The sequence below is a fragment of the Haloferax massiliensis genome (assembly GCF_001368915.1).
GTDB classification, from domain to species: Archaea; Halobacteriota; Halobacteria; order Halobacteriales; family Haloferacaceae; genus Haloferax; species Haloferax massiliensis.
Window position 1 is genome coordinate 30,558 of record NZ_CSTE01000002.1, and the last position, 55,639, is coordinate 86,196.

Annotated in this window: 56 protein-coding genes (1 of these 56 running past the window's edge); 28 read left to right on the top strand and 28 right to left on the bottom strand. The window is 68.8% G+C overall.

Features of this window, described 5'->3' with window-relative positions:
- From BN996_RS04265 to BN996_RS04280, 4 genes are all read left to right on the top strand, one after another.
- Positions 1–750: carbohydrate kinase family protein (locus BN996_RS04265; RefSeq protein ID WP_089777340.1), on the top strand; the 750-nt coding region annotated here is incomplete at its 5' end.
- Between the two features lie 69 nt (positions 751–819).
- On the top strand, positions 820–1,344 hold the full coding sequence (locus BN996_RS04270) for a hypothetical protein (RefSeq protein WP_089777341.1): 525 nt from the start codon (positions 820–822) through the stop codon (positions 1,342–1,344).
- A 103-nt stretch (positions 1,345–1,447) separates the two neighbouring features.
- Positions 1,448–2,176, top strand: coding sequence for a nucleoside phosphorylase (locus tag BN996_RS04275; RefSeq protein WP_089777342.1), 729 nt, complete (start codon positions 1,448–1,450; stop codon positions 2,174–2,176).
- 9 nt (positions 2,177–2,185) lie between these two features.
- Entirely contained in the window at positions 2,186–3,610 is a 1,425-nt protein-coding gene (locus tag BN996_RS04280; RefSeq protein ID WP_089777343.1) for a universal stress protein, read from the top strand.
- 52 nt (positions 3,611–3,662) lie between these two features.
- On the opposite strand, the gene BN996_RS04285 is transcribed toward BN996_RS04280, so the two are convergent.
- A complete protein-coding gene (locus tag BN996_RS04285; protein ID WP_089777344.1) occupies positions 3,663–4,883 on the bottom strand; it encodes an NAD-binding protein in 1,221 nt (406 codons plus the stop codon).
- A gap of 102 nt (positions 4,884–4,985) precedes the next feature.
- Here BN996_RS04285 and BN996_RS04290 point away from each other — a divergent pair, with 102 nt between their 5' ends.
- From BN996_RS04290 to samp1, 3 genes are read left to right on the top strand one after another with little or no spacing between them, the layout of a single operon-like run.
- Positions 4,986–6,197, top strand: coding sequence for a potassium channel family protein (locus BN996_RS04290; RefSeq protein ID WP_089777345.1), 1,212 nt, complete (start codon positions 4,986–4,988; stop codon positions 6,195–6,197).
- Complete coding sequence (locus BN996_RS04295; RefSeq protein WP_089777346.1) at positions 6,197–7,690, top strand: DUF8167 domain-containing protein; 1,494 nt, start codon at positions 6,197–6,199, stop codon at positions 7,688–7,690. The genes BN996_RS04290 and BN996_RS04295 overlap by 1 nt, the downstream gene beginning before the upstream one ends.
- Before the next feature lie 23 nt (positions 7,691–7,713).
- Positions 7,714–7,980 (top strand): ubiquitin-like modifier protein SAMP1, encoded by a 267-nt coding sequence (samp1, locus tag BN996_RS04300; protein ID WP_089777347.1) that lies wholly within the window; start codon positions 7,714–7,716, stop codon positions 7,978–7,980.
- A gap of 202 nt (positions 7,981–8,182) precedes the next feature.
- Here samp1 and BN996_RS04305 read toward each other — a convergent pair whose 3' ends face one another.
- The gene (locus BN996_RS04305; RefSeq protein ID WP_089777348.1) at positions 8,183–9,028 is read right to left on the bottom strand and encodes a Rieske (2Fe-2S) protein; all 846 of its coding nucleotides are present in this window, start codon (positions 9,026–9,028) and stop codon (positions 8,183–8,185) included.
- Between the two features lie 212 nt (positions 9,029–9,240).
- Here BN996_RS04305 and ppc point away from each other — a divergent pair, with 212 nt between their 5' ends.
- Positions 9,241–11,934 carry a phosphoenolpyruvate carboxylase gene (ppc, locus tag BN996_RS04310; RefSeq protein WP_089777349.1) on the top strand — a complete coding sequence of 898 codons (2,694 nt, stop codon included), beginning with the start codon at positions 9,241–9,243 and terminating at the stop codon, positions 11,932–11,934.
- Positions 11,935–12,000: 66 nt separating this feature from the next.
- Here the strand turns inward: ppc and BN996_RS20005 are convergent, their stop codons facing one another.
- Positions 12,001–12,168: a hypothetical protein gene (locus BN996_RS20005; protein WP_167344099.1), complete on the bottom strand. Its 168-nt coding sequence runs from the start codon at positions 12,166–12,168 to the stop codon at positions 12,001–12,003.
- Between the two features lie 173 nt (positions 12,169–12,341).
- A complete protein-coding gene (locus BN996_RS04315; RefSeq protein ID WP_089777350.1) occupies positions 12,342–13,142 on the bottom strand; it encodes an aldo/keto reductase in 801 nt (266 codons plus the stop codon).
- A gap of 88 nt (positions 13,143–13,230) precedes the next feature.
- On the opposite strand from BN996_RS04315, the gene BN996_RS04320 reads away from it, so the two are divergent.
- From BN996_RS04320 to BN996_RS04365, 10 genes are all read left to right on the top strand, one after another.
- Positions 13,231–13,788, top strand: coding sequence for a sugar O-acetyltransferase (locus BN996_RS04320; protein WP_089777351.1), 558 nt, complete (start codon positions 13,231–13,233; stop codon positions 13,786–13,788).
- A 135-nt stretch (positions 13,789–13,923) separates the two neighbouring features.
- Positions 13,924–15,573 carry a glutamine hydrolyzing CTP synthase gene (pyrG, locus tag BN996_RS04325; protein WP_089777352.1) on the top strand — a complete coding sequence of 550 codons (1,650 nt, stop codon included), beginning with the start codon at positions 13,924–13,926 and terminating at the stop codon, positions 15,571–15,573.
- Positions 15,573–16,490, top strand: coding sequence for a glutamine-hydrolyzing GMP synthase (gene guaA, locus BN996_RS04330; protein ID WP_058569114.1), 918 nt, complete (start codon positions 15,573–15,575; stop codon positions 16,488–16,490). Before pyrG ends, guaA begins: the two co-directional genes overlap by 1 nt.
- Positions 16,487–16,807, top strand: a complete 321-nt coding sequence (locus BN996_RS04335) for a DUF7126 family protein (RefSeq protein ID WP_089777353.1) — start codon at positions 16,487–16,489, stop codon at positions 16,805–16,807. The genes guaA and BN996_RS04335 overlap by 4 nt, the downstream gene beginning before the upstream one ends.
- Before the next feature lie 124 nt (positions 16,808–16,931).
- Entirely contained in the window at positions 16,932–17,660 is a 729-nt protein-coding gene (locus BN996_RS04340) for a DUF4397 domain-containing protein (protein WP_089779821.1), read from the top strand.
- A gap of 111 nt (positions 17,661–17,771) precedes the next feature.
- Complete coding sequence (locus tag BN996_RS04345) at positions 17,772–18,734, top strand: beta-ribofuranosylaminobenzene 5'-phosphate synthase family protein (protein WP_089777354.1); 963 nt, start codon at positions 17,772–17,774, stop codon at positions 18,732–18,734.
- A gap of 115 nt (positions 18,735–18,849) precedes the next feature.
- The gene (locus BN996_RS04350) at positions 18,850–19,686 is read left to right on the top strand and encodes an RAD55 family ATPase (protein ID WP_089777355.1); all 837 of its coding nucleotides are present in this window, start codon (positions 18,850–18,852) and stop codon (positions 19,684–19,686) included.
- A gap of 81 nt (positions 19,687–19,767) precedes the next feature.
- Positions 19,768–20,709 carry a hypothetical protein gene (locus BN996_RS04355; RefSeq protein WP_089777356.1) on the top strand — a complete coding sequence of 314 codons (942 nt, stop codon included), beginning with the start codon at positions 19,768–19,770 and terminating at the stop codon, positions 20,707–20,709.
- Between the two features lie 15 nt (positions 20,710–20,724).
- Entirely contained in the window at positions 20,725–21,273 is a 549-nt protein-coding gene (locus BN996_RS04360; protein ID WP_089777357.1) for a DUF8135 domain-containing protein, read from the top strand.
- Between the two features lie 47 nt (positions 21,274–21,320).
- Entirely contained in the window at positions 21,321–21,650 is a 330-nt protein-coding gene (locus BN996_RS04365) for a transcription factor S (protein ID WP_004042747.1), read from the top strand.
- Between the two features lie 54 nt (positions 21,651–21,704).
- Here the strand turns inward: BN996_RS04365 and BN996_RS04370 are convergent, their stop codons facing one another.
- The gene (locus tag BN996_RS04370) at positions 21,705–22,790 is read right to left on the bottom strand and encodes a DUF8127 domain-containing protein (RefSeq protein WP_089779823.1); all 1,086 of its coding nucleotides are present in this window, start codon (positions 22,788–22,790) and stop codon (positions 21,705–21,707) included.
- Between the two features lie 122 nt (positions 22,791–22,912).
- The gene (locus tag BN996_RS04375) at positions 22,913–23,542 is read right to left on the bottom strand and encodes a dienelactone hydrolase family protein (protein ID WP_089777358.1); all 630 of its coding nucleotides are present in this window, start codon (positions 23,540–23,542) and stop codon (positions 22,913–22,915) included.
- Positions 23,543–23,596: 54 nt separating this feature from the next.
- Here BN996_RS04375 and BN996_RS04380 point away from each other — a divergent pair, with 54 nt between their 5' ends.
- Positions 23,597–24,433: a PspA/IM30 family protein gene (locus BN996_RS04380; protein WP_089777359.1), complete on the top strand. Its 837-nt coding sequence runs from the start codon at positions 23,597–23,599 to the stop codon at positions 24,431–24,433.
- A 55-nt stretch (positions 24,434–24,488) separates the two neighbouring features.
- Positions 24,489–25,574 carry a DUF7972 family membrane protein gene (locus BN996_RS04385; RefSeq protein WP_089777360.1) on the top strand — a complete coding sequence of 362 codons (1,086 nt, stop codon included), beginning with the start codon at positions 24,489–24,491 and terminating at the stop codon, positions 25,572–25,574.
- A gap of 33 nt (positions 25,575–25,607) precedes the next feature.
- Here the strand turns inward: BN996_RS04385 and BN996_RS04390 are convergent, their stop codons facing one another.
- The 6 genes from BN996_RS04390 to BN996_RS04415 form a co-directional block, all read right to left on the bottom strand.
- Positions 25,608–26,645: a dipeptide epimerase gene (locus tag BN996_RS04390; RefSeq protein ID WP_089777361.1), complete on the bottom strand. Its 1,038-nt coding sequence runs from the start codon at positions 26,643–26,645 to the stop codon at positions 25,608–25,610.
- A complete protein-coding gene (locus BN996_RS04395) occupies positions 26,646–27,671 on the bottom strand; it encodes an N-acetyltransferase DgcN family protein (protein WP_089777362.1) in 1,026 nt (341 codons plus the stop codon).
- Between the two features lie 126 nt (positions 27,672–27,797).
- Positions 27,798–28,691, bottom strand: coding sequence for a Vms1/Ankzf1 family peptidyl-tRNA hydrolase (locus BN996_RS04400; RefSeq protein WP_089777363.1), 894 nt, complete (start codon positions 28,689–28,691; stop codon positions 27,798–27,800).
- Between the two features lie 104 nt (positions 28,692–28,795).
- Entirely contained in the window at positions 28,796–29,194 is a 399-nt protein-coding gene (locus BN996_RS04405) for a DUF5802 family protein (protein ID WP_007275267.1), read from the bottom strand.
- 214 nt (positions 29,195–29,408) lie between these two features.
- The gene (locus tag BN996_RS04410; RefSeq protein ID WP_007275266.1) at positions 29,409–29,729 is read right to left on the bottom strand and encodes a DUF7977 family protein; all 321 of its coding nucleotides are present in this window, start codon (positions 29,727–29,729) and stop codon (positions 29,409–29,411) included.
- The gene (locus BN996_RS04415) at positions 29,719–30,759 is read right to left on the bottom strand and encodes a zinc-binding dehydrogenase (RefSeq protein WP_089777364.1); all 1,041 of its coding nucleotides are present in this window, start codon (positions 30,757–30,759) and stop codon (positions 29,719–29,721) included. Before BN996_RS04415 ends, BN996_RS04410 begins: the two co-directional genes overlap by 11 nt.
- 233 nt (positions 30,760–30,992) lie before the next feature.
- Between BN996_RS04415 and BN996_RS04420 the strand changes: the two genes are divergently transcribed.
- The 4 genes from BN996_RS04420 (at position 30,993) to BN996_RS04435 (ending at position 35,627) form a co-directional block, all read left to right on the top strand.
- Positions 30,993–31,796, top strand: coding sequence for a helix-turn-helix transcriptional regulator (locus BN996_RS04420; protein WP_089777365.1), 804 nt, complete (start codon positions 30,993–30,995; stop codon positions 31,794–31,796).
- 87 nt (positions 31,797–31,883) lie between these two features.
- A complete protein-coding gene (locus BN996_RS04425; RefSeq protein WP_089777366.1) occupies positions 31,884–32,498 on the top strand; it encodes a MogA/MoaB family molybdenum cofactor biosynthesis protein in 615 nt (204 codons plus the stop codon).
- Between the two features lie 96 nt (positions 32,499–32,594).
- Positions 32,595–34,349, top strand: a complete 1,755-nt coding sequence (gene ilvD / locus BN996_RS04430; protein ID WP_089777367.1) for a dihydroxy-acid dehydratase — start codon at positions 32,595–32,597, stop codon at positions 34,347–34,349.
- 228 nt (positions 34,350–34,577) lie between these two features.
- Entirely contained in the window at positions 34,578–35,627 is a 1,050-nt protein-coding gene (locus BN996_RS04435) for a D-glucuronyl C5-epimerase family protein (protein WP_089777368.1), read from the top strand.
- Between the two features lie 5 nt (positions 35,628–35,632).
- On the opposite strand, the gene BN996_RS04440 is transcribed toward BN996_RS04435, so the two are convergent.
- Positions 35,633–36,592 (bottom strand): D-2-hydroxyacid dehydrogenase, encoded by a 960-nt coding sequence (locus BN996_RS04440; protein WP_089777369.1) that lies wholly within the window; start codon positions 36,590–36,592, stop codon positions 35,633–35,635.
- A gap of 58 nt (positions 36,593–36,650) precedes the next feature.
- Entirely contained in the window at positions 36,651–36,878 is a 228-nt protein-coding gene (locus tag BN996_RS04445) for a hypothetical protein (protein WP_089777370.1), read from the bottom strand.
- 331 nt (positions 36,879–37,209) lie between these two features.
- Between BN996_RS04445 and BN996_RS04450 the strand changes: the two genes are divergently transcribed.
- Together BN996_RS04450 and BN996_RS04455 are read left to right on the top strand one after the other, a co-directional pair.
- Positions 37,210–38,595, top strand: a complete 1,386-nt coding sequence (locus tag BN996_RS04450; RefSeq protein ID WP_089777371.1) for an NAD(P)/FAD-dependent oxidoreductase — start codon at positions 37,210–37,212, stop codon at positions 38,593–38,595.
- A 42-nt stretch (positions 38,596–38,637) separates the two neighbouring features.
- Positions 38,638–39,081 carry a Tat pathway signal protein gene (locus BN996_RS04455; protein ID WP_089777372.1) on the top strand — a complete coding sequence of 148 codons (444 nt, stop codon included), beginning with the start codon at positions 38,638–38,640 and terminating at the stop codon, positions 39,079–39,081.
- A gap of 15 nt (positions 39,082–39,096) precedes the next feature.
- On the opposite strand, the gene BN996_RS20470 is transcribed toward BN996_RS04455, so the two are convergent.
- The 9 genes from BN996_RS20470 to BN996_RS04505 form a co-directional block, all read right to left on the bottom strand.
- Complete coding sequence (locus BN996_RS20470) at positions 39,097–39,633, bottom strand: hypothetical protein (RefSeq protein ID WP_226908698.1); 537 nt, start codon at positions 39,631–39,633, stop codon at positions 39,097–39,099.
- Positions 39,634–40,011 carry a hypothetical protein gene (locus BN996_RS04465; RefSeq protein ID WP_007275256.1) on the bottom strand — a complete coding sequence of 126 codons (378 nt, stop codon included), beginning with the start codon at positions 40,009–40,011 and terminating at the stop codon, positions 39,634–39,636.
- Between the two features lie 40 nt (positions 40,012–40,051).
- Positions 40,052–40,945 (bottom strand): hypothetical protein, encoded by an 894-nt coding sequence (locus tag BN996_RS04470; protein WP_226908699.1) that lies wholly within the window; start codon positions 40,943–40,945, stop codon positions 40,052–40,054.
- Positions 40,942–41,280, bottom strand: a complete 339-nt coding sequence (locus BN996_RS04475; protein WP_089777373.1) for a hypothetical protein — start codon at positions 41,278–41,280, stop codon at positions 40,942–40,944. Before BN996_RS04475 ends, BN996_RS04470 begins: the two co-directional genes overlap by 4 nt.
- Positions 41,281–41,283: 3 nt before the next feature.
- Positions 41,284–42,942 (bottom strand): PKD domain-containing protein, encoded by a 1,659-nt coding sequence (locus BN996_RS04480; protein WP_226908700.1) that lies wholly within the window; start codon positions 42,940–42,942, stop codon positions 41,284–41,286.
- A gap of 483 nt (positions 42,943–43,425) precedes the next feature.
- Positions 43,426–45,060 (bottom strand): lipopolysaccharide biosynthesis protein, encoded by a 1,635-nt coding sequence (locus BN996_RS04485; RefSeq protein ID WP_089777375.1) that lies wholly within the window; start codon positions 45,058–45,060, stop codon positions 43,426–43,428.
- Between the two features lie 422 nt (positions 45,061–45,482).
- Positions 45,483–46,907, bottom strand: a complete 1,425-nt coding sequence (locus BN996_RS04495) for a cytochrome b (protein ID WP_089777376.1) — start codon at positions 46,905–46,907, stop codon at positions 45,483–45,485.
- Position 46,908: 1 nt separating this feature from the next.
- The gene (locus BN996_RS04500; RefSeq protein ID WP_089777377.1) at positions 46,909–47,544 is read right to left on the bottom strand and encodes a QcrA and Rieske domain-containing protein; all 636 of its coding nucleotides are present in this window, start codon (positions 47,542–47,544) and stop codon (positions 46,909–46,911) included.
- A gap of 15 nt (positions 47,545–47,559) precedes the next feature.
- Complete coding sequence (locus tag BN996_RS04505; RefSeq protein WP_089777378.1) at positions 47,560–48,159, bottom strand: hypothetical protein; 600 nt, start codon at positions 48,157–48,159, stop codon at positions 47,560–47,562.
- A gap of 270 nt (positions 48,160–48,429) precedes the next feature.
- Here BN996_RS04505 and BN996_RS04510 point away from each other — a divergent pair, with 270 nt between their 5' ends.
- Positions 48,430–49,116 carry a plastocyanin/azurin family copper-binding protein gene (locus BN996_RS04510; RefSeq protein ID WP_089777379.1) on the top strand — a complete coding sequence of 229 codons (687 nt, stop codon included), beginning with the start codon at positions 48,430–48,432 and terminating at the stop codon, positions 49,114–49,116.
- Between the two features lie 19 nt (positions 49,117–49,135).
- Here the strand turns inward: BN996_RS04510 and BN996_RS04515 are convergent, their stop codons facing one another.
- On the bottom strand, positions 49,136–50,494 hold the full coding sequence (locus BN996_RS04515; protein ID WP_089777380.1) for an NRAMP family divalent metal transporter: 1,359 nt from the start codon (positions 50,492–50,494) through the stop codon (positions 49,136–49,138).
- 122 nt (positions 50,495–50,616) lie between these two features.
- Between BN996_RS04515 and BN996_RS04520 the strand changes: the two genes are divergently transcribed.
- Positions 50,617–52,509 (top strand): PAS domain S-box protein, encoded by a 1,893-nt coding sequence (locus BN996_RS04520; RefSeq protein WP_089777381.1) that lies wholly within the window; start codon positions 50,617–50,619, stop codon positions 52,507–52,509.
- Here the strand turns inward: BN996_RS04520 and BN996_RS04525 are convergent.
- The 4 genes from BN996_RS04525 to BN996_RS04540 form a co-directional block, all read right to left on the bottom strand.
- Positions 52,470–52,841: a tautomerase family protein gene (locus BN996_RS04525; protein WP_089777382.1), complete on the bottom strand. Its 372-nt coding sequence runs from the start codon at positions 52,839–52,841 to the stop codon at positions 52,470–52,472. The two genes, BN996_RS04520 and BN996_RS04525, sit on opposite strands and share 40 nt — an antisense overlap.
- Before the next feature lie 16 nt (positions 52,842–52,857).
- Positions 52,858–53,970: a pyridoxal-phosphate-dependent aminotransferase family protein gene (locus BN996_RS04530; protein ID WP_089779827.1), complete on the bottom strand. Its 1,113-nt coding sequence runs from the start codon at positions 53,968–53,970 to the stop codon at positions 52,858–52,860.
- Positions 53,971–54,121: 151 nt separating this feature from the next.
- Positions 54,122–55,111: a VOC family protein gene (locus BN996_RS04535; protein ID WP_089777383.1), complete on the bottom strand. Its 990-nt coding sequence runs from the start codon at positions 55,109–55,111 to the stop codon at positions 54,122–54,124.
- A gap of 100 nt (positions 55,112–55,211) precedes the next feature.
- On the bottom strand, positions 55,212–55,639 hold the end of the coding sequence (locus BN996_RS04540) for a helix-turn-helix transcriptional regulator (RefSeq protein ID WP_089777384.1). Its footprint extends 469 nt past the window's final position; the window shows 428 of its 897 coding nt (coding positions 470–897); its start codon lies off the right edge, out of view; its stop codon occupies positions 55,212–55,214.

Genomic DNA, 55,639 nt, shown 5'->3' on the forward strand with positions numbered 1-55,639 from the left:
CTCCTCGGGAGCGTCGGCGACGACGAACACGGCCACGCCGCCGTCGCCGAACTCGCCTCGAAGGGCGTCGACTGCCGCCACGTCGTCAGCGTCGAGCGCGGCCCGACCACGGTCAAGTACATCGTCGTCGACGCCGCGGGCGAGGTGTTCGTCCTCGGGTCGCCCGGCGTCAACGAGGCGTTCGAGGCGACCGACCTCCCGGCCGACCCGCTCGCGGCGGCCGACCACCTCCACCTGACGAGCCAGTCGCCCGAGACGGCCGCGACGCTCGCCGGACGGGCCCACGAGGTCGACACGACGGTCAGTTTCGACCCCGGCCGGCGCGTCGGCGACCGGGGCTACGCCGACGCGCTCGGCGAGGTGGACTACGTCTTTCTCAACGACCGCGAGGCCGCCACCGCGCTCGGCGAGGCGGCGGTCGAACGCGGCCGGAGCGCCGGCCCGGAACCCGCCTCCGACGTGGCCGCGGCGCTCGCGCGGACGACGCTCGTCCTCAAACACGGCCCGCGCGGCGCGGAGGTCAGAGACGGCGACGAGCGACACGTCCACCCCGGCTATCCAATCGACGCGGTGGACACGACCGGCGCGGGCGACGCCTTCGCCTCGGGCTTCATCGCGGCCCGCCTCGACGGGGCGACCTACGAGCGGGCGCTGGCGGTCGCCAACGCCTGCGGCGCGCTCACCGCGGCCGAGCCGGGCGCGCGGACGCAACTCAGTTGGCGGCGGCTCGACGACCTCGTCGAGGGCTGAGCCGCCGCCCGCCACGCCGCTCGGCGACGACCCGACCAGTTTTATCCTCACCAGCCATTCGTCGGGACGATGTTCGACCAGCTCCCGGCCGCCGTCGCCGCCTTCGACGCCGCGTCAGGTCTCGGCGCGGTCGCCGGGCGACTGCTCCTCGGCGCGGTCGTCGGCGTCGCGGCCGCGGTCGTGATGGCCATCCCGATGTGGCGACAGGACGAGGGCTTCACCCCGGCGTACGTCGCCGCGGCGGTCGTCCGCCGGACCTCGCCCGACGAGGTGAGTTTCGGCGACGCCAACGCCGTCCACCACGCCGCCGGCGCGCTCGCGGGCGTCCTCTACGCGGTCGCCTACCTCGCGACCGACGCCGTCGCGCCGAACCTCGGGGTCGCCGGCGTCGACCTCCCCTCGCACCTCGTCGCGACCGCGGTCGTCGTGGCGTTCATCTACGTCGCGTTCGCCCGCTTCGTCCTCCCGCGCGCCGGCCGGCGCATCTACGAGGAGCGCGCGACGGCGGTCCGCGGGCAGTGGCTCCGCTCCTCGCTCGTCTTCGGCGCGACGCTGTTGGTCCTCGCGCCGGTGGTCTTCACCGGGGTCGCGTGACGCCGGCGCGGTCGGTCGGCTGGGCAGTCGGCCGCTCGGTCGAGTCGCACCCGCCCCCGGTCGAACCGCGTCGTTTTTGCCCGCGACCCGAGTGGGTCGGTACATGGCGAAACAGCCCCACCTCCTCGTCGAAGAAGGCGACGTGAACGACATCGCGCTCATCCCGGGGGACCCCGGGCGCGTCGACCGCATCGCAACGCAGTGCGACAACGTCGAGGAAGTCGCGCAGAACCGCGAGTACAAGGTCGTCAACGCCGAGTACGAGGGCGTCCCGCTCACCATCTCCTCGACCGGCATCGGCTGTCCCTCGGCCGCCATCGCCATCGAGGAACTCGCCCGCGTCGGCGTGGAGACGTTCATCCGCGTCGGCACCATCGGCGCGCTGCAGGAAGACATCGAAGTCGGCGACATGATCGTCGCCACGGGCGCGGCCAAGGAGGAGGGGACCTCGAAGCGCTACGAGTCCGAGGTCTACCCGGCGGTCCCCGACTACGACGTGCTCACCTCGCTCGTCGACTCGGCCGAGGCCAACGACGAGGACGTCCACGTCGGCCCCATCGTCTCCGACGACGCGTTCTACAACGAGTCCGACGAGTTCGTCGACGACTGGAACGCCGCCGGCCTGCTCGCCATCGAGATGGAGGCCGCGACGGTGTTCTCGCTCGCCCGCCGGAAGAGCCTCCGCGCCGGCGCTATCTGCACGGTCGACGGCAACCTCGTCGCCGGCACCCAGAAGGGTGCCGACTCGGACGAGGAACTCCCCGAGAAGGCGAAGAACAACGTCGAGCGCGCCATCTCCATCACGCTCGACGCGGTCGCCGAACTCGCGTAGACGAACACCGTGGACTTACGCCACCTCGCGGCCCGCGCGGTCGCACGCGTCGGGGCGCTCCGCGCCCGAATCCGCCGGATAGAGCGGCGCGAGAAGGTGGCGTTCGGTCGCTGGATAGAGAACACGAACAACCTGCTTCACCTCTCGATTCTCCTCATTATCCCCGTGCTCATCGCCGGGGTGACGCTCATCTCCAACTCGGTCAGCACGCTGTCGTTCCTGCTTTTCCCGCCGCTCGCGTCGGGGTCGTACACGCTGTTTTCGGACCCCGAGGGGCGGTACGCCTCGCCCGTGAAGTTCGTCGTCGCCCTCACGGTCGGCGCGCTCTGCGGCCTCGTCGCGGTCGGCTTCACCGGGTGGGCCTACGGCCCGACCGGGACCGCGCTCGTCCACCCGTCGGCGGCGGCGCTCGCCATCTTCCTCGCCGGCGTCACGACGTGGGCGCTGGACGTGGAGGTCCCCTCCGCGTTTTCGACGGCGCTTTTGACGCTCGTGACCGGCGACGTGAACCCCGAGGAGTACGTGGTGAGCATCTTCTTCGCCAGCGTCGTCATCGCCATCGCCTTCACCGTCTGGCGCGAGCAGTTCTACGAGCGCCGGGCGGAGTACCTCTACGGGACCGTCCGCGGCGACGACCACGTGCTCGTCCCGATGCGCGGCGAGACGGCGACCCAGACGGCCTTCTTCGCCGCCCGACTCGCCGCCGCCCACAGCGCCGGGAAAGTCGTCCTCCTCGACGTGCTCCCGCCGGAGGCGACCGACGAGAGCGACGCGGACTCGGACGCCGACGCGGACGGCGAACTCGACGCCGACACCGACGCGTCGGTCGACCGCCTCGAATCCTGCGCTCACAAACTGCGGACCCAGTTGGGCGTGCCGGTCGAAATCGCCGTCGCGCGCGGCGACCCGCTGACGGCGACCACCGAGGCCGCGGCGAACACCAACTCAGACCTCGTGGTGACGCCCTACGAGGAGGACCGCGGCCTGCTTTCGGACTACATCCGCGGCCTGTTCGGCGGCTCGTACGACACCGTGGCGTTCCGCTCGACCGGCGAGACCTACCGCTGGCGGCGCATCCTCGTGCTCGTCTCGCGGCCGGGCGACGCCGCCCACGCGATGATAGACTTCGCGACCCGCCTCGCCGGGAAAACGGGGAGCGTGAGCGTCACGACCTGCATCGCCTCGGAGGTCGAACGCCGCCCCGCGGAGTCGAAACTCGCCAACCTCGTCGAGACGGCCGACGGGAACATCGAGACGCGGGTCGCCCGCGCCGACGTGACCGGCTTCATCGCCTCCAACGCCGCCACCTACGACCTCGTGGTCCTCGGCTCCAGCGGCGACCGCTCGCCCGCCTCGCGGTTCATCTCGCCGCCGACGTTCGAGCGCATCCGCGAGATAGACTGCGACGTGGCGGTGTTCGACCGCGGGCACTGAACAGGGTCGCGGGGACGGGAGGCGAACCCGCGCTCGCGGCCGGTTCGCCCCGTCAGTCTTGCCCGTCCGGACCCCGTTCGCCCGCCCCGTCGGCCTCGGTCGTCTCGTCGGCCGGCGGGTCGGTGGGACGTTCGTCGAGCAGTCGCTCCTCGATGGTTTCGAGGCCGCTCCCGCCGACGGCGGACTCGGCGAGGAAGTGGCCGCCGAGCGCCGCCGGGCTGATGACGGTGTTGGCCCCGGCGCGGCGCAGTTTCCGCTCGTTTTCCCGCTGGGTCGCCGACGCGACGATGTGTACGTCCGGGTTGAGCTGTCGCGCCGTCAGGATGGCCAGCGCGTCCTCGGCGTCGTTGTTGGTGGCGACGACGACAGAGCGGGCGCTGTCGACGCGGGTCCGCTGGAGCGCCTCCTCGTCGCTGGGGTCGTCCGTGACCACGTCGTAGCCGCGGTCGGTGAGGCGCTTGGCGCGGCCCTCGTCGGGCGTGACGATGACGACGCGGGCGCGGTCGCCGAGCTCTTCGAGAATCGGTTCGGTCAGTTCCCCGTAGCCGAGAACGAGGACGTGGTTCTCCAGGATGTCGAGTTGTGATTCGGTCATGCGTCCGAGTGCCTTGGTGAGTCGCGCTTCGATTGCGGGGGTGAGCAGGACACCGAGCGCCACGGCGAACGTCGCCACCGTGATGAGGAGCGCCGATATCCCGAACAGTCTGGCGATGGCGGTCTGCGGGTAGATGTCGCCGTAGCCGACCGTGCTGCCGGTGACGACGCCGAAGTAGAAGGCGTCGAACAGCGTGTCGACGCCGTTGAACTGCTCTCTGAGCGCCCACGCGCCGGCGGTCGTGTACGTCTGTGCCCCCGCGATGGCGAGGAGCGCCGACAGCTGCGTCGCCGTCAGGTCGAGGTCCCGGTCGAACGCCCTGTAGTTGAAAACCAAGAGCGCGAGGCTGATAAACGAGAGGCCGACGAGCGGGGCCGCCCGCTCGGGCGACTGCACGAGCCCCTGCGCGGCGGTCACCGGCAGCAGCACCGCGGTCGAGTACCATGCGGCGCGGTAGCGGCGGCGGAGGCCGAAGACGCTCGCGAGGAGCAGAAAGCCCGTCAGCGTCCCGGTGAAGCCGGCTGTGATGCGGACCGCCTCCGGGATGTACGGTGCCAGCACGCCGCCGGTGACCGGGGAGCTGATGTTGAGGACGCCGATGGCGACCGACAGAACGGCGGCGACGAACACCGTCACGATGGTCGCGCGGGCACCGACCCACTCTCGTACCGAAGCCATGTCTCTCGCAGTTGTGGCGTTCGGGGGGCAAAAAGCGGTCGGGTATCGGCTCGTTGCGGGCGCGCCGTCACGCCTTTATCTCGCGGGCGAGTGTACCGGTCCATGGCTTCACTCCCCGTCGAAGTCGTCTACGGGCTGTACTTCGGCATCCTCACGGGGCTCGTGCCGGCCGCCGTCGCGTGGCTCCTCGGCTTCGGGTTCCGCTACGTCACCGGCGTCACCGTTCCGGGGCTCGCCGTCGTCGTCCTCAGCGTCGCCATCGCGGGCGCGAGCGGCGGCCTCATGGCCCTTGCCGACCCGACGATTACGCAGTCGGACAACCAGGTCAGGCTGACGGTCGCGCTGTTGGTCGTGCTGATGGGCTCGCTGTACGCGCACAACCGCGGCGACGCCTTCGCCAACGACATCCCGCGGAAGATGTCGCTGCGAAAGCTCACCGAGCGGTCGCTGTCGACCGACGTGGTCGAACTCGTCGGCGGCCGCGGGCAGGTCAGCGTCACCGTCACCGGCGAGGTCGGCGACATCGAGGGCTACCCGCCGGTCCCGCTGGACATCCGCACCGGAATCCGAAACGGGGAGTGGACGTTCCCCGCCGACATCCCGCTCGTGGAACTCGAATCCCGGTTCGCCGACCGCCTGCAAAACGAGTTCGACCTCGCCGCCGTCGAGGTCAGACTCGACGAGCGGGCCCGCGCCACCGTCACCGCCGCGGCCCCGGTCGGCGGCCTCTCGAAGCGCCTCCCGGCGGGGAAACGCGCGGTGTCGGTGACGGCGCTCGTGCCGACGGGGCTCGCGCAGGGCGACGACGTGGTCGTCGTCGCCGACGGCGGGACCGTCTCGGCGACCGTCGCCGGGGTGGACTCCGTCGCCGAGGTGCCGAACGAACCCGACGACGATGACGACGACGCGGACGCCCCGAAGGCCGCGCCGCGCGCCCCCACGGCCGTCGGCGGCGAGGGCCGCGTCACGCTCGCGGTCGACCGGAGCAAGGTCGAACCGCTCCTCGGGAGCGACGTGGAGCGCTTCGTCGTCACCTCCCGCGGCGTCCGCCGGGAGTTCGAACTCGTCTCCCTGCTCCGCCGCGCCGGCAAGCGCTTCTCGCGGCTCTCGGTTCGGTCCGAGAGCCCGCTCGACGGCGTGACGCTCGGGAAGGCCGGCGTCCGCGACGCCTACGGCGTTGCCGTCCTCGCGGTCCGCCACGGCGGGAACTGGACGATTGCGCCGCGAGGCGACCAAGCGGTCTCCGCCGGCGACACGCTCTACGCGGTCGGGTCGAGAAGCGACCTGACCCGCTTCGAGGAGGCGGTGGCGTGATGTCGGTCGCGCTCACCTCCGCCGCCCCCGCCGCCGACCTGTTCGCGGCGGTCGGGGGGTCGGCGGCCGCCGCCGGGCAGGTGTCGATTCCGCCGGCCGACGACTCGCTCGTCCTGCAGGCGCTCCGGCTCGTCGGCCTCGTCGTCGGCGCGTTCGTCGTCTCGGCGGTCGCCGCGCTGCTCTACCGCTGGTACACCCGCGAGATAATCCCGCGGGCGCTGGCGGTGCTGTTCGGCGGCGCGGTCGTCGCGCTCTATCTGAACACTATCGGCCTGTTCGGCGCGTTCACCACCGGCACCGAGACCGAGGTGTTCCAGTTCGACACCGTGCTTTTCAACGTCGCGTCGCTCCTCGGCGGGGCGCTCATCGCGCCGGTCGGCCGGCTCGCCGGCGACCGACTGGCGACCGACGTGTTCGCCGTCGCGGGCGCGAAGGAACTCGACGCCGACGTGAGCCGACTCGTCCGGACCGTCGGCCGCGTCGCGTCGGTGACGCTCCCCGAGGACATCGGCGACATCGAGGGCTACGACCCGGTCGCAGAGAGCGTCAAGACTCAGCTGAGCGGGAAGACGCTGCTTTTCCCCCGGCGGCTCGGCGAGGCCGAACTCCGCGACCGACTCGCCACGCGCATCAAAGACGACCACGGCGTCGGCCACGTCGACGTGGAGTTCGACGGCGGGAGCGAGGTGTCGTACCTCGCGCTCGGCAGTCGGGCGGCCGGCCTCGGGCCGACGCTCGCGCCCGGCACCGTCGCGGTCGCGATTCGCGGCGACCCCGGCTCCGGCGCGGCCGCCGGCGACCCCGTGCAGGTCTGGTCGGTTCCGAAGCCGGACGCGGGAGACGAGGAGGACGAGGCGGGCGGGCCGTCGGACGGAGGCTCCGCGGGCGAGTCTGACCCGACCGAGGTGAGCGAGTCCGCCGACTCGACCCAGACGCCCGCCGGCGGCCCCGAAACCGGCTCGCTGTCCGACGGCGGCACCGACGCGCCGACTGCGCCGACCGCGCCGACCGAACCGACCCGCGTCGCCTTCGGCGAACTCCGCGGCGTCGCCGACGACGTGGCGACCGTCGCCCTCGACGAGGAGGACGCCGACCGCCTGACGAGCGGCGAAGAGTACCGGCTCGTGACGCTCCCCGCGGACCCCCACGTCGACCGCGAGTTCGCGTCGCTCCTCCGGAACGCCGACGAGACGATGGCGGTCACGACCGTCGCGGCCGGTGCCGACCTCGACGGCGTGCCGGTCTCGGACGTGGATACGACTGTCGTCGCCATCCGGTCTTCGAACCGTCCCGTGGACGCGATTCCCGGCCGGGGACGCGAACTGGCGGCCGGCGATACGCTCTACGTCGTCGGTCGGCCGGAGGTGCTCCGGAAGGTCGAACGCCGGGCGACGACCGACACGGGCCGAACGGACGGCGGCGACGACGACGGAGCCGACACCGGCGGTTCAGACGGCGACGGCTCGCGGTCGTCCGGGGCGCAATCCTCATGAGCGCCGGGCGACGAGACGGGAGTATGGAGTGGAAGCTGTTCGCCGACCTCGCGGAAGTCACGGGCGCGCGAACCGTCCGAGTCGACGTCGACGGCGACGACGCGACCGTCGGCGACGCGCTCGACGCCCTCGTCGGGGCGCACCCGGCGCTCGAATCGCGGGTGTTCGGCGACGACGGCGAACTGTACGACCACATCAACGTCCTCCGGAACGGCGAGGCGGCCGCGCTCGGCGAGGCGGCGGCCGCCGGCGACGAACTCGCGCTCTTCCCGCCGGTCAGCGGGGGCTAGCGCGTCGGCACGGCGAGAGGCCGATTCTCACGACCGAATCCGGCACCCGCGAGCGGCGGCGCTGGCGGCGCGCGGCAACGTTGGCGGGCCCGAAACGGGACGTCCGTCGCAGGCGAAAACGGCCCGTTCTGAGGTGAGAGAAAACGGAGAGCGGGAACGCGTCGCGGTCGGACTCGAAGCGGGAGGGCGGCTTCGAGGGTCGTTACTCGCTCGGGCGCGGCAGCGCCGTAAAGAGCGTCTCGACGATGGTGAAGGGGTCGTAGGTGGACTGGTGGCACTGGCAGTAGACGCCGTCTTCGCCGCCGAACGTGGCGGAGCTGGCCGACTGCTTGTAGCCGGGGACACAGCAGAAGTGCGTACACTTGTTGAGCCACGCGATGACGCCCTGATCCGTCGAGGCGGCGAGCCACTCGTTGTCCTGTGCCGCCTCCTCGATGCGCGTCGAGCGGACCACCTGAATCGGCATCGTGTCCTCGGTGTCCTGCGAGCGCCACGTGCCGGTCGCGGGCATCCCGAGACCGGCCTGTCCGATGCCGTTGCCCCACGTCTCGTACTCGTCGAAGTCGTTGACGTTCAGGCGGTCGCCGGCGCTGTAGGTCTCGGACTGCCAGTCGTAGGCCCCGTTGTCGGAGCGGAAGTAGTTGTCCGACTCGAACGTCGGGTTCAGCCCGTCGTAGGTCTGGACGCCGCAGTACTGGAACCAGTCCTGCGAGTAGGTGACGCCCGTGCCCTTGTAGTCCTCGGTGATGGCGAGTTCGACGTCCACACCGTTCTGGGTGACGGTCTGGACCTCGGGCCAGACGCCTCTGATGTAGCCCTCGTCGTCGATCTCGATCGGAATCTGCGGCATGCCGCGCGGTGCGGGTCCGCCGGTGTTCTCGATGGCGTACGCCTGCGTCGGACCGCCGCCGGAACCGGTGGACGACGTCGTCGTGTTGATGGCGGCCGCGCCTGTCGTTCCCACGCCCGCGAGCGCCGCTCCCCCGACGACGCCCTTGACGAACCGACGGCGACCCGAATCGGCGGGGTACTTGTCGCTATCGCTCATACTTCCACCTTCGACCCGGTCAGTAAAAGCGTGACGAATCAGCCGTGTTAGTACGACCCACGAAACGGCCGCCCGCGGGGGGTTCGACCCGCCGACCCCGCGGCCGGAGAAACTGGACGAATCATTAGAAACGTTCGTTTAGGTCTCATCTCCGGGCAAATTTTCGGCGTTACTCGTGGCCTTTTAGAATGTGGTACTCGTATTCGAGTAGGATGCGATTGCACACCAGAGACGTGCGGCAAGATGTCCGCGAGCTGGGGGCGCTGCTCGGGGACGTGCTCGAAGCGCAGACGTCGACGGCGTCGTTCGAGACGGTCGAAGAGCTTCGACAGGCGGCCATCGCCTACCGGAAAGGCGAGTCGGGGTCGCGCGAGCGGCTCTACGACGTGGTCGGCGACCTCGAACCGGAGCGCGAGAGCGTCGTCGCCCGCGCGTTCACGACCTACTTCGAACTCATCAACCTCGCCGAGGAGCGCGAGCGCGTTCGCGTCATCCGCGAGGCGTCCCAAGAGGGGACGCTCGAAGACGGCATCCTCGACACGCTCGACGCGCTGGACGACGAGGAGGTCGACGAGGAGCTTCTGGGGCGGGTCCTCGAAGACGTGCTCATCGAGCCGACCTTTACGGCCCACCCGACCGAGGCCCGCCGGAAGACGGTGAAATCGAAGCTCCGCTCCATCGCCAACCGGCTGGAGACGCTCGACGAGCGCCGCCTCACCGACCTCGAACACGACCAGGAGTGGCGGCACGTCGTCGCCGAGGTGACGAGCCTCTGGCAGACCTCGCAGGTCCGCGACCGCCGCCCGGAGCCGACCGACGAGGCCCGAAACGTCCAGTGGTACCTCGAAAACACGCTGTTCGACGTGGTCGGCGAGGTGTACGAGGAGCTCGAAGAGGAGCTCCGCGCCGAGTACCCCGGCCTCGACGTGCCGAAGCTGTTCGAGTTCCGCTCGTGGGCCGGCTCCGACCGCGACGGCAACCCCTTCGTCACGCCCGAGGTGACGGAGGACACGCTCGAACGCCAGCGTAGCGTCGCCCTCGAAAAGTACAGCGACTCGCTCAAGCGTCTCTCCGGTGTGCTGAGTCAGGACGCGACGCGAATCGACCCGGGCCACGAGCTCGAACGCTCCCTGAAGGCGGACCGCGAGCTCCTCCCCGTCGTCGCCGAGGAGGCCGACGAGCGCTACCCCAACGAGCCGTACCGCCAGAAGCTCAAGCTGATGCGCGAGCGGCTCCGCCGCGTCGAGGACGTCCGCCCGAACGGCTACGCCGACGCGAGCGAACTCATGGCCGACCTCGAAGTCATCGACACCAGCCTCCGCCGGACCGGCGCGGCGCAGGTCGCCGACGTGTACGTCGAGCCCCTGATGCGACAGGTCGACACGTTCGGCTTCACCCTCGCCAGCCTCGACCTCCGCGACCACCAGGAGAACCACACCGAGGCCGTCCACGAGGCGCTGGCCCACGAGGGTCTCGACTACTACGGCAGCTCCGAAGAGGAGCGCGTCGAACTCCTCACCGACGCGATTCTGCAGGAGGAGCCGGTCGTCGACCTCGAAGAACCCGGCGACGTGTCCGAGACGGCCCAGCGCGTCCTCCGCCGCTTCCGCAGGCTCGGCGAGTGGCAGCGCGAGTACGGCGTCGGCGCTATCGACACCTACTGCATCTCGATGACCGAGGAGCCGTCGCACGTCCTCGAAGTGCTGTTCCTCGCCGACCAGGCGGGCGTCGTCTCCCTGCCCGACCACTGCGGCATCGACGTGGTCCCGCTCCTCGAAACCGAGTCGGCGCTCAACGGCGCGCGCCGCATCATGGGCACGCTGTTCGAAAACGAGGCCTACGGGACGGCGCTCGCCGCCCGGAACGACGTGCAGGAGATCATGCTGGGCTACTCCGACTCCAACAAGGAAAACGGCTTCCTCGCGGCCAACTGGGACCTCTACAAGAACCAGCGCCGCCTCGCCGACATCTGCGACGACTTCGACGTGACGATGCGGCTGTTCCACGGCCGCGGCGGCTCCATCTCCCGCGGCGGCGGCCCGATGAACGAGGCCATGCTCGCGCTCCCGAACGAGACCGTCACCGGGCAGATTAAGTTCACCGAGCAGGGCGAGGCCATCGCCGAGAAGTACGCCAACCCGCGCATCGCGGAGCGGAACCTCGAACAGATGCTCAACGCCCAGATTCGCGCCCGCCTGCAGGCGATTCGGACGCCCGAGGAGGAGGTCCCCGACCGCTGGGTCGACGCCATGGACACCATGGCGGCCGCCGCGCGCGAGGAGTACCGGAACCTCCTCGAATCGGACGGCTTCGTCTCCTACTTCGAGCAGGCGACGCCCATCACCGTCATCGAGGAACTCAACCTCGGCTCTCGTCCGGCCTCCCGGTCCGACGAGCGGAGCGTCGAGGACCTCCGCGCCATCCCGTGGGTGTTCTCGTGGACCCAGTCGCGGTGTATCCTCCCCGGCTGGTACTCGCTTGCCGCCGGCGTCAACGCCTTCCTCGAAGACGGCGGCGACATGGACGACCTCCGCGAGATGTACGACGAGTGGGCGTTCTTCCGGAGCACGTTCGACAACGCCGCGATGGCGCTGGCGCGCACCGACCTCGAAATCGCCACGGAGTACGCGAACCTCGCCGACGAGGAGCTCCGCGAGGAGTTCTTCACCCGCCTCACCGACGAGTACGAGGACGCCGCGGACCTCATGCTCGACATCAGCGAGCGCAGCAGCCTCCTGAAGCGCGAGTGGCTCGAAGAGAGCCTCCGCCGCCGCAACCCCTACGTCGACCCGCTGAACCTGCTGCAGACGCACCTGCTGTCGCAGACCCACCGGACCGACGAGGAAGAACAGACCCTGCGGCTCACCGTCAAAGGCATCGCCGCCGGGATGAAGAACACGGGGTAACGCGAACGCGACGCCGACGCCCTCGGCCACCCGCCGAGGATGCCGTCGCCGCGCCGCCGGGACCGCTCAGGCCCGACGGAGGTCGTACGGGTTCGAGCAGACCGGACAGGTCTGCCGCGCGACGCGGTACTCGCTTTTCAGCCGCTGTCTGACGCCGTCGAAGTCGGCGTCGCCCTCGTATCTCGATTCCACGTGCTGTCCGCAGTGTGGGCACACCACCACCACCGTTGCCATGTTCGACGGTACGGGCGAGTCCATCATATATGTTCACCCCGTTTGCGGCGGGGTCGCACGTCTCACTCTGTCGGGGCGTCGGTGACGACGAATACGAGACACAGGCCGGTCGTACGCGACGAAAATGAGCGTTTCAGCGTCGCCGCCGACGGCCGGGGACAGGTCGGCTCAACTCAGGCGCGGTTCCACGGCGCTTCGTCGAAGTCGACGATGCGGTGGGTCGAATCGAGGCCGTCGATGGCGGCCACGTCCTCGTCGTCGAGGTCGAGGTCGAGCGCGGCGAAGTTGTCGCGGATGTGGTCGGGCGAGGCGGCCTTCGGGATGGGCGTCGCGCCCTTTTCCATCAGCCACGCGAGGGCGACCTGCGCGGGCGACGCGTCGTGCTTCTCGGCGATATCGACGATGACCTCCTCGTCGGCGACCCGATTGCGCGCGATGGGCGAGTAGGCGACCAGTCGGTGGTCGCGGTCCGCGGCGAACTCGCGGAGTTCGGTCTGCTGGAGCATCGGGTGCATCTCGACCTGGTGGGCGAACACCGGCGCGTCGAGCGTCTCGATGGCCGATTCGAGCTGGTCGGGTCGGAAGTTGCTCAGGCCGACGCGGCCGATGACGCCCGCCTCGACGAGTTCGTCGAGGGCCGCGAGCGTCTCGTCCTCGTCGTAGCTGTCGAGCGGCCAGTGGACGTACAGCAGGTCGATGGTGTCGACGCCGAGTTTCTCGGCGGACTCGCGGGCCGTCTCCAGCACGTCGTCGTAGCCGAGGTTGTCGGTGTCGAGCTTCGTCGCCACGAACACGTCGTCGACGTCCACGTCGGACTCGGCGAGCCCCTCGCCGACGAACTCCTCGTTGTGGTACATCTGGGCCGTGTCGACGTGGCGGTAGCCGGCGTCGAGGGCGGTCTTCACGGCCTCGACGCACTCGTCGCGGTCTTCGAGTTTGTACGTCCCGAAGCCGAGTCGCGGGAAGTCCTTCATACACGGACGGTTGCGACCGGGCGAGTCAAACCCTGCGGTTGCGGAAGCCGTGGATACACTTACCACCCACCCGCCAGTTATCGCCGGTATGCCCTCCGAGAAGGAGAAGATGCTCGCCGGCGACCCGTACGACGCGAGCGACCCGGAACTCGTCGCCGAGCGCGAGCGCGCGCGTCGACTCACGCGCCAGTTCAACGAGACCGACGAGACGCAGACCGAGCGCCGCGAGGAACTGATTCGTGAGCTGTTCGGGGAGGTCGGCGAGTCGTTCGGAATCGAACCGCCGTTCCGCTGTGACTACGGCTACAACGTCCGCGTCGGCGAGAACTTCTTCGCCAACTTCGACTGCGTCTTCCTCGACGTCTGTCCCATCACTATCGGCGACAACTGCCAGCTCGGGCCGGGGGTGCACGTCTACACGGCGACCCACCCGCTCGACGCCGCGGAGCGAATCAAAGGCCCCGAGTCGGGCGAGCCGGTGACAATCGGCGACAACGCGTGGCTCGGCGGGCGGGCGGTCGTCAACCCCGGCGTCACCATCGGCGACGACGCGGTGGTCGCCTCGGGCGCGGTCGTCACGAGGGACGTTCCCGACTCGGTGGTCGTCGGCGGCAACCCGGCGCGAGTCATTAAAAGGCTGGACTGACCGGGCACGCGCCGTCGAGTCGGCGTCGTCGCCGCGTCGCCGTCGCGCGATTCTCGCGGATTCGGGAGCGTGCGGTGCTCTGGCACACGATGTTCCCTCCGAAATGGTTTTGAAGTACGCTCGCACACGGTCAGTATGCCGACGGACGAATACGACCCAGAGATGGGGCGCAAGTTCATTTTCGTAACCGGGGGTGTCATGTCCGGCCTCGGGAAGGGTATCACGGCCGCGAGCACCGGCCGACTCCTGAAGAACGCCGGGTTCGACGTCACCGCGGTCAAGATAGACCCGTACCTGAACGTCGACGCCGGGACGATGAACCCCTACGAGCACGGGGAGGTGTACGTCCTGAAAGACGGCGCGGAAGTCGACCTCGACCTCGGGAACTACGAGCGGTTCCTCGGCGTCGATATGACCGCCGACCACAACATCACGACGGGTAAGACCTACCAGCACGTCATCCAGAAGGAGCGCGACGGCGACTACCTCGGGAAGACGGTCCAGATCATCCCGCACGTCACGGAGGACATCAAGCGCCGCATCCGCGAGGCGGCCGAGGGAACCGACGTGTGTATCGTCGAGGTCGGCGGCACCGTCGGCGACATCGAGTCGATGCCGTTCCTCGAATCGCTCCGCCAGTTCGCCTCCGAGGAGGAGGAAGGCGACGTGCTCTTTACGCACGTCACGCTCGTCCCCTACTCGAAGAACGGCGAGCAGAAGACGAAGCCCACCCAGCACTCCGTCAAGGAGCTTCGGAGCATCGGCCTCCAGCCCGACATCCTCGTCGGCCGCGCCGACGACAAGCTCGAACCGGCGACGAAGACCAAAATCGCGCAGTTCTGCGACGTGCCGGACGCCGCCGTGTTCTCCAACCCCGACGTGCCGGACATCTACCACGTCCCGCTGATGGTCGAAGAGGAGGGCCTCGACGAGTACGTCATGGAGCGCCTCGGCATCGCCGACGAGGCGCTGCCGAAGGCAGAGCGCGACAACCGCTGGCGCGAGCTCGTCACGGCCGACCGAACCGGCTCGGTCGACATCGCGCTCGTCGGCAAGTACGCCCTCGAAGACGCCTACATGTCCATCCACGAGGCGCTCAAGCACGCGGGCATCGAGTGCGGCGTCGACGTGAACATCCTCTGGGTCGACTCCGACGAGATGCTCGACAAGCACGAAGAGCGCCTGAAGGACGCCGACGGCGTCGTCGTCCCCGGCGGCTTCGGCTCCCGCGGAACCGGGGGCAAAATCGAGGCCATCCGCTACGCCCGAGAGAACGACGTCCCCTTCCTCGGTCTCTGTCTGGGCTTCCAGATGGCCGTCGTCGAGCAGGCCCGGAACGTCCTCGGCCACGACGAGGCCCACTCGGCCGAACTCGACCCCGACACGCCCTACCCGGTCATCGACCTCCTGCCCGAGCAGTACGAGGTCGACGAGATGGGCGGCACGATGCGCCTCGGCGCGCACGACACCGACATCGACGCCGGCACGCTCGCGGAGGCGGTGTACGGCGACACCTCCTGTACGGAGCGCCACCGCCACCGCTACGAGGTGAACCCCGAACTCATCGACGAGCTCGAATCCGAGGGGCTCCGCTTCTCCGGCCGCGCCGAAAACCGCATGGAGATTCTCGAACTGACCGACCACCCGTTCTTCTTCGGGACGCAGTTCCACCCCGAGTTCCGCTCCCGACCCGACCGCGCGAGCCCGCCGTTCCTCGGCTTCCTCCGCGCGGTCCTCGGCGAACTCGACGCGCGCGAACTCGGCAACGAAGAGGTGACAGCATAATGGTAAACGTAGACGAATTCATCGAAGACGCGACCGAATCGATTCGCGACCAAATCGGCGACGAACACGCCATCATCGCCCTCTCGGGCGGCGTGGACTCCTCCGTCGCCGCGACGCTCGCCTACGAGGCCGTCGGCGAGCAGCTCACCCCGGTCTACGTCGACACCGGCCTGATGCGCAAAGGCGAGACCGAGCAGATTGCGGACACCTTCTCCTTCATGGAGAGCCTCCGCGTCGTCGACGCCCGCGACCGCTTTTTCGACGCCCTCGAAGGCGTCGTCGACCCCGAGGAAAAGCGCAAGGTCATCGGCGAGCAGTTCATCCGCGAGTTCGAGCGCGAGGCCAAGGAGACCGACGCCCAGTACCTCGTGCAGGGGACCATCTACCCCGACCGCATCGAGTCCGAGGGCAACATCAAGTCCCACCACAACGTCGGCGGCCTGCCGGACGTGGTGGACTTCGAGGGCATCGTCGAACCCGTCCGCGACCTCTACAAGGACGAGGTCCGCGAGGTCGCCCGCGCGCTCGGCCTCGAATCCATCATCGCCGAGCGGATGCCGTTCCCGGGGCCGGGCCTCGCGGTCCGCGTCCTCGGCGAAGTCACGCCCGAGAAGGTGCAGGTCGCCCGCGACGCGTGTCACGTCGTCGAAGACGAGACCGAAAAGCACGACCCGTGGCAGGCGTTCGCCGCCGTCATCGGCAAGGGCACCGGCGTCAAGGGTGACAACCGCGTCCACGGCTGGATCGTCTCCGTGCGCTCCGTGGAGTCGCGCGACGGCATGACCGCCCGCGCGCAGGAACTGCCGTGGGACACCCTCCAGCGCATCCAGTCGCGCATCACCGGGACGAACGAGAACGTCGCCCGCGTCGTCTACGACGTGACCCACAAACCGCCGGCGACCATCGAGTACGAATGACGACTGCAGTCGTCGCGGGGACCGACCCCGACGGACTCGGAGAAGCGTTAGAAGACGAGGGCGCGACGGTCGTCCGCGTCACGGGCATCGCCTCCGCCGACTCGCTCGGCGAGGCCGGCATCGAGGACGCCGACCTGCTCGTGCTCACCGACATGGACGACGCGACGGCCATCGCGGTGGCGAAAGAGCTGAACCCCGACGTGCGCGTCGTGACCTACGCCTACGACACCCTTCCGGAGTTCGCCAAGGGGCAGGCCGACCTCGCAATCGACCCGAACCTGCTCGCGGTCGACGTGGTCGCCGAAGAACTCGTCTGAGACGGTCAGGAAACCCCGACCGTCTCGATACGCCGACTTTCTTGCAATATTTTAGTTGTGCAAATATTGATATCATCACGGTCCTTCATGACGGTTGCAGATGTCGTCCTTCTCCCGACGAACGATGCTGAAGAGCCTCGGCGCGACCGGTCTCCTGCTCGCAGGCGGCGCGACCACCGCGGCGGCACGCCCCGGCGGCGTCGCCGCGGGTGACGCGCGGTTCCGAGTCGGCCACTTCTCGCCCGACGCGCCCCCCGTAGACGTGTACGTGAACGGCGACCCGTTCCCCGGCCTGCAGGGCGTCCCGTTCGGCGTTCTCTCCGACTACTTCACCGTCCCGGCGGGGACGTATCAGGTCGAGGTCACGCCCGCGGGCGACGCCTCGACGGTCGTCATCGACACCGAGGTCACGCTCCGTCGCAACCGCGATTACACCGTCGCGGCGACGGGCGTGCTCGACGACATTGCGGCCGTCGCGCTCACGGACACGAACCGCCCGGCCCCGTACGGCAAGGCCAGCGTCCGCGTCGCGCACTTCTCGCCCGACGCGCCGGAGGTCGATATCGTCGTCGCGGGCGGCCCGACGCTGTTTCCGGGACTGGCGTTCGGCGACGTCTCGGACTACGAGACGGTCACCGCCGGGACGTACGACCTGCAGGTCGTCCTCTCGTCTGACGGGACGGTCGTGCTCGACCTCCCCGGAACGACGCTCGCCGGCGGCCGAACCTACTCGGTGTTCGCAATCGGCTTCGCCACCGGCGGGTCGCCCGGATTCAGCGTCCTCCCCGTCGTCGACGCCGTCTCGCCCGCCCGCGACCCGCCGACCAACGGGGATGTCTGTCGCGTGCGCTGAGTCGATACCGCCCGCCGCGAGAGTCGAAACCGCCCGACAGCGGCGGGTGACTCCGGCCCGCGTTGCCATGGTCGAAACCCCCTTTTGGCGTCCCCGCCGATAGCCGGTGACATGGTTCGGGTCTCGACCGGCGCGCGCATCCACTTCGGCTTCCTCAATCTGAGCCTCGCCCGCGACCGCCTCTACGGCGGCGTCGGCGTCGCGCTCGACGAGCCGCGGGTGGTCGTCGCCGCCGAGCCCGCGGCCGACGTTCGGTGTCGGCATCCCGCCGCCCGCGAGTACGCCGAGCGCGCGGTCGAACTCCTCGGCGTCGAGGGCGTCGACGTGTCGGTCGAGCGCTCCCTGCCGCGACACGCCGGCCTCGGGAGCGGGACACAGCTCGCGCTCGCGGTGTTGCGGGCGGTCGCGGCCGCCACCGACCGCGAGGCCGACGTGCGCCGCCTCGCCCCCGAGATGGGTCGCGGCGGCCGCTCCGGCGTCGGGGTCGCCACGTTCGAAGCCGGCGGGGCCGTCCTCGACGCGGGCCACCCGACCGCGCGCTTCACCACCGACCGCCCGGAAGACGGCTCGTGGTCGGTGCCGGCGGTCGCCGCCCGACACGAGATACCCGACCGCTGGCGGTTCCTGCTCGTCGTGCCCGACGCCGACCCCGGCCGCAACGGCGCGGCCGAGGAGTCGAGCATGCGCTCCGTCGTCGAGCGCGCGGACGCGCAGACCGGCGACCGAATCGCCGGTATCGTCACGCGCCGGCTCCTCCCGGCGCTCGCCGAGGGGTCCGCCGAGCGCTTCGGCGAGGCCGTCGAGTCCGTCGGCCGGCTCAACGGGACGTGGTACGCCGACGAGCAGGGCGGCGTCTACCGGCCGCCGGTCGGCGCGCTCGTCTCGTCGCTGTCGGAGTCGCCCGTCGTCTACGGCGCGGGCCAGTCGTCGTGGGGGCCGACCGTCTACGGCGTGACCGACGCCGACCACGTCGACGAAGCGGTCGAGGCGGGCCGGGCGGCGCTGGCCGCCGCCGATATCGACGGCACCGTCTCCGTCGCCCGCGGGCGGAACCGCGGCGCGCGCGTCGAGTGAATGCGGGTGTGAGCGAACGGGTGTGAGCGTCGCGGGGCGGGTGGGAGATGGCGACCGCGACGGCCCCACCGCGCTCCCCGAAACGCCTAACCGACGCGGCCGAGTCGGATGCGGTATGTCTCAGATCCCCTTCGGCGTCCCCCGCCTCGACAGCATCATCGGCGGCGGCGCACCCCCGGGGAACGTCGTGCTCCTCGCGGGCGAGTCCGGCGCGGGCGCTCGGGAGTTCCTCTACACGAGCGCGACGATGAACGCCCTCTCGCACACCGACGAGGAGCTGTTCGACCTCCACTACGGCTCGCTCGCGGACACCGCGACGCCGCCGCCGGAGATTCACTACGTCTCGTTTACCGGCGGCGAGGAGTACCTGCGCCGCGAGATGGGCTACACGATGGACGACGAGGTCGTCGAGTCCGCGGTCGAACACATCGAGTTCCACGACCTCTCGCCGGAGTACTTCCAGCTCAGCCCGATTCCGCGCGAGTGGTACCTCGGCCAGCCGACGAGGTTAGAGGACCTCGGCCACCGACACAACCGCGACTCCGTGTTGGGCGCGCTGGGAAGCACCCTGAGCGAACACGCCTCCGGTAACCTCGTCCTCATCGACTCCCTGACCGACCTCGTGGCCAGCCAGTCCGACGAGGTGACGTGGTCGGACATCGCGATGGTCATCAAGGGGCTGGAGAAGGCCTCCTACCAGTGGGGCGGGCTCATCCTCGTGCTCGCGAGCACCGAGGCGCTCTCGAAGACCGAACTCGGCGTCCTCAAGGGCGCGACCGGCGGAACGCTGCTTTTCGAGTGGGAGTCCGGCGGGTCGAAGCGCGCGCGGACGATGGTCGTCCAGGAGTTCCGCGGCGTGCTCGCCCGACTGGAGAGCGAGAACATCGTGCAGTTCGAGACCGAAATCAACGAGAGCGGCCTCGACGTGAGCGACGTGCGGAAGATTCGCTGAGCGAACCGGCTCGGCGGTCGTGCGACGGCGCGTCGGACTCGGGGATAGTTCTTAAGGCCACGCGGACAAACTGGCACGAAGATGCAAGGGGAAGACGGGGCGTCGCTCCCAGACGACCTCCGAACGTGGGTCGAGGCGCGCGCCGACGAGGAGGGCGTCGACCCGGAGACGGTGCTCGCGCGGGCGCTCGGGACCTACAGGCTCGCCGTGAGCGACGCGGGCGAATCGCTCGACGACGCGGACGCGGTACCGGGCCGGCTCGACGGCGTCGAAGAACGCGTCGTGGAACTCGAAGGCGAACTGGACGAGAAGTTAGCCGACGTGCGGACGCGCGTCGTCCAGGTCAAACGCGAGGCCGACGAGAAAGCGCCGCGCGACCACGCACACCCCGAGTTGGACGGCGAACTCGACCGGCTGGCCGACGACGTGCACGCGGTTCGCAACCGCGTGGCCGACCTCGACGACCGACTCGACGCCGGCTTCGAGAACTTCGAGGAGATTCTCAGCTACCTCGACGAGACGACGGCGACGCTCGACGAGAACCTCCGGACGGTCGCGCGGACGCTCCTCCACCTCCGCGGGCGGGTGGCGGACCTCGAAGCCGCCGACCTCGAACGGACGGCGCTCGCCGAACTCCTCCGTTCGGCGAACGCGGCCGGCGAGAAGAAAGCGCGATGTGAGGAGTGCGACGCGACCGTCCACCTCGACCTGCTCGCCGAGCCTCGCTGTCCGTCGTGTCGGACTCCCTTCCGCGAACTGTCGTCGTCGCCCGGGTTCTTCGGGTCGGCGACGCTCCACACCGGCCGGCTCCCCGCGCTGGAGGCGGCCGACTCGTCCGGCGCGACCGACGAGGTCGAAGACCTGCTCGACGAGGCCATCGCCGACGAGCGGGACGCCGACGCCGATTCGGACGCGGACGACGATTCCAGCGACGAGCGCGACCAGCCCCCCGCCGCCCGGGAGGAGGAGTCGACCCAGCGGGGTGCCGGTACCGCGGCGGGGAGCGAACACGGCGGCGACTGAGAGCCCACGAAGACGATGACCGACGACAACGACCCCACGGACGACGCGGCGAGAGACGACCCGTATACCTTCGGCGACCGCGGTGAACGGCCCGAGCGCGACGACCCGACGGACGGCGCGTCCGACGCCGAAAACACCCCGGAAGCGGACCGCGGCGGACGCAACGGCGACGCCGATTCGGCCCCGCTTTCGGACCTCGCGGGGCGCGTGGCCGAGCGCCGCAACCGCTCGCGCGTCACCGACCAGCGCGACGACGTGACCGAACTCTTCGAGTCGGTCGAGGTCGGCGACCTCGACCGCGACGACGTGTGGACCTCGCTCGTCGAGGGCGGCGACGACGCGGAGGCCGAGACCGTCGGCGTCGGTGCCGAGGCCACCCCGGTCGACGCCACCGAGAGCGTTTCGGACCACGTCGTCCCCAAAGCCGAGTTCTGCCAGCGCTGCGAGCACTTCGGCGAACCCCCGGAACTCGCGTGCCACCACGAGGGGACGGCCATCGTCGAACTCGAAGACAGCGACCGCTTCCGGGTGCGGAACTGCCCGATGGTCGAGCGAGACGACTGACGCCGCGGAGTGACAGCTTCTTTGCCCTCGGTCCGCTACCGGCGGGTATGCAGTTCTGCGACGAGTGCGGTTCGATGATGGTGAGCCAGAACGGCGCGATGACCTGCACGAACGACGACTGCGGGGGGACCGCCGAGCGCGACGAGGAGCTCGCGGCGGAGTTCGTCTCCACCGAGGCGCAGTCGGGCGACGAACTCATCGAGACCGAAGAGGGCGCGGAGTTCGAGGGCAAGCCGACCGCGAAGGACGTTCACTGCGACGACTGCGGCCACACGAAAGCGTGGTACACCATCAAGCAGACCGGGTCGGCCGACGAACCACCGACGCGGTTCTTTAAATGTCAGGAATGTGGGTATCGGTGGCGAGAGTACAACTGAAAGACTGACTGTCCCTCTGTCTTAACGCTCACGCACCAAGTCCCGAGAGCCGAATCACCCCTCACCCAACTCCGCGGCCGTCACCGCCCCCGGCCCGTCCTCAACTTCCTCTTCGGCATCGCTCGCGAGCGCGTAGCCGTAGGGAACGAGCAACAGGCTCCCGAACCAGCCGACGACGAGGCCGAGCGCGCCGAAAATCGTCCCGACGAGGCCGATTGCGACGGCGTCGGCCGCGACGACGACCGCGACGAGCGCGACGCTCCAGCCGACGAGCGACTTCCACGACCCGCGGCGGATGCAGAAGCCGGCGAACAGGCCGAAGGCGGTCACGACGCCGATACCGGGGATGAGGACGTAGCGCATGCCGAGCGACCCGGTGTTGGTGAGCGTCGTCGCCAGCCACATGGCGACGAGCGTGCCGGGAACGACCAGTACGGCGGTTCGGCGGTCCAGCGGGCGGGCGCGTCGGTGAATCCGGAACGCACCGAGGAGGCCGAGACCCGCGACGGTGTACGCCCAGCCGATGGGGTTGAACAGGAACCCGCCGATAATGGCGAGGAAGCTCCCCAGAATCTCGCCCTCGTTCGCCGGGTGGACGAGGTAGTGCGCGTCGTCGCGCTCGTAGAGCCCCGGCATGACGAACGTACTGTTGGTGACGGTGCCGCCGTCGATGGCCTCGCGGACGTCGGCGCTGGCGTTCGAGGCGGGCGTCGAAACCGCGGCGGAAACGGTCTCCCAGTCGGTCGGGTCGAGTTCGATGGTCGCGTGAACCGGGTCGCCAGAGACGTTCAGCGAGAGGCGGTAGTACCGGCCGTCGTAAGCGGCGAACTCGGCGTCTTCGTTCACGTCCGAGAGGGTCATGTACGCCTCGGGTTCGATGTCGCCGTCGTACCGGCCGGTGCGGGCGGCGGTGGCGACCGGTTCGCGGAGTTGCGGCGTCTCGTTTACCGTCTCGTCGAGGTTGACCACGTCGGGGTCGTAGTGGGCGACGAGGCCGGGCGGCGAGTCGGCGGTCACCGGGTCGGCTTCGTACGTCGATTCGAGCGACGAGGTGGAGGTTGCGACGGCGAACGACTGGCTCAACGCGACGCCGACGAGGAGGAGGGCGACGACGGCGGCGAGTCGTTTGCGGGGGACCATACGCCCGGTTTCGGAGCCGAGCCAAAAGTGTCGTTCGGTCGAACGGTCGCGGTCGGTGCGTCTCGCGTCATTTCGGCGCGGGTCGATGGCGTCGGAGGCGACCCCGTCGCTCGTCTCCGCTCTCACTCGACGCCGAGGTTCGCGAGGAGGAAGTCGGCGACGGCGGCCGCGACCTTCTCCTCTTGGCCGATGAAGAAGTGGTCGGCCGCGAACTCGACGACGGGTTGGCGGTACTCGCGGGCGCGCTCGACGACGGGTTCCCAGTCGGCGACGTCGTCGCGGGTGCCGTAGACGACCTGCACGGGCACGGGGACGCGGTCGAAGGCGGCGGCCGCGTCGAGGTCGGCGGCGAGTCGCGCGGCGCGGCCGGGCGCGGAGACGGCGTCGACGTCCGCGCCCTCGGCGGCCGCGAGGAGCGCCATCGCGCCGCCGAACGAGAAGCCGAACAGGCCCACGCGGTCGTAGCGTTCCGCGGCCCACTCGACCGCCCGGAGGGTGTCGGCGCGCTCGCCGTAGCCGTCGTCCCACGGGCCGTAATCGAATCGGAGACAGTCGACGCCGCGGGCGGTGAGCGCGTCGCTGACGGCGACGAGACGGGCGTCGCCGCGGTGGCCTTGGTGTTGCGGATGGGGCGGACAGGCGACGACGACCGCATCGGGTCGGGCCGCCGCGTCGTCGCTGGCGTCCCCGCGGGCGCGGTCGAGGGTCGCTCGCACGTCGCGCCCCCCGGGGACGAGAATCGTCTCGGTCATAGAGACAGGTTGCGCTGGTGAGGTTTTAAGCCGAACGTCGCGTAGTAATTGGGTATGGGAATTCTCTCTCGCACGTCGTACGTCATCCGGTCGAAGATAAACGCCCTCCTCAACCGTGCGGAGGACCCGACGGAGACGCTCGACTACTCCTACGAGAAGATGCGCGACGAGCTACAGCAGGTCAAGCAGGGCATCGCCGACCTGACCACCCAGAAGAAGCGACTGGAGATACAGAAGCGCCGCCTCGAAGAGAACGTCGAAAAGCACAACGACCAGGCCCGCGAGGCGGTCCAGCAGGACCGCGAGGACCTCGCCCGCAAGGCGCTCGAAAAGAAGCAGGCCAAGATGAGCCAAATCGAGGAGTTGGAGACGCAGATCGCCAGCCTGCAGGAGACGCAGGACCAACTCGTCAACAAGAAGGACGAACTCCAGAGCCGCATCGAGGAGTTCCGCACGAAAAAGGAGACGATGAAGGCCCGCTACGAGGCCGCCGAGGCGTCGAGCCGCGTCTCCGAGGCGATGACCGGCGTCGGCGACGAGATGGCCGACGTGGGGCGCGCGCTCGAACGCGCCGAGGAGCAGACCGACGAGATGGAGGCCCGCTCGGCCGCGATGGACGAGCTCATGGACTCCGGCGCGTTCGACGACGCGCTGTCGGACAAGGACTCCATCGAGCGCGAGCTCGAAGCCGGTCGCTCCAGCGCCGAGGTCGACACCGAACTGGAGACGCTCAAAGCCGAGATGGGCAAGTCGTCCGGGTCGTCGGACGCCGAAGGCGAGAGCGCGGCCGACGCCGACGTGGACGTCGAGACCGAGGTCGCAGACGAGGAGGTCGAGGCCGAACTGGAGGAGCTGAAGAACGAAGAGGAATCGTCGTCGTCGTCGTCGTAAGCCGTCACCGTCGCCGGCCGCCACATCCTTCCGCGTCGACGCCGAACCGAATCGCATGCGGAACGAGAGCGGTGGGTCGTCGGGCGAGCCGAGCGACACGATGAGGGAACGCGGGCGGGCGAGCCGCCTGAAACTCTACCTCTATCTGCGTGCGGACCGACGACTCGTCGCCACCATCCCACTCGCCCTCCTGTTCGTCAGTATCGTCGTGTTCGGCGTTCTCGACCCGAACCCCCTCGCCGAGTCCGTCTCCTCCAAAGACCCCGTCGAGACGCTCGGACAGGGGCTCCTCACGGCCATCGTCACGGGGGTCACGCTCGTCGTCACCATCAACCAACTCGTCCTCTCGCGCGAACTCGGGCCGCTCGGCGACCAGCGCGACCGGATGGAGGGCGCACTGGCGTTCCGAGACGACGTGGCAGAACTGCTCGACGCGCCGGTGGCCCCGCCCGAGCCGTCGGCGTTCCTCCGGGCGCTCGCCTCCGGTATCGGCAACCGCGCCCGAGCCGTCTCCGACGCCGTGGACGCGTCCACCGACGGGAACTCGGCCGAGGAGGCCGACGTGTCGAACGACGACACACAGACGCGCGTCAGCGAGTTCGCGGGCGAGGTCGCACAGAACGCCGACGGCGTCGCCGACAGACTCGACGGCCGGCAGTTCGGGACGTTCGAGGTGCTGTCGGCGGCGCTCGACCTCAACTACTCGTGGAAGATTTACCAGGCGCGACGCCTCATGGAGTCCGGGGGCGACGAACTCTCCGACGAGACGCAACGCGCTCTCGCCGACCTCGTCGACTCGCTGGAGCGATTCGGCCCCGCCCGCGAGCACATCAAGACGCTGTACTTCCGGTGGGAGCTCGTCGACCTCTCGCGGGCGATGTTCTACACCGCCATCCCGGCGCTCGTGGCGAGCCTCTGCGCCGTCCTCTTTCTCGACAACCCGGGGAGCGTCCCCGGTGTCACCCTCGGCGTCGCCAACCTCCTGTGGGTCGTGGCGCTCATCACCGTCGTCTCGTTGACGCCCTTCGCGGTCCTCGGGTCGTACGTCCTCCGAATCGCCACGGTGGCCAAGCGGACGCTCTCTATCGGCCCGTTCGTCCTGCGCTCCGAGACGCGAGAAGACGACTTAGACTGGGAGTGACCCGACGGCCGCGCGGCCGACGGTCGACGCGTCTCAGGTCTCGACCGCGCCGGTTCCGGGCCGGTCGAGCGCGTCGAGGTCGATCCCGCCGTTCGGCATCGGAACGCCCTCGTAGGGGTCGTCGGCGAGGAGGAGCGAGCCGTCGAGGTCGGCGTAGTCGAGGAGCGGCGCGAGGTGACAGCCCGCCGCGATGGCGGCGTTCGTCTCTATCATACAGCCGAGCATGACCTCCAGCCCGTGGGCGCGGGCGGCGTGGATGGCGCGTTTCGCCTCGGTGAGGCCGCCGCACTTCATCAGCTTGAGGTTCGCGATGTCGACGCGGTCGGCGATGTGCGGGATGTCGTCGGCCGTGACGCAGGACTCGTCGGCCGCGATGGGGAGCGCGCCGCGGTCGTAGACGAACTTCAGGCCCTCGCGGTCCTCGGCGGGGACCGGCTGTTCGACGAACTCGACGCCGAAGTCGGCGAGGAACTCGGTCATCTCGACGGCCTCGCGGGGCGTCCACGCCTCGTTTGCGTCGACTCGGACGGTCGCGCCGGGGGCCTCGTCGCGGACGGCCTCGATGATGGCGCGGTCGCGGTCGGTGCCGAGTTTGACCTTGAGCACGTCGTAACCGGCCTCGTAGGCCTCTCTGGTTTTCTCGCGCATCGTGTCGAGGTCGGCGAGGCCGACGGTGTACGACGAGGTGGGCGTCCGCGAGGGGTCGAGTCCCCAGAGGCGGTACAGCGGGACGCCGAGGCGCTTGGCCGCGAGGTCGTGCAGCGCGATGCTCACGGCGGTTCGGGCGGCCGGGTTGCGGCGGACCGTCTCGGCCATCTCGCGCTCGATGCGGTCGATGGCGTGGGCGTCGCCGACCTCCTCGACCACCGAGAGCAGGTCGGGAAGCACGGCCTCGACGGTGTCGGCGGTCTCGCCGTAGTGCGACGACGGGGCGGCCGCGCCGACGCCCGTCATGCCGCCTTCGTCCTCGACGCGGACGACGACGTTCTCGGCTTCGGTCTGGACGCCGCGGGCGATGCCGAACGGCTCGGCGAGCGGCATCGAGACGCGCTCGAACTCGGTCGCGAGCATCTAGAACACCTCGTCGACGAGGTCGGCCGCGCCGAAGCGGACGGGGTCGACCGCGGGGACGCCGAGTTCGTCGGCGAAGGCGTCGACGGCCTCCGCGGCCTCCACGTCGTCGTCGACGTGGGAGGTGTTGAGCATCCCGGCGACCACGTCGGCCTCGTGGACCGGGTCGGCGAGGTTCTCGTACAGCGAGACGTACTCCGAGAGGTCGGGGAGCGCGAACTCCTCGTAGCCGTGAATCGCCTCGCGGGTGGCCTCGTGACAGAGCACGAGCTTGTCGGCCATCGACCCGTGGAGGATGCCGCAGGTGACCGCGGAGTACGCAGGGTGGACGATGCTCCCCTGGCCCTCGACGAACAGCACGTCGTGTTCGTCGCCCTTCTCCAGAATCATCTCCTCGACCGCGCCGGCGGTGAAGTCGCTGACGACGCGGTCTATGGGGTTGCCCCAGCCGGCGATCATGATGCCGGTCTGGCCGGTCGGGATGAAGCCCGCGTCGATGCCGCGCTCGCGGGCGGCCTCGACGAGTTCGAGCGTCGCGGTCATCTTGCCGACCGAGCAGTCGGTGCCGACGGTGAGGACGACTTCGGCGTCCACGTCGGCGGACTTCCCCTGCGCGACGCCGAGGTCGTCGCGGGGCTTGCGAACGTCGTTGATGTCACAGCCGTGTTCGTCGGCGAGGCGGGCGAACTCCTCGTCTTCGGCGAGGAAGTAGTGGAGCCCGGAGATGAGGTCACAGCCGCGTTCGAGGGCGGTGCGAACGTCGTCGCGCCACGTCTCGTCGAACGCGCCGCCGATGGGCGAGATGCCGACGAGGAGGGCGTCGGCGTCGGGCGCGTCGGCCATCGACGCGACGACGGGCACGTCGGGGAGGTCGCGGCGGTGGTCGGCGGCGGAGGTGCCGGGGTTGTCGCGGTCGAGGACGGCCACCACGTCGTAGTCGGCGTACTTCAGGACGCCCGTGGCGGTCTTCGCGCGGTCGGGGAACTTCTCGTGTGCGAGGACGACGACTCGCTGTGGGTCGGTCATACTGGATGCCACTACGTGCCACCCTAAAAGGTGGGACGATTCGGCGGCGACTGCCGGGTCGCGCCGCCGAGTCGTCTGCGACTCTCCGGGGCGTCTCGGGAACGCATCCGCGGCGTCGCCGGCGGCTCAGAGCCGGTAGAGCCGCGTGGTCCAGAACTCTCTGGACGCCTCGGCGAGCGCCGCCTCGGGGTCGCCGCTGGCGTCCACGGTGGCGGTGAGCGCGGCGCGGTCGCGGAACTCGCCGAGGACGGTTCGCTCGCCGAGGACGACGAGGTCGGCGTCGTCGCCGGCTGTTTCCGCGCCCGAGCCTGCGTCGGCGTCGCCGTCGAGGAACTCGTCGAGCGCCTCGTGACAGCGGTCGAGGTGGTCGTCGATTTGGCCCTCGCGGATGCGCTCGAAGCGCGCCTGCGAGAACCCGCCTTTCGAGTGGGCGGACTTCACGTCGCTCTCGAAGCCCTCGACGAATTCGAGGTCGCCGTCCTCGTAGCGACCGAGGGCGAACAGGTCGCCGCGGACGAGCGCGACCACCGTGGTCTCGGTCGGGTGGAGCCACGCCGGGTCGAGGTCGAAGCCGTCGCTCCAGCGGTCGAAGTCGTCGGGTTGGCGCGGCGGCGAGAGCGCGACGCTCACCAGTCCGGCGTCGTCGGTGAGCGCGACGCAGGGCGCGGCCGCGGGGAGCGAGCGGTCGTCGGAGACGGCGGCGGTGAGCGCGCCCTCCGCGTCGGTCGAAAACGAATCGAGGCGGGACAGCACCTCGCGGAGGCGGTCGCCGCGGAGGTCCTCGGTCCCGCGGAACTCGAGGGAGTCGTCGTCGCCCGAGAGGCGCTCGACGCGGTCTTCGAGTTCGGTGATGCGGTCTTCGAGGCGGTTGACCTCCTTCTCGGCTTCCTGCCGCGCGCGGGCCGCCTCCGCCCGGCGCTCGGACTCGCCCTCCAGACGCCCGGCTAACGCGTCGCGTTCGTCTTCCAACTCGGCGATGCGCGCTTTGAGTTCGGCTCGACCCAACAACTCGTCCAGCATACACGGACGCGTGCGGGCCGACCACTTGAGCGTTCGGACGCGAGGCGCGGCGAGCGGGGACGAGGCGATTGGTGGGCGTTCCGCCCGCGCGACGGCGGCGCGACTCAGGCCAGCCTGTCGTCGGGTCGGTCGGGGCCGGAGCCGCCGGGTCCGCCGGGCGCGAGGTCGTCCGGGTCGTAGCCGGCGTACCGGAGCAACTCGGCGGCCCGCGGGGCGTCGGCGAGAAGCACCGGCCGGTCGTCCGGAAGCGCGTCGGAGTCGACGGCGTCTCGGGGGAGCGCGAGCGTCCCCGAGGGGACGCCGTCGTCGCCGACGACCGGGAAATGGGCCGTGTCGAGTTTCATCACGAGCGGGTAGTCGACTCGCTCGACGCCGCTACCGTCCGTGTAGACGCACTCGTTGAGTCGCTCGTGTTCCGTTCGGTGAATCGCCGCCTCGGTCCCGTCGTACGGCTCGACGTACAACCGGCCGAGGAAGTAACTGCTGGAGAAGCGTTCGAACATCTGTGCGTGTGAATGTCAACCACGAACGGAGATAAGCCTTGTCGGAACCATTTATATCGACACGCAATTCCACCGTCGAGAACCGGGGACGGGAGTCGAGACCGGCAGACGAGAGCGCGGCTCGGGCGCGAGAGAATCGGTCGTGAAAACGGGCGGGCGTCTCGCTCGCTTCGAGGGAGCGGTCTCGGCGGGTCGAAGTTCGGTTACGGACGGTTCAGTCGTCGCCGCGGGTCGCCGCGGTCATCGACCAGACGGCGACGAGGCCGAGCGCGAGCGCCGGGAGCATCGGCAGGGCCAGCATGGCCGCGAGGTACGGCAGGCCGGCCATCGCCGGGAGCGACGGCACGAGGTACACCGCGCCGGGGACGACGAGGAAACAGAGCGCGACGACGCCGACGAGCACCCAGCCGCGGCTCCCGAAGCCGGTCGCTTCCGGCTCCGAGCCGTCGCCGCCGACCGCGGGGCCGTCCGGCCGGTGGACGTAGGTGTCTGACTCGGCGGTCGCGCCGTCCCGAGCCGTGGTGTCAGAGCTCACTATCGGGGATTACGACCACCTTGCCAAAGCCCTGTCGCTCCTCGATGAGCTCGTGCGCGCGGTCGATTTCGCTCATCGGGAGCGTCTCGCGGATGCGGGGTTCGAAGGTGCCGTCCCAGACGAGGTCGAGCACCTCGTCGGCCTCGCCGGGCGTCGCCATCGTCGAGCCGATGACCGAGAGCTGGTTCCAGAAGATGTAGTTGAGGCCCGCGCCCGGGTCGGGGCCGGTGGTCGCCCCGCAGGTGACGACGCGGCCGCCCTTGACGAGGCTCTTGAGCGACTGCTTGTAGGTGGCCTCGCCGATGTGGTCGACGACCATGTCGACGCCGCGGCCGTCGGTCAGTTTGCGAATCTCCTTCGAGAAGTCGTCTTCCTCGTAGTTGATGACGTGGTCCGCGCCGCACTCCTTGGCGTACTCCAGTTTCTCGTCGGTGGAGGCGGTGGCGTACACTTCAGCGCCCGCGTAGTCGGCGATTTGGACGGCCGCGTGGCCGACGCCGCCGGACGCGCCGAGGACGAGCGCCTTCTCGCCGGGGCGGAGTTCGCCGCGGTCGACGAGCATCCGCCACGCGGTCTGGAAGACGAGCGACGCGGAGCCGGCGACCTCCCACGGCACGCCCTCGGGGACGGGCACGAGGTTCTCCTCGGGAATCGCCGCGAACTCGGCGTGGACGCCGCGGACGTGCTCGCCGATGATGTGGAAGTCCGGCGCGAGCGTCGGGTCGCCCTTCCGGGAGAACTCGTCGCCGCCGCCGGCGACGCCCGCGATGAGCGCCACGCGGTCGCCCGCCTCGAACCGGCTCACGCGCTCGCCGACCTCGGTGACGACGCCGGCCATGTCGCTTCCGGGGATGTGCGGCATCTCCAACTCGACGCCCGGGAGCCCCCGCCGCGTCCAGATGTCGAGGTGGTTGAGCGAGGCCGCCTTCACGTCGACGAGGACCTCGTCGGGACCGACTTCCGGGTCCGGGAAGTCGCCGTATTCGAGGACGTCTCGGTCGCCGTGTTCCGTGAATTGGACCGCTTTCATCTCGACCCGACCGAGGATGGGCAGGAACTAAAGTGTGGGTTTACGCCAATCGTCTTTCCTCTTGTTCGACAGCTGACGAACCTCGTGGATTCAAATCATATCGGTGCGAAGATATATACGACACAGGGTTCCCAACACAGTCGAGCCCGACAGTCACGGTCGCCGACATCTACCGGCGGCCCGTACAGGGGCGGTCGACAGGCGTCCGACTCGTTGGAAGGAATATCAGGTACGTGATTCGAGACGAGACTTCAGCACAGCTTTCGCGCCTCCTCGTGAGGCGGTCGTCGTTCGTCCGGGCGCTCGCGGAGCGACCGCGAGACAAGCGCGGACTCGCCGATGACCTCGACGCCTCGCGTTCGACGGTCGACCGCGTCGTCCGCGACCTGCTCGACGCCGGCCTCGTCGAGCGCGCCGACGGCCTGTATCGGCTGACCTGTGTCGGTCGGTGCGCGCTCGGCGCGTACGACGAGTGCCTCGACTCGCTCCGCGGCGTCAAGGCGGCGCAGGACCTCCTTTCGATGCTCCCGACCGACGCGCCGCTCGACCCGGCGTTCTTGGCGGGCGCGTCGGTTCACACGTCGACGCCGGACATCCCGGACAGCGCGATTCGGGAGCTGTTTTCGAGCGTCGAGAGCGCGGAGCGCGTCTACGGCGTCGCCCCGGTCGCGCTCGTCGGTCAGCTTCGGCCCTTCTACGAGACCGCCACCGAGGGCGGGACGGTCGTCGAGATGATTATCGCCGACGAGCTGTTCGACCGACTCGCCGCCACGCCGGACTCGCGCGAGGTCATCATCGAACAGCTCCGACACGAGTCGGTGACGCTCTACCGGGGCGAAGTCCCGTTCCGCTTCGGCCTCTGGGCGACCGAGTCGGAGGCGGGCGTCGTCGTCTACACCGACACCGGCGTCGGCGGGGTCGCGCGCAACGACACCGAAGCCGCCGTCGAGTGGGCCACAGAGCAGTTCGAAACGCTCCGCGAACGCGCCGAACGCCTGACGCTCGACTCGCTCGACGGGGCTCCGGAGGGCGAGTGAACTCCACTGGTCGCCGGCGAGTCGGCCGGCCGCCGCGAGCGCCGAGACGACGCGGGAACTTTATCGCACGCCGACGAAGCCGCGGCCGTGAGCGACCACGACCACGGTGAGCGACACGGAGCCGGAGACGACGGCCATCGACGCGACGACGGCGACGGCGGTCACCACCACGGCCACGACGACCACGACCACGGAGGCGACGACCATCACCACCACGACGTCGACGACCTCGAAGCGGCGGTGCTGACGATTTCGTCGACCCGCGACGTCGACGACGACCCCGCGGGCGACGCGATAGCCGAACTGCTCCACGAGGCGGGCCACTCGGTGTCGGTCCGCCGGGTCGTCGACGACGACTACGACGAGATTCAGACCGCGGTCTCGCGGATGGCCGACCGCGGCGACGTCGACGTGACGGTCACGACCGGCGGGACGGGCGTCACGCCCGACGACCGCACCGTCGAGGCGACGGCGCAGTTGTTCGGGAAGACGCTTCCGGGGTTCGGCGAGCTGTTCCGGCGGCTCTCGTACGATGAGATCGGGACCAAGGTCGTCGGCACCCGCGCGACCGCGGGTATCGTCGACGGGATGCCGACGTTCTGTCTGCCGGGGAGCGAGAACGCCGCCCGACTCGGGACCGCGGAGATAATCGTCCCGGAAGCGCCGCATCTCACCGGACTGGCGCGGCGCGACGCGGAGTAGGAAAACGCCCTCAGAACTGCGGGTCGTCGGACGAATCCGACTGCAACGTCTGCCCAGTCGCGGCCATTTAAGTTCGCGCACACGCTCCGATGAGGTATGAGCCAGCAGTCCCCCCGCGAGGAGGACCCGGACGACGTGTTCTCCAGCGGCAAGGACCCGAACCTCCGCAGCACGGAGGTCACTGAGGGTCCAGACAAGGCCCCGCACCGTGCGATGTTCCGCGCCATGGGCTTCGACGACGAGGACTTCTCGTCGCCGATGGTCGGCGTGCCGAACCCCGCCGCCGACATCACCCCGTGTAACGTCCACCTCGACGACGTCGCCGACGCCGCCATCGAGGGCATCGACGCCGCGGGCGGGATGCCCATCGAGTTCGGGACCGTCACCATCTCGGACGCCATCTCGATGGGGACCGAGGGCATGAAGGCCTCGCTCATCTCCCGCGAGGTCATCGCCGACTCCGTCGAACTCGTCTCCTTCGGCGAGCGCATGGACGCGCTCGTCACCGTCGCCGGCTGCGACAAGAACCTCCCCGGGATGATGATGGCCTCCATCCGGACGGACCTCCCCTCCGTCTTCCTCTACGGCGGCTCCATCATGCCCGGCCAGCACGAGGGCCGCGAGGTGACCGTCCAGAACGTCTTCGAGGGCGTCGGCACCTACGCCGAAGGCGACATGAGCGCCGACGAACTCGACGACCTCGAACGCCACGCCTGCCCCGGCGCGGGCTCCTGCGGCGGGATGTTCACCGCCAACACGATGGCCTCCATCTCCGAGGCGCTTGGGATGGCCCCCCTCGGGTCGGCCTCCGCGCCGGCCGAGTCCGACGAGCGCTACGAGAACGCCCGCCGCGCCGGCGAGGTCGTCCTCGACTGCGTCGAAAACGACCGCCGCCCCTCCGACATCCTCACGAAGAAGTCCTTCGAGAACGCCATCACCCTGCAGGTCGCCACCGGCGGGTCGACCAACGCCGTGCTCCACCTGCTCGCGCTGGCCGCCGAGGCCGGCGTCGACCTCGATATCGAGGAGTTCAACGAGATCTCCCGGCGCACGCCGAAAATCGCCAACCTCCAGCCCGGCGGCACGCGCGTCATGAACGACCTCCACGAAATCGGCGGCATCCCGGTCGTCATCCGCCGCCTCGTCGAGGCCGGCCTGTTCCACGGCGACGCCATGACCGTCACCGGCCGCACCATCGCCGAGGAGCTCGACCACCTCGACCTCCCGGACGACGACGACCTCGAAGCGGACTTCCTCTACACGGTCGACGAGCCGTATCAGGACGAGGGCGCAATCAAGATTCTCACCGGCAACCTCGCGCCCGATGGCGCGGTCCTGAAGGTGACCGGCGACGACGCCTTCCACCACACCGGCCCCGCCCGCGTCTTCGAGAACGAGGAGGACGCGATGCGCTACGTGCAGGAGGGCCACATCGAGGAGGGCGACGTCATCGCCATCCGCAACGAGGGCCCCCGCGGCGGCCCCGGCATGCGCGAGATGCTCGGCGTCACCGCCGCCGTCGTCGGACAGGGCCACGAGGACGACGTGGCGCTTCTCACCGACGGTCGGTTCTCCGGCGCGACGCGCGGCCCGATGGTCGGCCACGTCGCCCCCGAGGCGGCCGAGGGCGGCCCCATCGGCCTCCTCGAAGACGGCGACGAGGTGACCGTCGACATCCCGAACCGCGAACTCTCCGTGGACCTCACAAACAAGGAACTCGAAGCGCGGAAAGAAGACTGGGAACCCAAGCCGCCGGCGTACACCTCCGGCGTGCTGGCGAAGTACGCCCGCGACTTCGGCTCCGCCGCGAACGGCGCGGTGACGAACCCGGCGCTCACGCGCGACGAATAGGCGACCGTCCCCTCCGCCGGGGGTCCACCGCCCGTTCGATGTGACAACACTCATTACTGTCTGTGCTGAAAGCGGGTTTACATGAGTCGTGTCCCCGAGTTACTTCTCCGCGGGGCGTCCGTGACGTCGCCCCGCCCCGCGAAGTGGCACCGCTCCAGCGCACGCGTCCACACCCGTACTGACGACGGTCGAACCGTCGTCGACGATCACACGCGAGTTCACCCGTAGATGGACGCACCCACTCGACGGTCGTTCGTCGCGGCCCTCGTCGCCGGCAGTTCGGGGTGCGTCGGCCGGGGCGGCCCACTGGGGACCGAAGTATCGAGAGCCCAGCGCGACGGCGCTCGGTTCGACGTCGAAGCGACGCGGCGCTCGTTCGACCTGCGCCGAACGTCGTTCGAACACCACCCGCAGTTCATCCTCGGTCGCCGCGAAGCGCCGCGCTGTCTCTACGACCTCGGCGACGTCTCGGGAATCGAGGAGGTACAGACCGCGACCATCGACGGCGAGACCGGGCAGATGCCGATTCGCACCTTCCGCGCGATGATGCGGCTGACACACTGCTACCGTGAACGCGGGGCCGACCCGTTTCTGTCGAAGGCGATGTCCATCGGCGAGGCCGCGTTGGACAACGCGACGCGGGTCGAGGGCGTGCCGTACTTCCCGTACACGATGCCGAAAGGCGGGTCGAGCGCCGAGATGGAGCCGCCGTGGTACTCGGGGATGGCGCAGGGGACGGCGCTCTCGGCGTACGTCCGCCTGTACGAACACACCGGCGACGTCCGGCACAAGTGGATTGCGGACGCCGTCGCCGAGAGCTTCGGGCGCATCCCCCGAGCGACCGACGGCCCGTGGACCGTGATGGTCGACGACGGCTACTACTGGATCGAGGAGTACCCCGCAGACCCGCCGACGCACGTCCTCAACGGCTTTCTCGTCGGATTGTGGGGCCTCTACGAATACTGGCTCGTCTTCGACGAACCGGACTGGGTCGAGCGGCTCCTGAACGCCGCGATAACGACGGTGTACGACCACCTCAGCGAGTACCGAGTGCCCGGCGAAGTCAGTTGGTACGGCCTCGACAAGGAGGCGGGCTACCGCGGCAACGAGACCTATCACGCGGTCCACACCCACCAGATAGGCGTGCTCTATCATCTCACCGGAGACGACTACTTCAGAACGATGGAGCGCCGGTTCGAGTCGGACTCCGCCGAATCGAGCGGATACGAAACGCCGCCGAGCGAGTGGAAACACGCCGGCGGAGAGCGGGCGGATTAGAGCGCTCAGACCACGCGGTTCCGCAGGTCGTCGTCGCCGGCGTCCAGTCTGTCGAGGTTCTCGGCGATGATGTCGGCCATGCGCTCCCAGTACTTCGGGGTGTGACCGGCGTTGTGGGGCGTGATGAGGACGTTCTCGAAGTCCCACAGCGGGTGGTCCGACGGGAGCGGTTCGGGGTCGGTCACGTCGAGGGCCGCCCCGCGGATGCCGTTGCTCCGGAGTTGCGAGACGAGCGCGTCGGTGTCGACGACCGGGCCGCGGCCGACGTTGACGAGCACGGTGTCGGGTGCCATCGACGCGAACGCGTCGGCGTCGACGAGGCCGCGGGTGGCGTCGGTCAGCGGGCACGCGATGACGACGTAGTCGGCGCGGGCGAAGGCGTCGTGGAGGCCCCGTTCGTCGTCGAAGCCGACGACCTCGTCGGTCGGGCCGCCCTTTGCCGGCGAGTAGCGCACGCCGACGGTCTCGACGCCGAACGGTTCGAGTCGGTCCACGATTGCCTCGCCGAGCGCGCCGAGGCCGACGACGGCGACCGTCGAGCCCTGCAGTTCGACCGTCTGGTACGACTGCCAGACGGCGGCGTCTTGCTGGCGTTCCGCGACGTGGAAGCGGCGGGCGAAATAGAGGAGGCTCCCGAGGACCTGCTCGGCGATGTTCGGGCCGTGGACGCCGGAGGCGTTGGTGACGGCCACGTCGCGCGCCTCGAACGCCTCGATGGGGAGGTGGCCCGTGCCGGCGAACACGCAGGCGAACAGGTCGAGGTTCTCGGCGGCGTCGAGGTCCGCTTCGTCCACGTCGAAGCCGGTCGCGACTCGGGCGCGGGAGAGGAGGTCTCGCTCCGCTTCGGGCGTCGTCGCGAGGGCGACCTCGCGGTCGGGGAGGCGCTCGCGAAGCGTTTCGGCGTACGCCTCGGCAGACAGGCCGTGAATCTTCTGCCGAAGCACCGCGATGTCTGGGTCGGACATGCCCGATGATTCTCGAAGGCGGTGATGAATCTGTCCGATTCGGGCGGGGGAGGACCGCTCACTCGATGGGGTCGCGCCGGCGCGGGCGACGTTTCGAAATCGTCCGGGTGACCGCGACCGCGTCGACCGTCGGGTCGACGACGAACCGGGAGCCGTCTTCGCCGAGTTTCCACGCTACGGGTGCGTACCCCTGTGGGGCGGGGCCGCCGTCGACGAAGACCAGGTCGCCCGTCTCGTCGCGGAACACGACGGGCTCTCTCGGTTCGTCCAACTCGTCTGCGGTCATTGACTCGGAGCTACCGCGGTCTCCGCTATAAACCTCCGTCTCTGGTTATCAACTACTGTATTTAGTTGGTATTATCGGGAGAAAGCGAGCGCCGTAATCGGTGTCCGACGAAAATCAAATTATCGAATCCCGAAATTGAGTGGGGAGTCCCGCATCAGTTCATCCGCGGGAACGTCGGCTCCGTGGAGGATGCGAGCGGCGGCGCGTCGATGTCACAGTCGCGTCACGCGCTGGAGAACGCCCCGAGCGGAGTTGAGGCGCGCGGCCTCGAAACCGTCGGACGCCGCGGCGCTTCAGGGGGTTTAATAGCCGAGCGAAGTGCTGTAGCGGTATGGAACGCGTAGATGTCGCCATCATCGGCGGCGGTCCGGCCGGCACGTCGGCGGCACACGCCGCGGCCTCGGCCGGGGCCTCCGCCCTGGTCCTCGAAAAGGGCGTCCCCCGAGCAGACAGACCGGGCCTCGGGCCCGATTCGACGGACGCGGCCGGTATCCTCGACTACTGGGTGGACATCATGGGCATCCACCCCGACGAGTTCCCCGACGACGTGGTTCTCGACATCCTCGACCGCGCGGAGTTCATCGGGCCGAACGAGTCGCTGACGCTCCGCAGTACCGGCATCGACTCCTCGTACGACGAGTTCGGCTACACCTTCCACCGCGCGAAGTTCGACGACTGGCTCCGCGGCCGCGCCGAGGACGCCGGCGCGGAGTACCGCGTGAAGGCCTCCGTGCGCGACGTGGAGACCGACCTCGACGCGACCGGCGACGACCCCCGACACGTCGTCCGCCTCGCCAACGGCGAGGACGTGGGCGCTGACTTCGTCGTGCTCGCCGACGGCCCCCAGCGGACGGTCACGAACAAGGTGCTCGACGACCTGCTTCCGTTCCCCGTCACTGACCGCCTGTCGTCGACCGAGGCGAACCACATCGCCTATCAGGAACACCGCGAGTTCCCCCCGGAGCTGTTCGACGAGGTCGACGGCGCGATCAAGTTCTGGTGGGGCTACATGCCCGGCCACACGGCGTACCCGTGGGTGTTCCCGAACGACAACAACGTCTGCCGGGTCGGCCTCACGATGCCCATCGGCCTCGACATCGACGAGGTCGACGACCGCGATGCGTACAGACTCCTCCGCGAGGACGACGAGCGCATCCCGCAGGGCCGCGAGTACGTCCGCCGCCTCCTCGAACAGGAGTACGGCGACGAGTACGACGTCGACGAGGACTTCCCGCTCGTCGAGGACCGCGGGAAGACGAAGGGAACGGAGACGTACGCCATCTCCTCGACGCGACCCATCGACTCGCCCGCGTCGGCCGGTATCGCCGTCACCGGCGGCGCGATGGGCGCGACCTCAGCCTTCCACGAGGGCGGCGACCACGTCGCCGTCCGGACGGGTGCCATCGCCGGCGAACTCGCCGCCGAGGGCGACCTGAGCGACTACAACGACCGCTGGAAGGACGCCATCGGCGACGAGATTCTCCGCAACGTCGCCATGGCCGAAATCGTCCACGACTACGGCCCCGCCCAGTGGGACAAGACGTTCAAGGCGGCCCGGAAGCTCCTCGAAAAGGACGAGGGCTACAAGGCGTTCGGCGCCTCGAAGCTCAGCGCCGGGTTCAGCGCCGCCAAACTCGCCACGCAGTACCAGCGGACGAAAGTGAAGTACCGCAAGGGCAAGTACGTCCAACTGCGCGAAGACGAGTACGCGCTGTAGCCGACGGAAGACTTATCAGTTTCTCCGAATCTCTGTCAGTCGATGGCCGGTCGACCCTCTCGCCGTCAACTGCTCCGCCGCGGAGCCGCGGCCGTCGGCGTCGGGCTGACCGGCGGGGTCGCGGGCTGTTCGTCGCTTCGAGGCTGTTCGTCGGCCGAAATCATGCTCCGGGCGGAACTGGTCGGGTCGGCCCCCGACGGGGCGACCGTCGTCGACGTGGACGACCCGCGGGTCGCAAACAGCCCGTGGGTGCTGAAGGTGGTCGAAGCGGCCGCCGAAGGACACCCCCGCGAGTCGAGCATCTCTGACTGCCTGAGCGACTACGACGCCCTCCGCGAGGACCTCGACGCGCTCCCGTCGGTCGACAAGTCGGAAGACCGCCGCTACTACGTCCGCGTCGACGGGCAGGTCGTCCGACTTCGAGCCGTCTTTTTCGCCGGCGACGACGCCCGCCGGTCGGAACTCGTTTTACCCCCGGCGCGCTAGGGTCGGGTGCGTACCTCAAGTCCCCGGCCGAGTGTTCCCGCTTCGGGAGCGATGACAGCACGGCGAACCCGGGTGCGCAACAGCTACTGGCCGGCTGACGCCGGCGTACTTCGGAACGTCCGCGCCCGAAAGACGGACCGCCCGGCACGAGGGTTTCCCGGTCGACGCGGCACGCCGCCTCGGGATGAGACCGGCCGTTAGTGTTCTGGGCGACATCCTACCTCCGCGGAGATACGTCTCCAGTTTGGCTACGACCTGTTCGACGAACGCATCCGTCACGCGGCCTTGCCAGGCGACGAAATCCTCACTTCGTGGAGAGTGTACAGCCCATGGGGAGACGTACGGTGCCCGAGGGACACCGCCAGTCTCCCAGACGTCGGCTGAGAGCGCAAGCGAGTCGTCGTACGCTTTCGTCGAGATGGCGACTGCGATGTACTGTTCGCCGTCGAAGGGGTGCGTCTCGTTGTCGACAATTAGCCACGGACGCTGTCTACCAGTCCCGATTTTGAACGGATCCGAACTCCGTACGACGTCGCCGCGCTCCGGTTGCATCTAGGACTCGTCCTCACTCACGTCCCGTTCGCTCGGATGCGGGGTATCCGGGGCCGTCGAGTCCCACTCGTCGGCGTCGATGCCGCCATCGTTCTCGTCCAATCGCTCACTTGCGACGTGGAGGTCGTATGCGTCAGCGAGGCGGCTTTCGTCGGGGGTGATTGCCCAGTACTCTCCCCGGTGCCGAACCAGATTACGTGCCTTCAGCCGCGAGAGGGCGGTTCCGACTGCGTTTGGGTTCTCGTCGATGGCACTGGCAATCTCAGACCGGGTGAACGCCTGGTCGCGGTGCGCGTACAGATACGTAACCACCTGCTCGGGGACCGATGGTCCCTGTGGGAGGTTCCCCGACTCGAAGTCGTCGATACTCACAGGCATGTTCTGAAATTAGTGTACTGCTGTACCAGTGACGTGTAGTCTACTTCGCGTCCGGACGGGCCACGTCGGTCTCCCGTTCGTCATCGGAGTCCGTGGGGCCGAAGAAGAGCACGGCAGTGGAGAACGCGACTCCGACGAGGAGTGCCACCTGACCGACGGCGAGCAGTACCCAGTCCATCGGTTGGAGGAACTGTACAACGGGCGCATACTCGGTGACGTACGGGGCCGCGAACGACCGGACCTGCGGCGGGAGGTCAAAGACGTAGACCTCCGTCCCGGCGATACAGAGGAGGAGTCCGAACAGGGGGAGACGTTGGATGTCGGGGGCCGCGTACCGGAGGTCCCACAGTAGCGTGCCGAGGGTCGATATCGCGAGAAACACCGTCCACGTGAGCGCGACCGTTTCGAACGCCGGGGCATCGGTGACCACCCCGCCCAGTAAGGCGACCGCGGCGCTACCGAACGCGACGAGGGTGAGGATACCGAAGTACGCCCACCGTCGGAGCCGGCTCACGACGAAGCGACGGACGACTGAGGTACCGTCGCCACCGCCCCCACCGGAGACCGCGTCGACGACGCGCCCCAGGATAACTCCGAGCTTCCGGAGGAACTGGACGAAGACGGCCCCCTGAAGCACGCGGCCGATAACGAACACGAGCGCGGCGTAGAGCCAGACGATTTCGCCTCGAGCCAAGAACCCCACGCCCGCCACGAACCCACCTGTGACGAGAAGCGTCGCCAGGAGTAATCGCTGTCCGTATCCCGGTCTCCACCGGCGGCGCGCGAGTTCGACGTCGTACACGTACCACCAGATGAGAGCGACGATACCCGCTCCGAGTATCACCGGTCCCGCGATGCGGGGATAGATGTCGAAGAAGTAGCCGATCTGTGCCGGCGCGGTCTCCATCAGGGGGACGGTTCGGAGCCCGCTCATGACCTGATATCGCTCTTCATCAGCCGGTCGACGGTACTGACCGCGATTCCGATGGGGAGCGCGAGGGCGAAGACGAACGCGACCGCGCTCACCGCTTCACGGACGACCGGAACCTCGGTTATGAGGACCGCTCCGGCCACGCCGAGAGCAACGAAGAGAACGGCCGTCTCAACTGCCGAGGTCTGCTGACTGGAGGTCAGCCACAGCACAGCGCCGAGACAGCCGACAAAGAACACCACGTCGCCCACGATGACGACGTTGAGCCAGTTGTCGGCCAGCCCCACGACGACCTCTGTCGAGGCGGCCGCGACGAGACGATGGAACGCTGACTGCACGGTTCACCCTCGCCGGGACCAGAACCCGAAGTGCTCGACAACTCTCCAGAGGACGAACAGACCAGCCACCACCGCGACCGCGGTGACGAGTCCAATCCGGCAGTTCTGTCCACACAGTGGTCTCGGGGTGACGGAGATGCTCACCGTGTCTTCGTCGGTGAACCCCTCGGGGCCGACGACCTGCAGTCGGACGACGTGCGTCCCCGGTTCCTCGAACGAGCGTCTGGTCGTCGCGCCCGTCGCTTCGAACGAGCCGTCGCCGTCGAAATCCCAGTGATACTCGGCGATAGAGCCGTCTTCGTGGGTCGAACTCCGCCCGTCGAAGAACAGCTCATCGCCGACAGTCGCGCTGGTCCGGCTGACCTCGGCATCGGCTCGCGGCAGGCTCCGCACGGTGATGGTTCCCTCGTGGGTCGCCGTCGCCCCCTTGTCGTCGGTCACCGACAGCGAGATGGGGAACCTGCCGGTGCGGTTGAAACGGGTCGTCACCGTCCGACCGGTCATCTCAGGCTCGCCATCGCCGTCGAGGTCCCAGCTGTAGCGCTCGATAGAGCCGTCGTCGGTCGACGAGGAGGCGTCCAGCGTGACCGTCATCCCGACCGCGACCTTCGCCGGTGACTGGTCGTACCGCGGCGTTGGCGTCGGGTTCGGTTCGATTCGAATCTCTCGCCGCGCCGAGTCAGTCTCCCCCAGGTCGTCGACCACCTGAAGCGTGACCGTGACCGTCCCGGGCGTCTCGAACGCGTGCGTGACCGATTCACCCTCCGCGTCTATCTCGCCGTCGGAGTTCAGGTCCCACCGATAGGCGTCGATGCGGCCGTCGTCGGTCGTCGCGCTCGCGTCGAACCGTATGGGGTCGAGTTCCTTCGCCCGCGTTTCGTTCGGTTCGAACTCGGCGGTCGGCGGTTCGTTCGCAACGACGACGATTTCTCGGCTCCTCGTCGTCGTGGCGCCGAATGCGTCCGTGGCGGTGACTGAGACGGTGTACGTCCCCGGCGTGTCATAACTGAGAAACACCGCTTCGCCCGTTCGGTCGACGCTCCCGTCACCGTCGACGTCCCACTCTATCGACCGGATGCCGTCGGGGTCCTCGACGGTCGGGAGAGCGATTTGAACACGCTGGCTCTCACGTATCGTCGAGAGAGACGGCATCGTCACGGTGGGGTTTTCGTTCTCTCGTACCACGACCTGCTGAGAGAGGGTCGCGTCCGCCCCGCGGTCGTCGACGACGGTGAGACGAACTGTGTATCGACCAGGGGCGTCGAACGAGTGTCGGGCCACCGGTCCCGAAGACTCGAACTCCGAGTCGTCGTCCAGGTCCCAGCGGTATTGGACGATGCGACCGCCACGGTCTGACGATGCGGACCCGTTGAACGTAATCGGTTGTGTGGCCTTCGGGTCTTGTGGGCTGATAGAGAACTCCGGTGACGGCTTCGTGTTGGGTTCTCTGACGTCGATTTGGACGGTCTTCGTCCCGCCGCCACCCGAGTAGTCGAGCTCCCACGTTATCGTGTAGACACCGCTTGCGCTCGGTGGAACCTTGAACTCCATCCACGGGTCGACCGACTCGCCGGCATCCAGGCCAGACCAATCCCAGTGTACCTTGTGAAACCACGCACCCGGTCCGGTCCACGACCCACCGTCATCGAATCGGTCGACCATCTCCCATTCATCCGGGAACCCCCCGTTCGACTCGGGAAACAAGAGATAAAACGTGGTGGACTCGTCCGAATCCCCGACGTTTTCGACACTGAAGCTAATTCGAACCGTGTCCCCTGCTTCGACGACGCTCTGTGAAACCCTCGCAGAGGCTTCCAACCGCGGACCCGTCGTCACGCTTTGCGACGAGACAGTCCCGGCCGCGAGAAACAGTATCAGTGCGAGCACCCCCAGTTTGTATACCGTCCTCCCCCCAACCATGAGCCCTGTTAACTATGCTCCCTGTCCTATTCAACCTCTTGGTTGTAAGACACCAAACGACGACATAAACGGCTTCAGGAGGGCTGAGGGCGCGTCTCTTGTGGTCTATTCTGTAGGACTGTAGTTCGGATACGAACCAGTTGACCCGGCGGAGAAGGTTTTGGATGTGCCTGCTGAACGGTTCGACCCGCGAGCGAGACGAATCCGAACTCCCGAGAGCGACCGCTATCGGTCCCCGGGCGTTCCGGGACGCCGCTCGCCGAGGGCCGCGAGTATCGCCCGGCGATACCGCGCGGCCAGCGCCGTCGCCACGAGTCTGTCGCGGTCGTTGACGCCGAGTGCGACGAGCGCGACGACGTAGGTCACCGCACCCAGTATCGCACCGGCGACGGCGACGAGGACGCCGGCCCCGGCCAGCGCCTCGCGGACGAGGAGCATGACGCCGGCCGCGGCGACGCCCGCGCCGAGGGGTTTGAGAAACGTCGCGTCGAAGGGCCACAGCCCCTCGAAGCGCCGCAGGAGGACGACCTGAACCGAGTTCTGGACGGCGATGGCGACGGCCGTCCCGAGCGCCGCGCCGGCGAGGCCGAACGCCCGGACGAACGCGAACGTGAGGAGCGTGTTGAGGACGGCCAAGAGCCAGTCGAGCGCCATCCGGGCGTACTGGTGGTCGGTCATCATGAGCAACCACCCCGTCGCGCCGACGGCGCTGCCGACCAGCACGCCGCCGAGGTAGACCACGAGCGGGACGTATCCCGCCGCGAAGTTCGGGCCGAACGCGGAGAGAATCGACCGCCCGTACACCGCGAGCACGGCGAGAATCGGAACGACGCAGGTGACGATGAGCCGCGTCACCGCCGAGTACACCGCGTTGAGCGTCTCCATCTCGTCGTCGGCGTAGAGCCCCGACGCGACCGGCGGCAGGAGCATGTTGAACGAGAGAAGCGGTATCCACGCCAGCGTCACCAACACGAGCACGACGTTGTAGACGCCCGCCGCCTTCGCGGTCAGGAGAAACCCAACGAGCATCACGTCGACGCGGTTCTGAAACACCTTGCCGAGGCTGCTCAGCGCGATGGGGGCCGAGTGGTTGTAGAACCGACGGGCCTCGGAACGGAGGCCGCCGACGGAGGGGCGGATGCCGCTCGCCGAGACGACCAACGGCGCGCCCAGCACCACGAGTCCGGCCATGCCGGCGACGAACGCGGCGGCGACGCCGACCAGCGAGTAGCCGAGCGCCATCGCGGCCACGGCACCCACTAGCTTGACCGCCGGCCGGAGGACGCGATTGAAAAGCGCCTCGCCGCGGGCCGACTGCACCGCCCTGAGGACGCCGGCGTGAATCCGCACCAGTCCGACGAGGACGACGAGCGCCGCGAACAGGTGAATCGTCGGCGGGAACTCGGGGTGCGACACCGTCGCGTCGTTGAGCCGCCCGCTCGTGAGCACCAATCCGCCTGCGAGTCCGAGGCCGACGGCGAGCGTCGTCAGATACGCCAGCCCCACGACCCGGCCCTGCCGGGCGGGGTCGTCGTCGTACGCGGAGAGGTACCGCTGGAGCGTCCCGACCGACCCGAAGTTGACGAGGCGGAACAGCAGTTGGGCGATTCGCCACGCGAACGCGTAGACGCCGTAGACGACCGGGCCGAACCCCTGTGCGAGGACGTACTCGGTCGCCGTCGTCAGCGCCCGCGGGAGCGACTGCCCGCCGGAGGCGACGACCGCGCCGTGACCGATGGTCAACAGCGCCTCGCGTTCGTCGTCGGGGATGTCGCTGTCGAGAGTGTCGCTGTCGGGTGTGGGGACGGGTGCGGGAGCGCGGTCGTCGGGACCGCCGCCGTCGGGTGTATCGGAGGACACGGTCGCGTCTCTGTCGCTTGTCGGGGTCGAAAATAAGTCGCGTGATTCGCCCGCGAGCCGCCGTCGGACTCGGCGGCGCGGTCACTCCCAGTCGGGCCAGCCGACTGCGCCACAGGCGCGTTGCGAGGCTCGTGAGCGGCCGTCGGGGACGGCCGTCGGCGGGGTCGGCCGCCGGGGCGGAGTCGTCTCCGCGGTCGTCGGGTGGCGTCTCCTCGCGGGGCGAGAGGAACGCGGTCCCGACGCCGACGACGAAGCCGACGAGTCCGACGACGAGCGAGTGCGGGGCCGCGGCCCCGTTGAGCGCGGCGGCTATCGCCACGAGGCCGACGAGTTTCGAGCCGCCGTCGACGAGGCGGAACGCGCGGGGGGAGAGTGGAACGTTCATAGTCGAAGTCGAGTTCGGTGAGTCGGGGTCTGTGCGGTCAGCCGGCGGTCCCGAGGCGGCGCTTGCGGCGTTTGAGGAGCCAGTAGACGACCGCGAAGTCGAAAACCGGCATCCCCACGGTCAGCGCGACGAGCCACGGGTAGAGAACGGCGTCGGAGACGCCGAGCACGGCGGCGACGGTGGCCCGCATCCCGTCGATAGAGAGGACGATGATGAGCATGACGGCCGCGACGCCGAGGGCCGTCTGGAGCGGTCGGTCGAGCGGGTCGGCGGTGAAGTGGACCGGGTGTTCGGGGTTGTCGAGGAGCGGCCAGAGCATCATCACGCCGATGATGAGCGAGGGGACGACGACGCCGCCGGCGAACCGGCCCCACTCGCCGAGCCACGAGGGCACCATCTTCAGCGAGCCGAACACCCACATGAAGAACCAGTCCGGGCCGACGTGCGAGGGCGTCGACGTGGGCGTCGCCGGGCCGATGGCGGCGATGCGCTGGACCGGGAAGAAGCCGGCGAGGAAGGCGACGGTCGCGGCCGTCAGGAGGAAGACGATGGTCGAGACGAGGAACTGCTGGGGGAAAAGCGGCATTCCGACGACGACGCTGTCGTCATCGTCGTCGGGGCGGCCCTCGCCGCGGGAGCTCGGCGCGTGTTCGGTGTGTTTCTGCCGCATCAACACGGCCATGTGGAGGGCGATAGCGCCGACCAGCGCGGCCGGGATGAGAAAGACGTGGAGGAAGAACATCCGCGGGATGACCTGGTCGGCCCCGGCCGGGAACGCCCCGCCGAAGACGAGCGACTGCAGGAACGACCCGACGACCGGAATCGTGCCGGTCATCTGGAAGCCGATGGTCGTCGCGGTCTTGCTGAAGTTGTCGTAGGGGAGCGCGTAGCCGAAAAAGCCCTCCACGAGGGCGAAAAGCAGCAGCGTGCTCCCGATGAACCAGTTCGGCTCGTGGGGGTTGCGGTACGCGCCCGTGAAGAAGACGCGGAACATGTGCAGGGCGATGGCGGCGATGAAGATGTACGCCGCCCAGTGGTGCATCATGCGCGCGAACATCCCGAAGGTGGTGTCGTAGGTGATGTGCAGGACGCTCGCGAACGCCGCGGGGACCTCCGTGCCGGCGTACTGGAGCGCGTTGCCCTCGTAGGTGACGGCGTTGACCGCCGGATTGTACAGGAGGCCGAGGAACGTCCCCGTCAGGCCGAGGATGACGAAGGTGAAAAGCGCGATTTCGCCGAGGAGGAACGAGCCGTAGTTGTCCTCCGGGAACGCCTTGCCGAGGAGCGTGTGGTCCAGTTCGAGCCGCTGGTCCAGCCAGTCGAACAGGGCGTTTCTCGGGTACGCCTCGTGGGTCCGGACCGTCAGGTCGGTCCCCGGCAGGTCGCCGCCCGCCTCGCCGCCGTCCGGCCGCGCGTCGGGTCGGTCGTCGCCGGAGCCGTCGTCAGGTGCTGTCCCCGTCATCTCACTCCTCCGTCCCGATCGGTCCCTCGAACGGCCCCGTCGCGAGGAGGAGCGTCCCGTCCTCGTCGTCGGCGATGCCGAGGGGGAGCTGCGGGAGCGCCCGCGAGGCCGGGCCGCCGGTCACGGACGCGCCCTTCGTGGGGTCGTAGAGGCTTCCGTGACAGGGACACCGGAGCTCCGAGTCCTGTTCGCCCGCGACGAGACAGCCCTCGTGGGTGCAGACCTTCGAGTAGGCCACGTAGCCCTTGGCCGTCCCCTCGATGTTCGTCGGCGACTCGTACTCGTCTTCGGGGAACCGAAGCAGGAGCGTGGTCGCGCGCTTCGTGACGAGCGCCCCGCCGCCTTCCTTCTCCGGGAAGACGTCCATCTTGTCGAACTCGTCGGTCGAGAGCGCGTCGGCGGCGGTCAGGGGGTTGCCGTCCCTGTCGACGAGGCGCGTGCCCTCGACGTAGAGCGTCTCGCTTCCGGTGTCGAGACTGCCGGGGAGGCCCGCGGCGTAGCCGATACCGAAGCTTCCGATGGCGGCCGCGCCGCCGATGCCGGCGAGGAGCTTCGCCATGTTTCGCCGCGTCAGTTCGTCGTCTGTCTGCGGGATGTCCGAGCGGTCTGTGTCGGTGTCGTTGGTGCGTTTGCGCATGGTCTGTGCGGTTGGTCAGTGGTCTCTGGTCTCTGCGACGGTGATGCTCGGGACGAAGTACGCCGTGTACGCGAGGACGGTCAGCGCGAGCGAGAGGAACAGCATCCCGGCGTAGGTGCCGAGGAACTGCGTCCGCGCCGGGCCGAGCCCCTCCAGCGTGAGGAGGGCGGCGAACGACACGTCCACCCACGAGAGGAGCGCCACGACGAGCAGTCCGGTCCGCGACGACACGGCCGGGACGTAGTCGAGGATGCGCCGGGACTCCGTCTCCATGTACGGCGGGACGGAGACGGTCGCGCGGCCGCCGTCGGCGACGACGGAGTCGTCGAGGTGGCTGATGCGGTCGAGGAACCGTTTCGTCCCGACCATCACGCCGACCATCCCGAGGAGCGCGACCCACGCGACGACGCCGGCCTGATTGACGCCGACTTCGACCGGCCCGGGGAGGTAGCCGCTCGCGGGCTGGAGGTCGGACGAGGTGTTGACGGCGACCGGCTCCGCGCCGGTGCCGACGCCGATACCCCCGCCTTCGGTCCCGCTCGTCAGCGCGACGTACCACATCGGGAGCAGTACGACCGCGATGAGGAGCAGGATGACTGCGGTCTCACGTCGCATCGGTTCTCACCGCCGAACGTCGGGTCGGGTTCACCACGAATTTCATGAATGTACCAATAGTTTTACGTAATTGTTGATGCCGGATTAGCGCTCCCGCGGCCGCGGCGGCGACCGTGGGTTCGCGGGAGCGACGATGCCACGTAAGCGTTCAGACGAGCGGTTATCTGTTTTTCTGTTTCGGGATGTTCGGGAATCAACAGAACTACAAGATAGTAGACGAACGGTCACGTAGTCGGCCGTATCAGCGGTAATTCAAACTTGAAATCCATTATGAACAGACGAACGTTCATGAAAAATATTGCGGGTGGAATCGCCGTTCTCGGGGCGTCGACGGGCGTCACCGGGGCGTCGGGCGGGAATTCGACCGCCGGTTCCGACGGGGGTACAGACGCCGGCGGCGGTTCGGGCGGCGGCGGCTCGGCCACCCATACTATCCAGATGGTGACAGAAGACGGGGAGTACTATTTCGACCCCGTCGGACTGCACGTCGACCCCGGCGACACCGTCGAGTGGGTCATCGAAAGCGGGGACCACTCCGCGACGGCCTACGCCGAGTCGAATCAGGCCGAGGGGCGCATCCCGGCGGACGCGTCCGGTTTCGACAGCGGCCTCCTTGAGGAATCTGGTGCGAGCTTTTCGTACACCTTCGAGGTTGAGGGCACCTACGACTACTTCTGTAGCCCGCACAAACAGCTCGGGATGGTCGGTCGGGTCGTCTGCGGCGAGCCCGGCGGCCCGGCCGAGGAGGGCGCGATTCCGAACGAACCGGGGTCAGGTCTCATGCCCGGGTCGGCGGACATCGTCGAGGCGGGGTCGCTGTCGTACCCCTACGTGCCGAGCGGCGGGTCCTCGGGGTCGCTCCCGTGGCAGTTCTGGGCCGCAATGGGCGGTCTCGGGACCGCTGTCGTCGCGATGGTCTCCAAGTACGACCGGGCGTCGGGCCGCTACAGCGAGTAGGGCCGCGACGACCCCCCCGTCAGGCCGCGGTCGGTCGCGCGACCGTCTCGCGGACGAACTTGCCGAGCAGGCCGAGCGTCGCCGCCGCCATGGCCGCGGCGAAGACGACGACGAAGACCGAAAGCGGGTCGCCGAGGTCCGAAAGCGCCCGCGAGCGGACGAAGTTCGCGGCGAGGACCGTCGTGACCGCGAACAGGACGACGCCGCCGAGGTTCGCCGGCGTCGAGTTCGGCTCCGCGACCGCGTCGCCGTTGAGTAAGACGAGCACGACGGCGATTGCGAAGGGCGTGCCGACGAGGCCGAACGCAAGCACCAACACGAGAAGCGGGAAAAAGGCCCCGCCGAGGAACGCGCCGACGCCGGAGAACAGCGCCACGCCGGCGAGGAGCGCGCGGTATCGGCCGTCCGAGAGGTCCGTTCCCCAGCCGAGTTTGTCGGCGACGAGGAACGGCGGGACGACGGTGTTGCCGCCGAGCGTGGAGACGGCCGCGCCGAGGAGGCCGAGCAGGAACAGCCACTTCGCGTTCGCGCCCGCTATCGGGCCGAGCGCCTGCGCGGCCGCCACCGCCGAGAGGTCGCTCGCGGCCACCTCGGGGCTGTGGAGGACGCTCGCGGCGACGAGGAAGATGGCGAGGCTGTAGACGCCGAAGGCGACGAGCATGGACGCGCCCACGTCGAACGTCGCCAGCCCGTAGTCGCGGGTCGTCCAGCCGCGAGCGCGCATCGTGTACGAGTGCATCGTGATGAGCGTGATGTGGACCGCGCCGCCGAGGATGCCGGCCGCGACGAGCGCGCCGTCGACGCCGGCGGGGATTCGCGGGACGAGCCCGCCGGCCGCGGCCGCCGGGTCGATGGGAACCAAAACCAGCGACGCGAGGAACGCGGCGACGACGGCCGCGACGAGTCCCTTCGCGAGGAGTTCGACGAAGCGGTAGCCGCGCCCGGCGAGGCCGGCGGCGAGGACGACGGCCCACACGACGCCCCAGACGCGGGCGTCGACGCCGGTTATCGTCGCGCTCACGTTCGCGAGACCCTGCATGATGACCAACTGGGCCAGCCCCGCCGCCAGCACGCCGTCGGCGACGAGCACCCACGCCCAGCCGTCGCCCAACTCGCGTTCCACGACGGAGACGATGCCGTCCTCCGTGAGCAGGCCGAGCCGCATCGAGAGGTACTGCGCCGACGCCCCGAGCACCGCCGAGAGCAGCACGACCCACAGCATCGCGTAGCCGAACGTCGCCCCCGCCGTGAGCACGGTCGCCATCGTCGCCGGTCCCGCCGCGACCGCGCCCGCGACCCACGACGGCCCCATCTCCGAGAGATATCCCCGCCAGTCGCCGCTCATCACCGCCGATACGTCGAGTCTCGGTTCGTTCATGCCGTCGTGGTCTCGGCGGTCGTCACAAAAGTGTTGTTACTGAGTAATACAACCGGATAATATCTCGCGTCGCGGGAGTCGGCGCGCGACCTTTTATCTGACGGTCGTGAGTGTCCTAGGTAATGCATGATGGTGGTGGAACGGTCCGGCTCCTCGTCGTCGCCGATTCGAGCGTCGCGGCGGCGATCGTCGAAGCCGCCCGTCGGCGAGTGGCGCGGGTCGACGTCGAGGAGGTTCGCACCGCCACCGCGGCGCTGGAACGACTCGGGGGCGCCGACGCCGGTTCGGACTCCGACTTCGACTGTGTCCTCGCGTCGACCGACGCGGGGGAGATGGACACGCTCGACTTCCTCGCCGCGGTTCGGAGACGCGCTCTCGACCTGCCGTTTTTCGTCGTCGCCGACGGGGAACGCGGGCTGACGGCGAGCGACGCCCTCGACGCCGGCGTCACCGACTACGTTCGAGTGCGGGACCGCGAGGGGTACGACGAGGTGGCCGCCCGGGTCGAGCGGGTGGTCGCACCGCCCGCTCCGGGGCGGGTCGCCCAGTCGCTCGTCTACGAGCGCGTCTTCGAACAGATGCTGGAGGGCGCGTGCCTGTACGACCGCGAAGGGCGATTCCTCCTCGCGAGCGACTACCTGGCCGACTTCTACGGGATGACGCCCGCCGAACTCGAAGGCGAGCGGAGCCTGCTCGTCGAGACGGTCCGCGAGGAACGCCCGGGCGACCCGTATCAGCGGCTCTTGGACGAGGAGGTCGACTCGCTCGAAGGCGAGACCGAACTCGTCACGCCGGACGGCGAGTCGCGGACGCTGAGCTACCGCTTCGCGCCGTTTCAGGTGGCCGGCGAAGTCGTCGGCGTCATCGGCGTATCGAGGGACATCACCGACCGACGAGAGCGAGAGCGGAAACTGAGGCGCGCCCGCGAGGAGTACCAAGAGCTCATCGACGGGATGAACGACACCGTCTGGGTCATCGATATCGACAGCCACATCCTCGCGGTGAACGAGACCGCGGTGGAACTGCTCGGCTACTCGCGGGACGAACTCCTCTCGATGACGGTCCACGACATCGACGCGGGACTCAGCGACGACGAGGCATCGGCGCTCATCACGCAGATGCCGTCGGACGGCACGCAGGTGTTCGAGACGGTCCACCGGGCGAAAGACGGCCGGGAGATTCCCGTCGAAATCAGTTCGAGCCTCGTGACCTACCGCGAGAGGACGGTCGTCCTGAGCGTCGCCCGCGACATCACGACGCGGAAGCGCTACGAGGCGGAACTCCGCGAGCAGAACCGCCTCCTCGAAACACAACGCGACGAGCTATCGGTGCTGAATCAGGTCGTCCGTCACGACGTGCGCAACGACCTGCAGTTGGTGACCGCCTACGCGGAACTGCTCGGAGAGCGCGTCGCCGACGACGAGGCGCGGGAGTACGTCGAAATCGTCCGGAAGCGCGCCAATCACGCGGTCGAACTGACGGAGACGGCGCGGGACATGGCCGAGATGATGCGCAGTCGGGGCGTCGAGACCGAACCGGTCCCGCTGGTCCCGGTGCTGCGAGGCGAACTCGCGTCGCTGCGAGAGATGGCACCCAACGCGAGCGTGACGGTCGACGCCGAGTTGCCGACGGTCGCGGTGCTCGCCGACGACATGCTCGGGTCCGTCTTCCGGAACCTCCTGACGAACGCCGTCCAGCACACCGACGGGGACGAGCCGACTATCGAGGTCTCCGTCTCCGAGACCGAGGGGGGCGACCGCGTCGTCGTCCGAATCGCCGACGACGGGCGCGGCGTGCCCGACGAGCGGAAAGAGTCGATTTTCGCGAAGGACGAGAAGGGACTGGAGAGTCGGGGAACCGGCCTCGGGTTGTACCTCGTGCAGTCGCTCGTCGAGAAGTACGGCGGCGACGTGTGGGTCGAGGACAACGACCCCTGCGGTTCCGTCTTCGCGGTCGAACTCCGGACCGCCCCCGGTCAGGCCGACTCGGACCAGTCGTCGCCGACGCGGTCGTAGCCCATCATCTGGCTCCCCTCGTGTTCGGTGAAGACGACCTTCTGGTTCGACTCCGGCACGCCGAACCGCTCGGCGACGGCCTCGATGACCGCGAGAGCGAGGTCCCGTTTCCGGTCCGCCGACCGACCCGCCCGGATGTCGGCCTGCAACACGACGGTCTTGTCCCCGGTCGCCCGACCGAGATGAATCGCCTCGACCTCGCGGACGGTGACGGCGGCGTAGTCGGTGTCGGCGTCCATCCGCTCGGCGTACAGCTCGGCCATCTCGGTGGCGAACTGGTCCGCCTCGCGCGCCGTGACCTCGAAGTCGAGGTCGAACTGGAGATGCGGCATCTGCGACGGGGCTTCCCTACAGGTCCGCCACGTCTTCGATGGCGTCGGTCAGCGCCTTGATGGACTCGACGTCGTGTTCGCCCATGTGGCCGATGCGGAACGTCTTCTCGCCGAGCGCGGAGCCGTAGCCGTTCGAGAACGCCATGTCGTACTTCTCGTTGACCTCCTCGATGGTGGCGGCGACGTCGATGCCCTGCGTGTTCTCGATGCAGGCGACGGTCTGGGACTCGTAGCCCTCCTCGGGGAACATGTCGAAGTGCTCGTAGGCCCACTCGCGGGTGTACTCGGCCATCTCGCGGTGGCGCTGGTCGCGCCCCTCGTGGCCCTCTTCGAGCATGTACTTCATCTGCTTTCGGTACGCGAGCATGATGGGAATCGCGGGCGTGGAGTGGGTCTGGCCCTTGCGGTCGTAGTAGTCGAGGGCGCGCTGGAAGCCGCCGTACCACGACGCCGAGTCCTTCGACAGTTCGCGCTCGTAGGCGTCCTCGCTGACGGTGCAGACGGCGAGCCCCGGCGGCATGGCGAACGCCTTCTGCGACGAGGCGAAGATGACGTCGATGTTGTGCTCGTCGATGTCGACGTAGTCGCCGCCGAGGGCGGACACCGCGTCGACGACGAAGTAGGTGTCGGGGTACTCGGCGACCACGTCGCCGATCTCCTCGATGGGGTTGCGGACGCCGGTCGAACTCTCGTTCATCACCGTGGCGACCACGTCGTACTGCTTGTCGCTGGACTCCAGCGCCTCGCGGATGTCCTCGGGCTTGATGGCCTGGCCCCACTCGTACTCGATGCGGTCGACGTTCTTGCCGAGTCGCTCCGCGACGTTCGCGTGGCGCTCGCTGAAGCTCCCGCAGGTCGGCACGAGGATGTTCTCGTCGACGAGGTTGAGCGTCGAGGACTCCCAGATTTCGGTGCCCGACCCCGTGAGAATCATCACGTCGTTGTCCGTGCCGAGGAACTCCTTCGTGTCCTCGACGATGGTGGTATAGAGGTCGGTCATGCGGTCCATGCGGTGGCCGAACATCGGCTGGCACATCTCCGCGATGACGTCCTCGCGCACCTCGGTCGGACCGGGGATGTACAGCGTCTTGTCCTGATAGTCGTCCGTGTATTCGCGTTTTTCCGTCACGTCATCCACCTGAATACGGACCACTGCGTCGCGGGCGATGATGGTACTTGTGATTGCGACACTCGTCGCAGTCGCTCAGGCGGTGTTAACACGGGACAAAACGGGGCGTCCACCGGGCGGGAACGGTTCCGGACCGGTTCGGGGTCGGGAGTCAGTCGTCGGCTTCGGCCGACTCGGCCCGCGGGACCGTCACGTCGGTCAGTCCGGCCTCTATCTGTTCGCGCCGACCTTCGAACTCGCCGGGGAGAACGAGGCGGCCGCCGAGGTCGTCGAGGGGTTCGTCGGCGGTGTAGCCCGGGTCGCTCGTGGCGAGTTCGAACAGCACGCCGCCGAACTCGCGGAAGTAGACCGACCGGAACCAGTGGCGGTTGATTTGGGCCGTCGGGCGCAGGCCCTTCGACTGGACGGCCTTGCGCATCGCCTGTTGGTCCTCGTCGGTCGGCGTCTGGAAGGCGACGTGGTGGACCGTGCCGAGGCCCTGTCGACCGCTCTCGATTGTCGGCAACACGTCCACGTACTTCCCGACGCTCCCGGTCGCGGCGAACCGCGTCCGCTCGTCGCCGGGGGTGTCGCCCTGCGCTTCCTCGGTGCCGACGCGCTCGAAGCCCATCGTTTCGAGGAGGTCTTCGGTGGGCTGGGGGTCGGCCAGCCAGAGCGTCACGGAGTGGAAGCCGCGAATCGCGACGTCTTCGGGGACGAACTCGGTCCACGGGACGGTCGGGTCGTCGTCGGGAACCTCGACTTCGACCAGTTCGACCGGGAGGCCGTCGGGGTCGCTGAAGGGGAGGACGGTCTCGCCGAACCGCTCGACTCGGTCGTCGTAGTCGACGCCGTACTCGTCGAATCGGTCCTCCCAGTAGTCGAGGCTCCCCTCGGGCACGCGGAACGCGGTGCGGGAGACCTGTCCGGTGCCGACCTTCCCCCGCGAGAGGTTCTCCCACGGGAAGAACGTCATGCTCGTGCCGGGCGTCCCCTCCGCGTCCGTGAAGAAGAAGTGGTACGTGCTGGGGTCGTCCTGATTGATGGAGCGCTTGGCGAGGCGGAGGCCGAGCGTCTCGACCCAGAAGTCGAGGTTCTGCTGGGGGTCGCCCGCGATGCAGGTGACGTGGTGGATGCCGGGTGTCGGCGTGGGTTCTGCCATGGGAAGCGCTACGGGCCGGAAGGACTTGAGTATCCGCTGACGCGAGTGTTACCGGGTCGCGGCGGCGTCAGCAGGTCGAGCGTCCGTCCCCCCTCGCCGGTCACGCCTCCGCATCCAGCGACACGGAGTCCGCCCTGACCGACGCGTAGACGCGCTCGGCCCACTGGCGGGCAATCGGCGCGTCGGTGTCGACGAACACCTCCATCAGCCCCGTCGTTTCGTCGTAGCCGCCGATGCCGACGCGGTCGTCGAAGATGGCGAGTCCGTACGGGAGTTCGCCGCGGGTCCGAAGCCGGAGGTGGCCGCACTCGATGGCCTCCCGTGCGCGCTCCGGATAGGTCTCGAACAGTTTCTCCGCGATTTCGGGGCGGTAGATAATCTCCGTCTCCGTCTCGTCGAAGACGTGCCGGTGGAACTCGCCGAAGACGAGCGGGGCCATGTGCGTGGTGTTGAACCCGCGGAACGTCTCCGACCCGCGGACGAGTTCGACGAACCGCTCGACGGGGCGGTACGGGTCTTCCGACTCGG

Bases quoted from the DNA above. Each gene is read 5' to 3' on its own strand.
- BN996_RS04465 (WP_007275256.1), bottom strand. From the start codon at position 40,011: ATGCCTGTGAGTATCGACGACTTCGAGTCGGGGAACCTCCCACAGGGA.
- BN996_RS04455 (WP_089777372.1), top strand. From the start codon at position 38,638: ATGGCCGGTCGACCCTCTCGCCGTCAACTGCTCCGCCGCGGAGCCGCG.
- BN996_RS04320 (WP_089777351.1), top strand. From the start codon at position 13,231: ATGCCCTCCGAGAAGGAGAAGATGCTCGCCGGCGACCCGTACGACGCG.
- BN996_RS04335 (WP_089777353.1), top strand. From the start codon at position 16,487: ATGACGACTGCAGTCGTCGCGGGGACCGACCCCGACGGACTCGGAGAA.
- BN996_RS04270 (WP_089777341.1), top strand. From the start codon at position 820: ATGTTCGACCAGCTCCCGGCCGCCGTCGCCGCCTTCGACGCCGCGTCA.
- BN996_RS04370 (WP_089779823.1), bottom strand. From the start codon at position 22,790: ATGGTCCCCCGCAAACGACTCGCCGCCGTCGTCGCCCTCCTCCTCGTC.
- BN996_RS04415 (WP_089777364.1), bottom strand. From the start codon at position 30,759: ATGAAAGCGGTCCAATTCACGGAACACGGCGACCGAGACGTCCTCGAA.
- BN996_RS20470 (WP_226908698.1), bottom strand. From the start codon at position 39,633: ATGCAACCGGAGCGCGGCGACGTCGTACGGAGTTCGGATCCGTTCAAA.
- BN996_RS04495 (WP_089777376.1), bottom strand. From the start codon at position 46,907: ATGACGGGGACAGCACCTGACGACGGCTCCGGCGACGACCGACCCGAC.
- samp1 (WP_089777347.1), top strand. From the start codon at position 7,714: ATGGAGTGGAAGCTGTTCGCCGACCTCGCGGAAGTCACGGGCGCGCGA.
- BN996_RS04290 (WP_089777345.1), top strand. From the start codon at position 4,986: ATGGCTTCACTCCCCGTCGAAGTCGTCTACGGGCTGTACTTCGGCATC.
- guaA (WP_058569114.1), top strand. From the start codon at position 15,573: ATGGTAAACGTAGACGAATTCATCGAAGACGCGACCGAATCGATTCGC.
- BN996_RS04405 (WP_007275267.1), bottom strand. From the start codon at position 29,194: ATGTTCGAACGCTTCTCCAGCAGTTACTTCCTCGGCCGGTTGTACGTC.
- BN996_RS04375 (WP_089777358.1), bottom strand. From the start codon at position 23,542: ATGACCGAGACGATTCTCGTCCCCGGGGGGCGCGACGTGCGAGCGACC.
- BN996_RS04395 (WP_089777362.1), bottom strand. From the start codon at position 27,671: ATGACCGACCCACAGCGAGTCGTCGTCCTCGCACACGAGAAGTTCCCC.
- BN996_RS04470 (WP_226908699.1), bottom strand. From the start codon at position 40,945: ATGAGCGGGCTCCGAACCGTCCCCCTGATGGAGACCGCGCCGGCACAG.
- BN996_RS04500 (WP_089777377.1), bottom strand. From the start codon at position 47,544: ATGCGCAAACGCACCAACGACACCGACACAGACCGCTCGGACATCCCG.
- BN996_RS04350 (WP_089777355.1), top strand. From the start codon at position 18,850: ATGTCTCAGATCCCCTTCGGCGTCCCCCGCCTCGACAGCATCATCGGC.
- BN996_RS04450 (WP_089777371.1), top strand. From the start codon at position 37,210: ATGGAACGCGTAGATGTCGCCATCATCGGCGGCGGTCCGGCCGGCACG.
- BN996_RS04510 (WP_089777379.1), top strand. From the start codon at position 48,430: ATGAACAGACGAACGTTCATGAAAAATATTGCGGGTGGAATCGCCGTT.
- BN996_RS04365 (WP_004042747.1), top strand. From the start codon at position 21,321: ATGCAGTTCTGCGACGAGTGCGGTTCGATGATGGTGAGCCAGAACGGC.
- BN996_RS04525 (WP_089777382.1), bottom strand. From the start codon at position 52,841: ATGCCGCATCTCCAGTTCGACCTCGACTTCGAGGTCACGGCGCGCGAG.
- BN996_RS04505 (WP_089777378.1), bottom strand. From the start codon at position 48,159: ATGCGACGTGAGACCGCAGTCATCCTGCTCCTCATCGCGGTCGTACTG.
- BN996_RS04380 (WP_089777359.1), top strand. From the start codon at position 23,597: ATGGGAATTCTCTCTCGCACGTCGTACGTCATCCGGTCGAAGATAAAC.
- BN996_RS04315 (WP_089777350.1), bottom strand. From the start codon at position 13,142: ATGAAGGACTTCCCGCGACTCGGCTTCGGGACGTACAAACTCGAAGAC.
- BN996_RS04295 (WP_089777346.1), top strand. From the start codon at position 6,197: ATGTCGGTCGCGCTCACCTCCGCCGCCCCCGCCGCCGACCTGTTCGCG.
- BN996_RS04345 (WP_089777354.1), top strand. From the start codon at position 17,772: ATGGTTCGGGTCTCGACCGGCGCGCGCATCCACTTCGGCTTCCTCAAT.
- BN996_RS04340 (WP_089779821.1), top strand. From the start codon at position 16,932: ATGCTGAAGAGCCTCGGCGCGACCGGTCTCCTGCTCGCAGGCGGCGCG.
- BN996_RS04445 (WP_089777370.1), bottom strand. From the start codon at position 36,878: ATGACCGCAGACGAGTTGGACGAACCGAGAGAGCCCGTCGTGTTCCGC.
- BN996_RS04305 (WP_089777348.1), bottom strand. From the start codon at position 9,028: ATGAGCGATAGCGACAAGTACCCCGCCGATTCGGGTCGCCGTCGGTTC.
- BN996_RS04535 (WP_089777383.1), bottom strand. From the start codon at position 55,111: ATGGCAGAACCCACGCCGACACCCGGCATCCACCACGTCACCTGCATC.
- BN996_RS20005 (WP_167344099.1), bottom strand. From the start codon at position 12,168: ATGGCAACGGTGGTGGTGGTGTGCCCACACTGCGGACAGCACGTGGAA.
- BN996_RS04355 (WP_089777356.1), top strand. From the start codon at position 19,768: ATGCAAGGGGAAGACGGGGCGTCGCTCCCAGACGACCTCCGAACGTGG.
- BN996_RS04385 (WP_089777360.1), top strand. From the start codon at position 24,489: ATGCGGAACGAGAGCGGTGGGTCGTCGGGCGAGCCGAGCGACACGATG.
- ilvD (WP_089777367.1), top strand. From the start codon at position 32,595: ATGAGCCAGCAGTCCCCCCGCGAGGAGGACCCGGACGACGTGTTCTCC.
- BN996_RS04520 (WP_089777381.1), top strand. From the start codon at position 50,617: ATGCATGATGGTGGTGGAACGGTCCGGCTCCTCGTCGTCGCCGATTCG.
- BN996_RS04390 (WP_089777361.1), bottom strand. From the start codon at position 26,645: ATGCTCGCGACCGAGTTCGAGCGCGTCTCGATGCCGCTCGCCGAGCCG.
- BN996_RS04285 (WP_089777344.1), bottom strand. From the start codon at position 4,883: ATGGCTTCGGTACGAGAGTGGGTCGGTGCCCGCGCGACCATCGTGACG.
- BN996_RS04480 (WP_226908700.1), bottom strand. From the start codon at position 42,942: ATGGTCGACCGATTCGATGACGGTGGGTCGTGGACCGGACCGGGTGCG.
- BN996_RS04400 (WP_089777363.1), bottom strand. From the start codon at position 28,691: ATGCTGGACGAGTTGTTGGGTCGAGCCGAACTCAAAGCGCGCATCGCC.
- BN996_RS04440 (WP_089777369.1), bottom strand. From the start codon at position 36,592: ATGTCCGACCCAGACATCGCGGTGCTTCGGCAGAAGATTCACGGCCTG.
- ppc (WP_089777349.1), top strand. From the start codon at position 9,241: ATGCGATTGCACACCAGAGACGTGCGGCAAGATGTCCGCGAGCTGGGG.
- BN996_RS04275 (WP_089777342.1), top strand. From the start codon at position 1,448: ATGGCGAAACAGCCCCACCTCCTCGTCGAAGAAGGCGACGTGAACGAC.
- pyrG (WP_089777352.1), top strand. From the start codon at position 13,924: ATGCCGACGGACGAATACGACCCAGAGATGGGGCGCAAGTTCATTTTC.
- BN996_RS04515 (WP_089777380.1), bottom strand. From the start codon at position 50,494: ATGAACGAACCGAGACTCGACGTATCGGCGGTGATGAGCGGCGACTGG.
- BN996_RS04435 (WP_089777368.1), top strand. From the start codon at position 34,578: ATGGACGCACCCACTCGACGGTCGTTCGTCGCGGCCCTCGTCGCCGGC.
- BN996_RS04360 (WP_089777357.1), top strand. From the start codon at position 20,725: ATGACCGACGACAACGACCCCACGGACGACGCGGCGAGAGACGACCCG.